Raw genomic sequence first — 57671 nt, forward strand, 5'->3', positions numbered from 1 at the left:
GACATAGCCGGCCGGCCCCATCAGATTCGCCTGCTTGATGCGGCGGCTCTGCATCGTCTCGTCGTCGTCCTCGAAGCCGTAGTGCGTCCACGACAGCTCCGTCTGCGATTCCGACTTCGGAATCACATGGCGGATCGCCAGCGAATTTCCATGCTGCTGAAAGAACACCGACGGCAATACCGAGAAATTGATCATCGAACTGTCGCCGAATTCGTCAACGGGCCGCACCATGTCCATGTCCTGCAGCGAGAAATCGCTTTTCAGCGACGCAAGCTGCTGCGTGACTTCGTTCTTCTCGCTCGCGGTAGCGGCCGAATAGGTCGACGCCATGATCGCGTGGCGGCCGCCGAGCGTCGGCACCGCCTTGAACGCGGTATCCGCACGCAGCAGGCCGAAGGTCAGGAAAAAGCTGTGCAGCAGCGTCGCGTGATACGGGTCACGACTGTTCTCGACATACAGTTTCCAGTTGCATGGCAATAGCTGGCGGTTGTAGCCGAGCAGTTTGAGACGGCCGTTGCCGGTTGCGCGATCGATCAGCGCGGCGATTTCGTCACCCAGATAGGCCTCGAGATCCGGTGCCGATTCGTCGAAGGTCGCCCACACGAGACCTTTGCGTTCCTCTACGCGCAGCTTGCGCAGGCCGTGCTCGCCCTTGGCGAAATCCCGCGGCATGCCGCCCTTGCCCATTGCGCCGCGTAAAAACGGCAGGCCGAGCAGGTTGCCCTTCAGATCGTAGCTCCAGTGGTGATAGGGACAAGTGAAGTCCTTCACGACACCATTGTTTTTCCAGCACAGCATCGATCCGCGATGCGCGCAGCGGTTCTCGACCACATTGATGGTGCCGTCTTCATCGCGCACCATCAGTACCGGGCGCGTGCCGATCCAACTGCGTTTGAACGCGCCCGGCTCGGCGATTTCACAGGCGAGACCAACGAAATTCCAGGTGGAGCCTTCGTAGAAGACTTCCATTTCGCGCTTGAACAGATCCGGATCGGAATAGATCCAGGCAGGAATGCGCGCGTCGCGCTGTTCTGGCCAGCGGCGCAACTGCGCGGTGGAAACCGTGCTCGTATTCATTCGGCGTGCCTCGTTAGACGGGATAAATCAACGACGTGCGGATGCGGTAATTGTCGAACACGCAGATCCGCTGACGGAATTTCAGCGCGCCGCCCTCGCGCACGACGCGGTCGATATAGCGGCCAACCAGCAGCAGATGCGCTTCGCGGTCCGACATGCTTTCGAAAATCGCGAAGTTCGCCTGCGACGACCAGCCCTGCGCGTCGATCGCGTTGACCTGCACGCCGTTCACCATATGGCGCAGCACGCGAGGCTCGAACACGGCCGTCTCGCGGATGCCGGCAATGCGGTCGCGGATCATGCCGATGCCCTCGCACTGCATCGTCGACAGCGGCAGTTGCGCGGTATGGTTCTCGAGCGACACCACCCGATACAGGCAATCGTCGGTGAAAAATGTCGACCAGCGATCGAGGTCGAATTCGTCGAGCGCGAATGCATAGTCGTCGTAGAAATCGCGCAGTTCGGCGCGTATCTGCGCACGGCCGGCAGCGTCGAGGTCCTGCATGCTCCCAGGTTGCTGAGTCATCGTTGCGGCTCTCCTTCAGTGGTCCTGATATCTACTGCGTCGCGCCACGCGGCGTTCAGCCGCGCAGCGAGCGGATCTGCGCGTGATACGGCTCCGGATCGATCACGACGTCGACCACGCTCGGACCGTCGGCCGCGAGCGCCGCACTCAGCGCATCGGCCAGTTGCGCCGGATCCTCGACGCGCCAGCCCCTGGCGCCGAAACCACGCACGACCTGCGCGAAGTCGGTGTGCGAATAATCGACCCCGGCATGCGGCAGATCGCGGCGACGCTGCTTGACGCCGATCAGCGTCATGCTCGAGTCGTTGAAAACCACTACCGTCAGCTTGCAGCCTGCCTGCACGGCGGTGGCGAATTCGGCCGCGCACATCATCAGCCCGCCGTCGCCGGTGAAGGCGACCACTGGCCGGTTCGGCTCGGCGAGCGCCGCGCCGATCGCGGCCGGCAACGCGAAGGCCATCGTCGCGAGACCGCGCGAGATCAGCACGTCGCGCGGCGCGTTCGCCTGGAAGTGCGCCATCACGGGCAGCATGTGCGCGCCTGCATCGACAGTGATACGTGCGTTCGCCGGCAGCGCCGCGCAGGCGGCCTCGGTTAGCGACTGCGGCGTAATCGGGCCGCCGCCGTGCGTCAGCGCGCGCGCACGCATGCCTTCCTTCAGCGTGCCGAGCTGCGTGCTGTGCCAGTCGCTGCGTGCAAGACCGACCTCAAGCTGCGCGGCGGCAACGGCCAGATCGCCGATCACGGATGCGACCGGGTTAAAGTAGTGACGCGGGAATGAATGCAGCGCGATATCGAGCACCGGTGTCGTATAGCGCCACGGCTGCGGCGCGAATTCGACCGGGTCCGCGCCGAACAGCACGAACAGATCCGCACTGCGCAGCGTCTCGTCTTCCGCGGCACCACCGATGTACGAGCCGAGCATGAGCGGATCGGCGTCGTGCAATACGCCCTTCGCCTTGTACGTCGCCAACACCGGGCATTGCAGCTTTGCGGCGAGCCGGCGCAAGGCTTCGCTGGCACGCGCCTCGGCCGCCTGCAAACCAGCGATGATCACAGGCCGCCTCGCCGCTGCCAGCACCTTGCGCGCATGCTCGAAGACGGCGGGCCCGGGAGCGGCGGGCACTGGCCTCGCGACCTGCACGGGCACCGCATCGGCCGGCACCGTACCGCGCATGCCCGCGCCGGTGACTTCCAGATAGACCGGTCCGTACGGTGCGCTCAACGCGGTGTCGAGCAACGCGCCGACGGCCGGCAGCGCAACCGGCGTGTCGAGCCGCGCGGCGCCCTTGATCAGCGGCTCCAGCACGCGCGTCTGATCGAAACGCTGATGGCTGATAAAAGCCTGCTCGTGCTCGTAACCGTCGCCGATCAGCACGATCGGCGCGCGGTCCAGCGCTGCATACGCGACACCGTTCACGCCGTTCGCGAGACCGGGGCCGCGCGTCGTCAGCACGACGCCGAGACTGCCGGTCAGTTCGGCCGTGACTGCCGCCATCATCGCAGCCGAGTTTTCCGTGCGCGTCACGACGAATTCGATCCCTGCCTCGTTTGCCGCCTCGATCACATCGAGACTGCAATCGCCGCCCGGCACGCCGAAAATCCGCGTCACGCCGCGAGCCGCCAGTTGTTCGATCAATACCTGCGCACCGGTCCGACTAGACATTCACGTTCTCCCAAATGGAGCGTTGCCGCTCTCGTTGTCGTCCTTCACTCACCGCGCCCGGGCCGCGGGCGTCTGAGTCCGGGCGATCCGCCTGAATACGGAAAAAACTTCGTGTTAGCGCCATCCATCCAAACCCAACCCAGCGCGTAACATTTCACGATCAAACCGGCGACTGCGCGCCGTGCCCGTGCGCCCATGCGCTAGACGCCGAGCAACGCGCCAAGGCGCGCCATCTTCGACGGCAGCTCGGGCGCCGCGAAATGTTCGGCGACCTCGCCGTGCTCCATCACATAGAAACGGTCCGCGAGCGGCGCGGCGAAGCGGAAATTCTGCTCGACCATCAGGATCGTGTAGCCGCGCTCCTTGAGCATGCGGATCATCCGGCCGAGCGCCTGCACGATCACCGGCGCGAGCCCCTCCGAAATCTCGTCGAGTAACAGAATCCGCGCACCGGCTCTCAGGATGCGCGCGAGCGCGAGCATTTGCTGCTCACCGCCCGACAGCCGCGTACCCTGGCTCGTGCGGCGCTCGTGCAGATTCGGAAACACCTCGTAGATCTCCTGCATCGACATCCCTTCGCCATGCTTCGACAACGCGGGCGGCAACAGCAGGTTTTCCTCAACGTTCAGCGACGCGAAAATGCCACGCTCTTCCGGGCAATACCCGACGCCCATATGCGCGATACGATGCGTGGGCCGGCCGATCGCCTCGACCCCGCCGATCCGGATCGACCCCTTACGGGCACCTGTCAGGCCGAACACCGCGCGCAGCAGCGTCGTACGGCCGGAACCATTGCGACCGAGCAAGCTGACCACTTCGCCGTGTCCGACCGTCAGGTCGACGCCATGCAGCACGTGCGACTCCCCATACCAGGCATGCAGGTTGCTGACTTGCAATGCGGCCTCGCTCATGCAACCTCCCTGCGCTGCGGTTCCTGCGGCGCGCCGATATACGCTTCGACAACCAGTGGATCGGTCGACACGGTCTGGTAATCGCCCTCGGCGAGAATCGCGCCGCGCTGCAGCACCGTAATGCGGTCGCTGATACCCGCGACCATTGCCATGTTGTGTTCGACCATCAACACCGTGCGTCCCGCCGACACTTTCCTGATCAGTTCGGTCACGCGTTCGACGTCTTCGTGTCCCATGCCGGAGGTCGGCTCGTCGAGCAGCATCAGTTCCGGGTCCATCGCAAGCGTGGTCGCGATTTCGAGTGCGCGTTTGCGGCCGTACGGCAGATCCGTGACGACGCGATCCGCGAAGCTGCCGAGATCGACTTCCTCCAGCAACTGCATGGCGCGCTCATTAAGCACGTTCAGCGCCCGTTCGCTACGCCAGAACTGGTACGACGTGCCCGTCGCGCGCTGCAAGCCGACACGCACGTTCTGCAACACCGTCATATGCGGAAACACCGCGGAAATCTGGAACGAACGCACAATGCCGCGTCGCGCGACCTGCGACGGCCGTTGCGAGGTAATGTCGATTCCGTTGAACAGGATGCGGCCGGAAGTGGGCGCCAGCGTCTTCGTCAGCAGGTTGAAGCAGGTCGTCTTGCCCGCGCCGTTCGGCCCGAGCAGCGCATGGATATGCCCGCGCCGCACTTTCAGGTTCACGCGATTGACCGCGGTGAAGCCCTTGAAGTCCTTGCTCAGATCGCGCGTTTCGAGAATCAGGTCATCCATGTTGACGCGCTCCCTGCCCACCCGCCTTGCGCGACAACGCCAGCATCGAACCGACGATGCCACGCCTGAACGTCAGCACGCACACCACGAAGATCAGCCCCGTCACCATCGTCACCGAGACGCCGATCTGCCTGAACCAGTCGACATGCGTGGTCTCCGCGAGCAGATTGCCGAAGTCGCCGAGCTTGCTCTCGAGTGCGACGATGACCAACGCGCCGATCACCGGACCGAAATAGGTGCCCATACCGCCGATCAGCACCATCAGGATGACGAGGCCGGACATCGCCCAGTGCGCATCGGTGAGCGTCTGCGTGCCGACCGAGACTGCCTTCGTCGCTCCCGCGAGCCCGGCGAGCGAGGTCGACAGCACGAACGCAAGCAGCTTGTGACGCGTAACGTCATACCCGAGCGACACGGCCCTCGCTTCGTTTTCGCGGATCGCGAGCAGTACCTGGCCGAACGGTGAATGCACGACCCGCAGCATGAGCGCGTAGCCGAGGGAGGTGATTGCAAGCACGACGTAATAGAACGTCATATCGTCGGTCAGATCGAGACCCGCGAGCGTGCCGCGCGGAATCCCCTGCAAGCCGTCCTCGCCGCCGGTAAACGGTGCCTGCAGGAATACGAAGTAAATCATCTGCGCGAGCGCGAGAGTAATCATCGAGAAATAGATACCGTTGCGACGTGCGGCCAGCAGACCGAAGCCCAGCCCCATCAATGCGCCCGTCACGATGCCGGCGACGATGCCGAGCGCAAACGGCCAGTGCAGCGTCGCGAGCACATAGCCGGCGATATAACCCGCGCCACCGAAGAACGCGGCATGCCCGAACGACACCAGCCCGGCGAAGCCGATCAGAAGATTGAACGAACACGCGAACAGTGCGAAGCACAGCACGTTCATCAGAAACAGCGGATAAACGAAATGCGGAGCCAGCAGGAATACGACGACTGCGAAGCCATAAGCGACTTTTCTGTCGATCATCGCGCGAATCTCCCGTGAAGCACATAACGGTCGGATGCATGCATGTTCAACGCTCCTTGCCGAACAGGCCCGCTGGGCGCAGCACCAGTACGATCGCCATAATGACGAATACGACCGTAGCCGACGCCTGCGGATAGAACAGGCTGACCAGCGCTTCCACCACCCCGAGCACGAGCCCCGTGACGATCGCGCCGACGATCGAACTCAACCCGCCGATCACCACCACCGCGAACACCACGACGATCAGGTTCGAACCCATCTGTGGCGACACCTGCACCGTGGGTGCGGCCAGCACGCCGGCCAGTCCAGCGAGGCCCACGCCGAAAGCGTAGGTCAGCGTGATCAGGCGCGGCACGTTGATGCCGAAAGCCTCGACGAGGCGCGGGTTCTCGGTGCCCGCCCGTAGATACGAGCCCAGACGTGTGCGCTCGATCGCATACCAGGTCGCGAAACATACGACGAGGCTTACCGCGACGACCCACGCCTGATACACCGGCAGCACCATGAAGCCGAGATCGGCGGCACCGTTCAGCGCGTCGGGCGCCGAATACGACACGCCCGAGGCGCCATAGAACGACTGCAGCAGGCCTTCGAGAAAGCTCGCGAGGCCGATCATCAGCAGCAGCCCGTACAGGTGATCCAGCTTGTAGAGCCAGCGCAGCATCGTCTTCTCGATCACGACGCCGATCAACCCGACGATCAGCGGTGCGAGAATCAGCATTGCCCAGTAGCTGAGGCCGAGATAGTCGAGCCCCATCCACGTCGCGAACGCGCCGAGCATGTACAGCGCGCCATGCGACAGGTTGATTACATTGAGCAAACCGAAAATGATCGCGAGACCGAGCGACAACATCGCGTAAAACGAGCCGTTGACGAGACCGATCACCAGTTGGGACAGGACAGCCTGTACCGGATAGCCGAAAATTTCCATATCTGATTCCGCAAGCCCGCCGCGTCACTTCCACAACTTGCATTGCGATTCGGCTTTCGTGTTGAATGCCTGATCGCCTGGAATCGTGCGAATCGTCTTGTAGTAATCCCACGGATATTTCGACTCGGCCGGCGTCTTCACCTGGCGTAGATACATGTCGTGCACCATGCGTCCGTCGGGACGGATCGTGCCATGCTTCGTGAACAGGTCGTCGATCGGATGCGTCTTCATGTAGGCCATCACCTTGTCGCCGTCATCGCTATTGAGCGCCTTGACCGCTTTCAGATAAGTGAGCGTGGCCGAGTAGTCGGCCGCCTGCATCGCGGTCGGCATGCGATGCACGATCGCGAAGAAGCGTTTGGACCACGCACGCGATTCGTCATCCTGATCCCAGTACCAGCTGTCCGTGAGATACATGCCCTGGGTCAGATTGAGGCCGAGAGAATTTATCTCGGTGATGTGCGTAAGAATCGCGGCGAGGTGCATCGTCTTGTTGACGCCGAACTGGTTCGCCGTTTTCACCGCATTGATCAGATCGCCGCCGCTGGTGGCCAAGCCGAGAATCTGCGCTTTCGACGCCTGTGCCTGCAACACCAGCGAGGAGAAGTTGGGCGACGCACCCACCGGGTGCCTGACCGAACCCAATACCTTGCCGCCCTTCGCCTGCACGACCTTCGCCGTTTCGTCCTGCAGCGATGTACCGAACGCGTAGTCCGCGGTGATGAAGAACCAGGTCTTGCCGCCCTGATCGACGATCGCGCCCCCCGTGCCGCGCGACACCGAGATCGTGTCGTATGCGTAGGCGACCGTGTACGGCGTGCAGTCTTCGTTGGTGAGCCGCGCGGTTGCCGCGGTGACCGCCATGAACGGCTTTTTCTTCTCGGCCGACAGTTTCGCCAGCGCGAGGCCGACACTCGAGTTAGCGCCGCCGATCATCATGTCGAGGCCGTCCTGATCGAACCACTCGTGCGCCTTGTTGTTCGCGACGTCCACCTTGTTCAGATGATCCGCATACAGCAGCTCGATCTTCTTGCCGTTGACCGTGCCGCCGAAATCGGCGATTGCCATCCTGATCGCTTCCACGCCGCCCTGCCCGTCGTTGTCGGCGTAGGTTCCCGAAATATCGGTGAGAAAGCCTATTTTCACGGCGTCGCCTGAAATCTGCGCCGATGCCTGGATTGACCAGCCGGCGGAAAGTACCGTGATGGCCGCACAGCAGAATGCCCCGAATCTCATGCGTCGTGTCTCCCTGGTATTGGACCCTTTCGACTTCACCGTATCGATTTCGTGTGGTGCTATGATAGCGCTAACCTAAATGCATGGAATGAGTAGATACCCGACATTCGCGAAAACGGATTGCATGCAATCCTTGCGCTCCTGTCCCGTCCTTTTCATTTGCGTGAATCCATGAACCAACAGTTCGACATTCTGATAATCGGTGGCGGTCAGGCAGGACGATGCGCCGCGCAAGCCGCACGCGCGGTACGGCCGGACGCGCGCATCGCGATTCTCGGCGATGAGATGCATTTGCCCTACGATCGCCCGCCGCTCTCGAAAGACGTCTTGCATGATCTGGCCAATAGCGCCGCGTGCGAAAAGCTCAGCGCCGCACAGTTCGCCGACGAACGTATCGAGGTGCGGCCAGGCGAGCGCGCGACAGCGGTCGACAAAACGGCCCGCGTGGTCGATACCGCCACGGGTCATCGCTATCGCTACGGGCAACTGATTCTCGCCACCGGCTCGCGCGTGCGACGTCTGCCGCTGCCGCGCGAACTGGACGACGATGTTTTCTATCTGCGCACGCGCGACGACGCGCATCGTTTGCAGCCGCGCCTGCGGGCCGGCGCGAATGTGGCCGTGATCGGCGGCGGCTTCATCGGCCTCGAGGTGGCCGCGGCAGCGCGGCACCACGGCTGCACCGTCACCGTGATCGATCTGGCCGACCGGCTACTCGCACGTGTGTTTCCCGACGCCGCGAGCCGTCGCGTACTGGCCATGCATCGAGCGGCGGGCGTCGACGTGCGGCTCGGTGCACGGATCGCACGCATCGAACAGGGACCGCAAGTCGGCGTGCGCATCGCGCTGCAAGACGCCGCGCATCCGGTTCATGCGGACCTGATCGTAATCGGCATCGGTGTCATACCGAACACCGAGCTGGCGCAGCAAGCGGGCCTCGCTGTCGACGACGGCATTCTCGTCGACGCATACGGACGTACCGACGACCCGTACATCTTCGCGGCGGGAGAGGTAACGCGCCATCCGGTCGAGGGCCGCAGCGGCCTGCACCGCATCGAGTCGTGGCAAGTCGCGGAACTGCAGGCGCGGGCGGCCGGCGCAACGGCGGCGGGTGAGCCGCGACGCTACGACGACGTACCGTGGTTCTGGTCCGATCAACTGGGCGTGAACATCCAGATGCTCGGCCACATTCCGGATGCGCCGGTGTGGGTCATGCGCGGTACGGCGGACGGTGCGCACAGCCTGTTCGCCTTCGATGCGGACGGCCGCGTAACGGGCGCCATCGCCTTCGATGCCGGCCGCGATATTTCCGCATTGCGCCGCGTGCTGGCGAAAAACGGACGACTCGACCCGATAGCGCTCGCCGACCCCAAAGTTAGCTGGCGCGAACTGATGGGCTGAAGCCGGCTTTCCGGGCAGGAGACGGACCCGGCATTCGCCGCGGAATGTCTGCCGCCATGACTTCGGTGCCACGTCGTACGAAACGCGAAACCACTTCGCGGCTCAATGCCGTGCCGCTGCCCGTCACGACCTCGCGCGGGCCGATAAAGTCAGGATAGTTCATATCATCCGAGGTTATCGGTCATACCGCCTCACTGCTTGCCGCCTCGAATGGATAGCGCTACCATCGTAAGTCCTGGCAGCGCGGCCGGCCGTGCAATCGGTGTGCCGCGATCCCTTCAACCACGAGGAGACGTCACGATGGCCGTTGCCGGCAAGGCAGTGCTCGCGATCTGGAATACGATCGCGCCCGAACTTCACGAAAGTGAATACGACGCGTGGATCACGCGCGAACACTTGCGCGAGCGAGTCGATATTCCCGGCTTCGTGCGGGCACGGCGCTATACGTCGTTAGATACCGGGCACCCGGCCTATTTCGCCTGCTATGAGCTGGCCAATGACCAGGTGCTGACCGAAGCCCCCTATCAGGCGCGCGTCGCGTCACCAACGCCATGGACGCAGCAAATGAAGCCGCATCTGCGCACCTCGGCGCGCGGCACTTTCGGCGTGCTGGCTACGACGGGAGACGGCATCGGCGGCGCACTGGCAACACTGCGTCTGCGCATACCGAGGGAAATTGATGCGCGACAGGGCGTGTCGCTATGCGACACAATCATGCGCGAACCGCGCATGATGGGTGTGCATTGCGCGGTCGAACGTCATGCGGAGCCGGATCACGACGATACCGTCGGACATCTGTTGATGCTCGAAAGCGCGCGAGCAACCGCACTCGAAGCTTGTGTGGCGGCTGCGTGCCGCGCAATTGAAAGCGTGGCGAGCCGCGTGCGCGAACCACAGGTGGATCTGTTCGCGCTGAGTTGCGTGATCGGGTAGCGAAGCACGGCAAGCGCAGCATGCCCGCGCTTGCCATGACGGCCCGTTCGCAGCGCCACGGCTCAGATCGCGAGCCAGCCTCCCTCCACCGGTAGCATCGCGCCTGTCATCTGCGCCGCCGCATCGCCGCACAGGAACACGACGAGATCGGCGACATGCGCCGCTTCGACGAAGCGGCCGGTCGGCTGCTTGCCGGTCAGAAAACGCTCGACCGCCGTCTCGCGGTCGAGTCCCGTGTCTTCCATCAATGCCTGAATCCGGTTCTCGCTAGTCGGCGTATGCACCGCACCCGGGCAGATCGCGTTGCAGGTAATCCCCTGCCCCATCGTTTCGGCGGCGACCGCGCGCGTAAGGCCAAGCAGCGCGGACTTGGTCGTCACGTAATCGACGCGGTTGACCGTGCCGCGCATACCGTACACCGACGTCATATTAAAGATGCGGCCCCAGCCGCGTTCGCGCATCCCCGGCAAGGCGAGGCGAATCGAGTGAAAGGCCGCACTGAGGTTGACCGCCAGCGCCTGCTCCCACCTGTCGACCGGAAACGCATCGATCGGCGCGAAATGGCGTACTACCGCGTTATTGACCAGCACGTCGATCGAGCCGAGCCGCTCGATCACTTCGAACATCATCCGCTCGACGGCGCACGCATCGCCAAGATCCACCTGCAGGTAATCGGCGCGGCGGCCATGCTTTGCCTCGAAGGCCGCGCGTGCCTCCTCGACGTGCGCGGGCGGCTCGACGCCATGCAGCACGACCTGACAGCCGGCTGTCGCTAGTGCATCGGCCATCGCAAAGCCCAAACCATGAGACGATCCCGTTACGAGTGCAGTTTTCCCCTTCATTCTGCGATTTTCCTTGTCGACTGGCGCGCCCGTCGCCGGGCTTCGGCGAAGTATAGACTACCCGCCGCGTTAAATGGTAGCGCTAACTTATATGAAAAGATAAAGTGCTGCAACATAGGGAGTTGCCCGGAGCATTGCCAGGCAGCAGGCCAGAAAAAACGCAAAATGGAATACGCGCGGCGCCACGCGAAACTCATACGTGGAACGCCGTGGCTGGAACCATCGAAAAAGTAAGCGGCATATCGCACGCTGAGGCTGACAAACCAGCGGCGGAACGGGGCCGCTTCGGACACATGATGGGCAGAATGCCCGCCGGGTCAGGTGCTTTCGCGCTGGATGATCTCGAAGCCGAGATCGAGCCGCGTCGGCACGGCCGGCTCGTTGCTGCGCAAGCGTTGCAGCAACGCTTCGGCACTGCGGCGGCCGATTTCGAGCCGTGGCAGATTCAGGCAGGTGAGACGCGGCACCGTATGGCGCAGGATGTCGAGGTCGTCGAAGCCGGCAATCGCGATGCGCTCCGGCACTTTCCAGTTGCGCCGCTGCGCTTCGAATAGCGCGCCGATAGCCAGCACATCGCCGGCAAAGAAGATCGCGTCGACGTCCGGCACGCGCTGCATCATGTCCACGAGCGCGTGCGCGCCCGAGGTCAGGCCGCCCTCCACTTCACGCACCAGCGCCGGATTGCGCTCACGGCCGAGCGCGGCGAGCGCCGCGTGATAGCCCTTCAGACGCTCGCGAGCGCGCATGTTGTTACGGGTAGTCAGGCAGACGAAACCGATCGACCGGTAGCCGCGGCCGGCCAGATACAGCGTCATCTCCCTGGCGGCGGCGTAGTTCGAGTAGCTGATCGCCATGTCGAGCGGCGTGCGCGCGAGGTCGCCCGTCTCGACGATCGGAATGCCGGCCGCGCGGATCACCTGCGCGGCGCGCGGCGTATGGACCGTATTGTGCAGTACCAGTCCGCACACGCGCTGTGCGATAAACGCATCGATCAGCGCCTCTTCCTCTTCGAGCGAATAGCCGCTGTCGGCCAACAGCAACTGCATGCCGGCGGCACGCAGTACGTCCGCGCAGCCCTTGATGCTGTGCGAATACAGCGAATTCTGAATACTCGGCACGATCTGGCCGACCACATTCGAGCGTGCCGACGCGAGATTCGATGCGATGTGATTCGGCACGTAGCCAATGCGGCGCACCGTATCGAGCACGAGCTTACGGGTTTCCTCGGAGAGCCGCTCGGGTTCGTTGAGCGCCCGCGATACAGTCATCAGTGACACGTTCGCCGCGTTCGCCACGTCGATCATGCGCACCGCCTGTCCGCCCGTGCGTGTCTTGCCCGTACCGACAGCTGGTTTCAGCGCGGCTTTCGTTCCGCTTTTCAACCCGGTCTTTCCGTCGTCGACGGCCGCCACACGCTTTTTCACTCGTCCATCCGACTCTTCAGTTCGATGATGGATTGTAGCGCATGCGGCACGGCGCTCCACGCCGCCTTGAACGCCCCCCGCCCTTGGGCCAGACGAGGCTCGCCCATGACAACGGACAACAGCGGCACGCCATTCGCGCCTGCGGCAACCCGCGCGACGACTCAACACAACGAGCCGCGAGAGAGTTATGATAGCGCTCTCATACATTGAGGACAGGAGACACCCGTCATGACAACCGCACTCGAAAATTACAAGATTTACGCGATCAAGTACGCGCATCACGACCGCCCCGCGCGAGACAACTTTCTCGGCGGCGATCCGCATGACGTGAACATGCCGCTCGACTATTTCGTGTGGGCCGTCGTCGGCGAGAGTCGCAGCTTTCTGGTCGATACGGGCTTCGATGCCGAAGTGGGCGCGAAGCGCCGCCGTATCATCACGCGTCCGGTCGAAGAGGGCCTCGCCGCGATCGGCATTCACTCCAGCGCGGTGGAGGACGTGATCGTCACGCACATGCACTACGACCACGCCGGCAACCGCTCGCTGTTTCCGAAAGCGCGCTATCACGTGCAGGATCGCGAGATGGCTTATTGCACCGGCCGCTGCATGTGCCATGGCGCGCTGAATCATCCGTTCGATCCCGAAGACGTGAAGTCGATGGTGGGCCGCATTTTCGACGGTCGCGTGGTGTTTCATGACGGGACGTCGCACATTACGCCGGGACTCAGCGTACATCGTGTCGGCGGCCATACGGACGGCCTACAGGTCGTACGGGTGCATACCGAGCGCGGCTGGGTCGTGCTCGCGTCGGATGCGTCGCACCTGTACGCGAACATGGAGCAGAACCGTCCGTTTCCGGCCGTCTACAACGTCGGCGACATGATCGAAGGCTACCGCCTCGTGCATGAACTGGCCGGCTCCGCACAACACGTGATACCCGGCCACGATCCCGCCGTGCTGACGCGCTATCCGGCGCACAGCAAGGAAACCGAGGACTGGATCGTGCGGCTCGACGCTGCGCCGCGCTAATGGATTGCATGGGGGATCGTAGATGAATCTGACCGTTACAGCAGCGCGCGAACTCGCACATGCATCGCTGATGCAACTCGGCTATAGCGACGCCGAAACGCGAATCATCGTGGCGCACCTGATGGATTGCGAATTGCGCGGACTCGGCTTCAGTGGACTCGCGCGTATTCTGAGCATTGCGGAACGTCTCGCGGACACGCCACGTCCGACGCACCCGATTGCCGTCGTCAAGGAGTCCGCGGTATCGGCGCGGCTCGACGGCGGCGATCAGCTCGGCTATCTGGTCGCAGAACGCGCCACGCGGCTGGCGATCGACAAAGCGTCGAGCGCAGGCATCGCGATCGTCGGCGCGAGCAACACCTGGTACACGGGCATGCTGTCCTACTACGCGGAAATGGCCGTTGCGCAGGATCTCATCGTCATGCTCGCGTCGAACGCCTCACCGTGGGTTGCCCCGCATGGCGGTACCGAGGGCCGCTTCGGCACCAATCCGATCTGCTTCGGCTTTCCGTCGAACCGCCAGCCGGTGATCTGGGATATCGGCACCTCATCGATCATCCATGCACAGGTGAAACTCGCGCAACGCATTGGTGAAGCATTGCCGGCCGGTGTCGCATTCGATGCGGCCGGCCGCGAAACGCGCGATCCTACCGCCGCGCTCGGCGGCGCGCTGGCGCCATGGGGCGGCCACAAAGGCAGCGGCCTCGCGATCATCGTGCATCTGCTCGGCATGCTGGCCGGCTCGCCCATCATGCCGGGCGAGTTGCGCGACTTCGGCTTTCTGGCGATCGCCGTGCGGCCCGATCTGCTCACCTCGCTCGATGACTACAAGGCCGCCGTCGACGGCTATACGGATGCAATCCACTCCACCCGCCCGGTCGAAAACGGTGCGCCCGTACGTATGCCGTTCGAGCGATCGATGGCAGAGCGTGCGGCGCGCGTCGAGACCGACCGGCTCGAAATCCCCGATGAAGTGGTGCAGGCACTTCGCGCGATGTGTGGGCAGTAGATTTGCCGCCGGGTGAAATCGCCCGGCAATACAGGCTTCGCCCTACGGTCGAAGACTCATGAAAAACCGGACACCACAGCTCCAACGTGCCCGGGAAACTCAAGTGTTGCACGACGGCCCCACGACTACGGCTTCTCCTAAACCTCACCTCGCACCCACGCAGACGATTTCGCCCTGGCCACATAGGGATACAGCGCAAGAAAGCTCAAAGCGGAGCAAACCAGCGCGAACACCATGAACGCGAAGCCGCCCGCGAACGAATGCGTAATGCGCACGACAAAACCGACCACCAGCGGCGCGACGAAACCGCCCGCCTGACCGAAGGTATTCGCGATACCAACGAACGTGCCGCGGCCTTTCTGCGGACCGACATCGAGCAGCACGGCCGCCGTGGGCGGAAAATTGCCGTAGATGAAGAACGCCGCGACGCATAGATACGCAAGGCAGCCCGACAGGCTTTGCGCGTTGAACGTCATATACAGCGCGACGGCTGCCGCGAGATAGCCCGCCGCAATCAGTTGCGGACGATAGCGATGCAGCACCGTGCTGCTCAGCCACGCAGACAGGATCAGCCCGACGAGCCCCGCAAGATACGGAATCGACGCGCCGTAGCCGAGCGCGTGCAGATCCAGATGACGCTCGAGCGCCAGATAGCCGGGCATCCAGCCGAGAAACCCCCAATAGCCCATGTTGAACGTCATGTAGCCGAGCATCACGAGCCACGTGCCCGGACGGCGGAACAGCCCGGACCAGCCGGATGACAGGTCTTTAGCGATAGGTTCGGCATCGCGCACGATCTCGCCACGCGACGGTACACCGAAATACAGCACCACCGAGATCAGCAAACCCGGAATCGTGAACCAGAAGAACATCTGCCGCCATCCCGCTTCGAGCAGCAGCCATGCGGAAAGCGGCGCGACCGCCGCCGGTCCGATCGCGAGCGCGCTTTGCCACACGCCGTTGCCCGCGGCGCGTTCGCGCGATGCAAAGTTGTCGCCGACCAGCTTGTACAGCGACGCGTTCGCCGAACCTTCCGCGAGACCGAAACACAGCCGTACCGCGATCAGCGCGGTCAGCGTCTGCACGAACCCGGTGAGCCCTGTAAACAGCGACCATGCGATCGGCGCACACACCAGCAATCTTTTCGCGCCATAGCGGTCCGCCAGCATGCCGCCGGGAATCTGCATCAGCGCGTAACCGAGCGTGAACGCGGCGAGCACCATGCCGAACGCGACCGCATCGATCGATAGCGACCGCATCATCGTCGGCGCAGCGACCGAGATATTGATGCGATCGAGGTAGTTGACGAACTGCATAGCCCACAACAGCAAGACCAGCCGGTATCGGGATGCCATCGCTACTCTCCGGTCGCGCCCGGCCGCGCGCAGATCGGTGCGCCGGGCCACGACGTTACTTGCCTTCGAATGCCCGCCGCTCCATGCCGACATCGCGGCTGCGCCGTCGGCCAATCAGCCGGCGCAGCCAGAAGCCCAACTGCACGACGATCAGTAACGCGCACAACGATACGAACGCGCAGCTGATCGGCCGCTCGACGAAGATCGCCGGATCGCCTTGCGACAGCACCATCGCGCGACGGAAATTCTCTTCGACCATCGGACCGAGCACGTAACCGAGCAGGATCGGCGCAACCGGAAACTCAAGCAGCACGAACACCGCGCCCACCAGTCCGAAGACCAGCACTTCGAGCACTTCGAACAGGCTGTTGTTGGTCGAGTACACACCAACCGCGATGAAGAACAGCGCCGCAGGAAACAGCAGCCGGTACGGCACGCGCAGCATGCGTACCCACAGGCCGATCAGCGGCACGTTCAGCACGATCAGCAGGACGTTGCCGATCCAGAAACTCGCGATCAAGCCCCAGAACAGATCGGCATGCTGCACGATCAGTTGCGGGCCGGGCTGGATGCCCTGGATCAGCAGCGCGCCGAGGATGAGCGCCATCACCGCATCGCCGGGAATGCCGAGCGACATCGTCGGAATGAAGTCGACCTGGGTCTTCGAATGCGACGCCGCCTCGGGACTCGCAACGCCTTCGATCGCCCCCTGCCCGAAGCGTCCTGGCTGACGCGCGATACGCTTTTCAAGCGCGTACGCGATGAACGTCGTGATCGTCGGCCCCGTACCGGGCATCGCGCCAAACAGCGTACCGATCAGCGTACCGCGCGCGATAGGCCCCGCCGCCTGCCTCAACTCCGCACCGCTCGGTCGCATGTCGCGCAGGCTCACCTTCGTGCCGCTGCCGACCGCGTCCATGCAGTTGACGTTGCGCAGAAATTCGGTAACGCCGAACAGGCCCAGCGCGAGCGCGACCAGTTGCACGCCGTCGGCCAGATCGATGAAACCAAACGTGAAGCGCATCGTGCCGGTATTGACGTCGGTACCGACCATGCCGACGAGCAGGCCGACCAGCACCATCGCGATGCCCTTGAGCGGCGCACCGCGCGACATCGTGCCGCCGACGATCAGCCCGAGCAGCATGATCGAAAACAGTTCCGCAGGACCGAACTTGAAGGCGATACGCACCAGCGCCGGCGAAGCAAATACCATCACGACGATACCGAACGACGCCGCGACAAACGACGCGATCATCGTGATGCCGAGCGCCGCGCCGCCGCGCCCTTGCCGCGTCATCGGATAGCCGTCCAGACAGGTGACCGCGTGCGGCGGATGACACGGCAGATTAAGCAGGATCGCGCCGATCGCGCCGCCGTACTGCGAGCCGTAAAAAATGCCCGCGAGCATCAGCACGGCCGGCACCGCGTGCATTGCATACGTCAGCGGCAACAGGATCGACATCGCCGAGAGCGCTCCCATGCCGGGCAGTACGCCGATCAGATTGCCTACCAGTACGCCGAAAAACACCCACATCAGGTTGTGCGGTTCGAGCGCGATGGCGAAGCCGTGCCACAGATCGAAGAGGGATTGAGCGAGCATCGGCTTAACCCCAGGTAAACAGCGGGAACTGCATGCGCAATGCCCACCAGAACACGACCGTCGCGACGACGCACAGCGCGAGCGCGAGCAGCAACGCATCGCGCAGGCGGTTGTCGGGGTCTCCCAGCGCCGCGATCAGACCGACGGCGAACGACGCCGGCAGCAGGCCGCCGTATCTGCCGAGCACGACGAACGCGATGATGCTCGCGATGATGCAAAGCCAGCCGCGCATGCGCAGACCCAGCGATACGTCGGATTTGCGCGGCATCTCGGTCGAGATCTGACTTTCGACGGCGGTATCGGTGTGCTTGCGGCTCATCGCGATACCGATACCCACCAGCACGAGCAGTCCGCCGAGGGCGACCGGAAAGAAGCCGGCGCCCATCCGCGAGAACGAACCGACGCCGTAGCTTCTGCCCGTATAGGCCGCCGACAACCCGACTATCATCATCAGTGTGCCGGCGTAGTAATCCTGATTGCGACGATTAAAGAGCCGCCCAATCCGGCTAGTACTTTGCATCTTATGTCTCCTACGTCTTTCGACTTCGCGTGGACTCTGCGGTCCATCACGTCATAGCGCGATTCTTGTATCGCACGCGTGACTACAGCGCATCGACCAGTGCGGGTACGGCTTCGAACAGATCCTCGTTGAGCCAATAATCGGCAACCGCGCAGATCGGCGCTTCGGGATCGCGGTTGATCGCGAAGATGTATTTGCTGTCGCGCATGCCCGCGAGGTGCTGGATCGCGCCGGAAATGCCGACCGCAACGTAGACCTCCGGCGCGACGACTTTACCCGTTTGCCCGACCTGATAGTCGTTCGGCACAAAACCGAGATCGACCGCCGCGCGCGACGCACCGATCGCCGCACCGAGCTTGTCGGCGAGCGGCGTGAGCACCTCGAAGTTCTTCGCGCTGCCCATCCCGCGCCCACCCGACACGACCACGCGCGCACTCGACAGATCGGGACGATCCGAGTGTGCGATGTCGATCGACACCACGCGCGACAGTTGCAGATCCGCGGTGGCGCTGCACGCTTCGACGGACGCGTCGCCATCCAGCGGTGCGGCCGCGAACGCGGTGACGCGCACCGTCATCAGCTTGATGCGGTCGCTCGAGCGAACCGTCGCGATCACGTTGCCGGCGTACGTCGGCCGCTTGAACGTGTCGGCGGAAAGTACCTGCATCACATCGGAAACTGGCTGTACGTCGGCGAGCGCGGCGAGGCGCGGCACCAGATTCTTTCCATAGCCGCTCGCGGCGGCCAGCACGTGCGTATAGCCGTCGATCATCGCGGCGAGCGCATGCCCGACGTTCTCCGCCGCGCTACCGCGATAGCAGGTCGCCTCGAGTGTCTTCACAACGCGCACGCCCGCGATACGCCGCGCGCTTTCGGCCAGCGCACCGACCGTCTCGCCCGCGACGATGACGTCGACCTCATTGCTCAGTTCGCGCGCGCAGGTCACCACGTTGCGTACGCTCTCGCTCATTTTTTCGCCGTCGTGATCGGCGATCACCAGTACTGCCATGTCAATCGGCTCCCAGAACGGAGTGGAGTTTGCTAGCCATCTCGGCTGCGCTGGCGACACGCACGCCCGGCGCGCGCATCGCGGGTTCCTCGACGCCAAGCTGCGTCAGGCGCGGCGTAAGATCGATGCCGAGCTCATCGGCTTTCTTCACCGCGAGCGGCAGGCGCTTGGCTTTCATCACGCTGGGCAAGGTCGCATAGCGCGGCTCGTTCAGCCGCAGATCGGTAGTCACGACGGCAGGCAGTGGCAATTCGAGCGTCTCGCTGCCGCTGTCGATCTCGCGCGTCAGCAGGAGATGCCCGTCGCGCAATTCCAGCTTCGAAATGAACGTCGCCTGCGGCCAGCCAAGCAACGCGGCAAGCATCTGGCCAGTCTGATTGCAATCGTCGTCGATCGCCTGTTTGCCTACGATAACCAGATCGGCCGCTTCAGCCTTGACGACTTCGCGCACCAGCTTGGCGACAGCGAGCGGCTCCAGCCCTGCCGCACTCTCGACAAGAATGCCTCGATCCGCGCCCATTGCCATCGCGGTGCGCAGTGTCTCCTGACACTGCGACGGCCCGACCGACACCGCCACGACCTCGCTCGCGACGCCCTGCTCCTTCAGCCGCACCGCCTCCTCGACGGCGATTTCGTCGAACGGATTCATCGTCATCTTCAGGTTGGCCAGATCGACCCCCGAACCGTCGCCGCGGATACGCACCTTGACGTTCGGATCGACGACGCGCTTCACGGTTACCAGAACCTTCATGCGTTATACCCTCTTGCGATTACATTACTTGACCGACGCACGCGCCATCTCCACGAGCTTTTTGAACTTGTCCATCTCGCCGGCGAGAAAGCTCTGGAATTCCTGCCGCGTGCTGCCGACCGGCTCGGCACCGTCCAGGCTCAACGTGTCACGCACGACCTTCGCATGCACGGCTTTAGCGGCCGCGTCCTGCAGCTTGTCGAGCACGGCAGGCGGCGTATTCTTCGGCGCGAGCAGTGCGTACCAGCTACCTGAGCGATATCCGGGCACGCCGGATTCAGCGACCGTCGGCAGTTGCGGATTCGACGCCGAACGCCTGTCGCTCGACACGGCGATCGCGCGCAACTGGCCTTGCTTGACGAGCGGCGTCGCCGACAACACGCTCGCAAACATGAAGTCGACCTGCCCGGCAATCACGTCGACGAGAGCCGGCCCCGCGCCGCGATACGGAACGTGGGTCATCGGGATCTTCGACAGGTTCATGAGCTGCACGCCCGCGAGATGCCCCGAGCTGTCCGGGCCGCCCGACGCGAACGTGAGGCTGCCCTGCTTTTGCTTCGCGAGCGCCAGCAGATCGCCGACGTTCTTCACCGGCAGTTTCGGATTCACGACGAGCAGGAACGGCACCTGTGCAAGCAGACTCACCGGCACGAGATCCTTCATCGGATCGAACGGCAGTTTCATCAGGTTCGGATCGATCGCGTAGCTGCTCGATACCAGCAACACGGTGTAGCCGTCCGGCGCGCTGTTCGACACCACGCTCGCGGCGATCGAGCCCGCGGCGCCGGTACGGTTTTCGACCACGACCGACTGACCGAGCGTTTGCGTCATTTCTTTCGCCACCAGACGCGCGACCACGTCGGTGCCGCCGCCCGGCGCCTGACCGACAAGCATGCGGATGGGCTTGTCGGGATACGCGTCGGCGGCATGTGCCGTCGATATCGCGCCAAGCAGCGCCAGCAAAAACAATCCTGCTCTCACGCAGTGATTGAACCGGTTACGCACCTCGCCTCCTTTTATTTAGTCAACCAAAATAATTTGAGAACATCGCGGCGCAGTGACACGCCTCGCCGCGTCAAACGATCTGCTGCTCGCGCATGTAGCGCTCGTATGCGTATTCGGGCAAACCGCCTGCACCGAAAATCGCTTCGATCAGTGGCGGGAAGCGGCGCATCGCAATCTCGTTGCCGTTGTCGACGTTAATCACCTTACCGCCTGGATAATCGATGCGCAGTGTCTGACCGTCGTCGACCAGACTCGTGATGCCTGGCGCGAGAAAGATCGGAATCGCGCGCGCGATGCTGTTGCGAAGAAAGAGCCGCGACACCGATTCGACGACGATCGCCGCGATGCCGACTTCGCGCAGCACGAGGCCCGGCCGGCTCGAACCGCAACCGAAGTTGTGCCCCGCGACCAGAATGTCGCCGGGCTTGACCTCTTTCGCGAACTCCGGACGATACGCTTCCATGGTGTGAAGCTTCATCTCGTCCATCGTCGGATAGTGGTAGTACGGATTGATAGCGTCCGTTTCGATCGAATCGCCGAATTTCCATACGCGGCCCTGGATCGGGCGGTTCATATCAAAGCGCATTGACGAGCTCCTTCGGATTGACGATTTCGCCAGCCAGCGCCGCCGCCGCGACGGAAAGCGGACCCGCCAGATAAATCTCGGCGTCGAGGCTGCCCTTGCGTCCCTTGAAGTTGCGCGTCGTCGACGTGATGCACACTTCCTTGTTCGACAGAAAACCCACTTTCGGCTGGCAAATGCCGCAGCCAGGCGTGATGACCTGCGCGCCCGCTTCCAGCAGCGTTTCGATCAGGCCTGCCTTCATGCACTCGAGATAAACTTTCTGCGACGCCGGCGAAATCAGGAAGCGCACGCCTTTTGCGACCTTACGGCCCTTTAGCACGCGCGCGGCGATCTCGATGTCCTCGAACCGGCCATTCGCGCACGAACCGATCTGCGCCTGATGGATGCGCTGGCCGCGCACCTCGTCGATCGGACTGACATTGCCGAACTGATGCGGCTTCGCGACCACGAACGGCATCGAATCGACATCGACGGTGATCTCGCGCACATACTTCGCGTCAGCGTCCGCAACGATCGGCTCGTATCCGCGATCGGTGCGCTTCTGTACATAGTCGCGCGTACGCTCGTCGTAGGGAAACATTGCAAGCTTCGCGCCCACTTCGACGCCATGTGCCGACAGGCACATGCGGCTGTCGATCGACATCTGCGGCACCAGCGAACCGGTGTATTCGATCGACTTGCCGCTTGCGAAATCGTCACCGTACTGGCCGGCGAGATACAGGATGATATCTTTCGCGATCGGATAGTTCGGCTGCGTGCCGTTCAGCGTGATGCGGATCGACTCCGGCACCTGGAACCACAATTCGCCAAACAACAGCACGTAGAACATGTCGGCACGCGTGATGCCCGTGCCGCCGACGTTGAGCGCGCCGTACGAGATCGTGTGCGAATCGTTGCCGACGACGAGTTCGCCCGGACGCATCAGGCCGTAGTCGGCCATCATCTGATGCGCGATACCGGGCTCGGAATCGTGAAAGCAGCGAATGCCGAGACGCTCGACTTCGCTGCGCACCAGCGCGTTCTCGTCGGCCTGCTTCTGGGAGAGAGTCGGCTGATGATGATCGAGCAGCACGAAGATGCGCTCCGGATCCCACACACGCGGCAAGCCATTCTTGAAGCCGGCTTGCTGCGCCATGTCATGCATCGGCTCGGACGCGTGATAGTGCATCATCGCGCCATCGATGCGCGCTTCGATCACGTCGCCCGCATAGGCGGGCTGTCCGTGAATATTGTTCTTGCTGAAAAGCTTCTCAGCGATCGTCTGACCCATCTGGGCCTCCTTGTCCCTATTCCTGGCTATCGAAAAGAGCGCGCAATCTGACCTTCTTCGCGGCCGCGATATGTTCGCGCGCAAGCTTTTCGGCCGTCACGCTGTCACGCGCGAGAATCGCTTCGAGCAGTTCGCGATGCTGCAGGTACGCGGTTTCCGCACGCTCGGGCTTATACATCAGGCTGCGGCCAAGCAGCCACATCGAATCGTTCACCGCGTTCAGGCTCTTCTCGAGATAGCGGTTGTGCGCACCGTGATAGATCGCTTCGTGGAAGCGCCGGTTGTGGCGCGCCAGCGCTTCGTAGTCGCCTTGCAACGACTTCTCCTTGCGCACCAGCTCTTCGAGCTCCATCAGCTCGAGTTCCGTCGCATGCGTCGCGCACAGTCCCGCCGCGGTGCCTTCGAGCAGTTCGCGCATCAAATACAACTCGAGAATCGAGCCGCGGCTAAGCGATGCGATCCGCAAGCCGACGCGCGGCTCGATGACCACCATGCCGTCGCTTTCGAGCCGCCGCAACGCATCCCGCACCGGCGTGCGGCTGACCTCGAGCTGCTCCGCGATCTCGACTTCCATGACGCGGTCGCCCGGCTTCAGTTCACCGCTTTCAATGCGCTTGCGCAGCATCTGGTACACGTAGTCGCTACGCGAGCCGTGCTGTTTTTCGTCCCGTACTTCCAGCTCGGCGGCCTCGACGGTTGCCTTCTTGCGTGAGCGCGTGGATGTGGTTGCCATGTCAGCGTATTTCCTTAAATGACGTTTCGATCAGTGTATGCAGCGGCGTTGTTCGTCGACGCAGCGCGCGAACCGGACCGTATCCGTCGATAGCGCTGCTACGCAGTGGCGGCTGCCTGCATGCTAGCCGCATGCGTGGCGGCTTCGCGGCCCGCGATGCGTCCGAACACCGAACCGGCCATCAGACCGGTGCTGCCCGGATAGTTGAAATAGTACAGGCCGCCGACCAGTTCGCCTGCCGCGTAGAGACCCGCGATCGGCTGGTCTTCGATGTCCTGCACGTTTGCCGACGTGTCGATCTTCAGGCCGCCAAACGTGAACGTAATGCCGCAGCCCACCGAATACGCTTCAAACGGACCGTCTTCGATCGTGTTGGCCCAGTTGGTCTTGTTGACGTCGAGCCCTTCGGTGCAGCGTCCGTCGCGCACGTTCGGATCGAACGGCACGTCCTTGCGGATCGACGCGTTGTACTGCTGGATCGTTTCGAGCAGTTGGCGGCCGTTGACGTCCTGCAGACGATCGGCGAGTTCTTCGAGCGTGTTGGCAAGCACTTTGGTCGCGCCGCGCAGCTTGTATTCGTCGCGCAGCAGCGGCTTCACTTTCTGGTCGAAGATCTGCCATGCGAAACTGCCCGGCTGCTGCAGCACAACGCGACCGTATTTTGCGTACGTGTAGTTGCGGAAATCGGCGCCTTCGTCGACGAAACGCTTGCCGTCGGCATTGACCATGATACCCATCGGATAGCTGTGCCGATAACCCGCATGCGGATGATCGACATCGCCGAAGTCCGTCGCATAGCGCTCCCACGCGACCGAGTGACAACCGGACCACTGCCCGTACGATTGGGCACCGATGTCGAGCGCCATCTGGATGCCGTCTCCGGTGTTGTAGCGGGTGCCGCGCACTTTCGCCATATCCCAGCCGGGGCCGAGATAGCGTGTGCGCATCTCCCGATTCGCCTCGAAGCCGCCGCACGCGAGCACCACCGCTTTCGCGTCGATGACGCTCTCGCGGCCATTCGCCACGACGCGCACACCGCACACACCGCGCTCGTCGACGACGAGTCCCTTGGCCTGCACGCCGTAACGCACATCGATGCCCTGCGCTTCGGCCGCCTTGTACAGCTGATCGACGAGGCCGCGTCCGCCGCCGTTCGCGTAGATCACCACGCCGCCAAAGAACTTGAATCGACCGTTGACGTTGTACGCCTGGCGGCCATAGTTCGGGACGAACTTGACGCCGCGCCCGCGCATCCAGTGAACCGTGTCGGTGCTGCTGTCGACGATGACTTCGGCGAGATCAGGATCGATGTAGTACTGCGTGATGCGGCCGAGATCGTCGAGGTAATCCTCGCGCGTGTACTGGCCGAAATCCGTGCGGCCGATCTCATCTTCCGTCAGGTCAGGGACAATCGCCTTGATGTCGTCGGCGCCGTGATGAACCATGCGGAAGCCACCCCCGGTGTACGCACTGTTGCCGCCCCGCTTATCCTCGGGTGCGCGTTCCAGCACGAGCACGCTTGCGCCCTTCTCACGCGCCGATAGCGCCGCGCACAGCGCTGCATTGCCGCCCCCCACCACCACGACGTCGTACTTGGCCTGCGTCATCAAACTTCTCCTGTCCTGGTTAGCGTGCTTCGAAAAACACGCGTATACATGAAAATACTAAAAAATTCATGAAGCGTCAACGATGTTCGAGTCATGCTCGAAGTCGCTTTCGCCGCTTGGTTACATATTCGGGTAGTTCGGCCCGCCACCACCTTCCGGCGTGACCCATACGATGTTCTGTGTCGGGTCCTTGATGTCGCAGGTCTTGCAGTGCACGCAGTTCTGCGCATTGATCACAAGCCGCTCGTTGCCGTCATCGTTCTTGACGAATTCATACACGCCAGCGGGGCAGTAGCGCGACTCCGGACCCGCATAGGTCTGCCAGTTGACGTTGACCGGCACGGTCGGGTCTTTCAGCGTCAGATGCGCGGGCTGGTTCTCTTCGTGATTCGTGTTCGAAATGAACACCGACGAAAGCCGGTCGAACGTGAGCTTGCCATCGGGCTTCGGATACGTGATCGGCTTGCACTGCGAAGCCGGTTTCAGCATTTCATGATCCCAATGCTGGTGATGCAGCGTCCACGGTACATTGCCGCCCAGCAGCTTCTGCTCGATGCCGACCATCAGCGTGCCGAGGTACAGGCCCTTGCTCATCCACTGCTTGAAGTTGCGTGCGCGATACAGCTCGGTGTGAAGCCATGAGGTCTTGAAGGCTTCCGGATACTCAGTCAGTTCGTCAGACTGGCGGCCGGCCTGCACGGCATCGAAGGCCGCGTCGGCCGCGAGCATGCCGGTCTTGATCGCCGCGTGCGAACCCTTGATACGCGAGACGTTCAGGAAACCCGCATCGTCGCCGACCAGCGCACCGCCTGGGAACACCAGCTTCGGCAGCGACATCAGGCCGCCCGCCGTAATTGCCCGCGCACCGTACGACACGCGCTTGCCGCCTTCGAGAATCGCGCGGATCGCCGGGTGTGTCTTGTAGCGCTGGAATTCCTCGAACGGCGACAGGTACGGATTCGAATAACCGAGGCCGACCACGAAGCCCACCACGATCTGGTTGTTGTCCAGGTGATAAAGGAACGAACCGCCGTACGTATCGTTCTCGAGCGGCCAGCCAGCCGTGTGCATCACGAGGCCCGGCTTGTGCTTCGCGGGATCGATTTCCCACAGTTCCTTGATGCCGATGCCGTAGACCTGAGGATCGACGCCGTCGCGCAGTTTGAACTTCTCGTTCAGCTGACGCCCGAGATGCCCACGCGCGCCTTCGCAGAACAGCGTGTACTTCGCGTGCAGTTCCATGCCGAGCTGGAAATTTTCGGTCGGCTCGCCGTCCTTGCCGATGCCGAGGTTCCCGGTCGCGACGCCCTTAACGGAGCCGTCTTCGTTATAGAGCACCTCGGCGGCGGGAAAACCCGGGAAAATTTCGACGCCGAGCGCCTCGGCCTGCTGACCCAGCCAGCGCGTCACGTTCGCGAGCGAAATGACGTAGTTGCCGTGGTTTTTGAAGTTATCCGGCAGCGCCCAGTTGGGCACGGCCTTCGCGCCGGTTGCGGTGAGGAACAGGAAGCGGTCCTCGGTGACGGGAACGTCCAGCGGCGCGCCTTTGTCCTTCCAGTCGGGGATCAGTTCGGTGATGGCGCGCGGGTCCATGACCGCGCCCGAGAGGATATGCGCCCCGATCTCCGAGCCTTTTTCGAGTACGCACACGCCGAGCTCGACGCCCTGCGCGGCGGCGCGCTGCTTCAGGCGGATCGCCGCCGACAGCCCGGCCGGGCCGCCGCCGACGATCACCACGTCGTATTCCATCGACTCGCGCGGCGGCCGATCTTCGAGCCTGCCCTGCATCTGCACCATATTTAAGATACCGAACTAAATTGCTTATTAAAAAAGATGGCGAATACCAATATCCAGTTCACGATCGCCTGTGCCGAACTTCGTCGTCGTGAAGCGGTGATTGCTGAGCCAGAACGCCGCGACGTACAGATTCGTGCGCTTCGATATGAAATAGCCGTAATCGGCGATGATGCCGGTAGCGTTGAACTGGTGCTGGTTCAAGTCGTTCTTGTGCTGATACGCGAGATAGAACTCATGCACAGCCGCGACGCGCTTGCTGAAACCGATCAGGAAATCACGACTGTTGGTCGTGCCCATGCCACGACTAATGCCGAAGCCGACATGCGCCGTTGCGAAGCCGAAGTCGTAGCGGCCAGTGATCAGATCATTGCGCGACGTATCGGTCGACGTTGAATTGTTGACCTGCTGGTGACCCCATTCGAACGTCGCCGGTCCGATCTTGTAGCTGAGCGAAAAGCCGAACTGCTGCGAATCGCCGATGCTGCCCGCCACATTGCCGAAGCCATATGCGACATTCGCCTTGAAGCCGTAGAAATCCGGGCTGTGGTAGATGATCTGGTTCGGCGCGCGCGTACCGCCCTTTTCGCCGGCCATCAATTGACCGGGCGACCCGCCGAACGCATTACCGAACGGTGTAAGCGGCGACAGCACCAGATAGATCGGGGTGAAATCGAGGCCAGCGGTGACCGTTCCGTAAGGGCTACTGATACCCACGTACGAAACGCGGCTGAATGCCGCATTAGCCGTATCGGTCTGGCCATTGTTGACAAGAATGCCGTCCTCGAGCTTGAAGATCACCGAGTAGCCACCGCCGAGCGCCTCCTCGCCCTTGATGCCCCAGCGGCTCACGTCCTGCACGCCGCTCGACATGTTGACACCCCAGCCCTTTGGTCCGCCCGATTCGAACACGATACCGGTGTCGACAATACCGTACAGCGTGACTGACGAAGACTGCGCGAACGCCGCGATCGGACTGAACGCGAGCGCTCCATATAAGAGTGACTTTTTCATTGTCCTGCTGTCTCCAGATCTGTTGTCGTTATCTATTGTTTTTCGAGTAACTTCTCACCGACGGAATGCGCTCAGATCGATCGCCTGATAACGCGCTTCCAGTTCCGCCTGTTTCTCCGCGCCCTCGCCATTTCTGCCAGGGCCGGGAATGATGTAGGGATCGTCGCGACGCGCCTGCTCGAATTCGTCCCAGGCCGCCATACCCTTTTCATTGAACGCCTTCATGAAATCGCCGAGCGCCGCCCAGATCACGTGGTGCGTGAAGCCTGGATACCATGCGAGATTGGTACCGAGTTCGAGGTGCTCTTGCGCGCTCAGATAGCGCGGCAATTTGCCCTTCATGAAGGAAAAATGACCATCGACGCTCGCGCGGCACTGACGGATCTCCTCAAGCGAATGCGGCGACTCCAGTTGCACCCAGTCAACGCCCGCGGCTTCGCGATATGCGCGCAGACGCAAAATCGTATCGTCGAGGCTGCTGTTGGTCGCGTCGCGCGCATAGCACTGCGCCATGATCACGAAGCTCGGATCGAGTTCATCGCGCATCTCGACGGCGGCGCGATAGCGCGCCACCGCCTGCTCCACCGGCACAACCTCGATGCCAGCCGTCTGCGTGCGGCGCTTGCCTTCGAGCGGTTGATCGTCGATTCGCACGCCGGCGAGACCTGCGCGTATGCATTCACGCACCATTCGGCGTACGGCCATGATGCCACCGTGTCCCGTGTCTCCATCCATGATCACGGGGAAGCGCACCGATTGCGCGATCCAGCCGGCAACCTGTACGCACTCCGGCATCGACAGTGAGCCGACGTCGGCAAGCCCCGTGTACGAACCGACCACACTGCCGGTACCGACGAAACCCGCTTCGCAACTGGTCTGATCCATGATGCGCGCGAGCGCGGCGGACGGCGGATGCAACACCGACAGCACTTTTTCCTTACGCGCCATCAACTGACGAAGGCGGCTTCCAGCGGTTTGAGCGTTCATATCCTGACGTAAGAAGGAAATCACGTTTATTTATACATGAGTATACACATGAATTCTTTACGGCAAACCTCGTGTATACACGGAGAACACAAGATGCGCCGGAAACCACCGAAACGGCAACCGCTGCTGCACTGAAATGATTGAAGCGCGCAAAAATACGTGTGTTCAGGCAGACTGTAGCGTTGCGATATCGACAACCGATGGTATTGAGCTTCGCTGCAGTGCAGCTTGTCTTCTCCGCTCGTGTATACACGCAAGCGACGCCACCTGTTTTGTCAACTCAAACGACAAAACGTCGTTTAGCCGTTAGATATTGCCGACAGCATCGAAAACAGCGGCGACAGGTCGTCGGCGCCTTCGATATCGTCGACGAAAGCGAGAATGCGATGCGCGGCCTGCGCGCCGAGCGCCGAAGCGGCGAGCCTCACGAACTTTGCACGGATCACGTCTGCGCCGAGCGGCCGTTGTGCGCTGCCGAGACGATGCTCGATCCGCACGTTCATCTCGCTGCCATCGACGAGTTGCGCGCTCACTTGCGCGGTATGGCGTTTTTCCGCACCACCCGCGTCAAGCGCCTGATCGTGATAAATCTCAATCTTGTCGATCAACGCGAGCACCGTCGGATCCGCGATGCGTTCCGGCCGGTATTGATCGACGAATGCGTCACCGTCGAGCAGCTTGACCGCCGCGGTGTAATAGCCGCTCATCTGCGCGGACACAACTTCCGTCGGCGTGTATGGCCAGCCGATATTCGTGAACCCCTTCTTGCTCAAACCGATGCGAAGACGCGCAAGGCGTTCGGCGGTAAGGCCGCGCTTCATCAGCGCATCAAGCGCATCGACGGTGGTGTGTGCGCTCGCACATGCGGCGTAGACCTTGAAGCCGACCTGCTTCGTTTCCCACCGCTCGCCGAGCCCATCGACGATCGTCGCGGGATCGAACTGGCCGCGCAGCGTGCTCATGAAGCCGCCGAACGGTGCCTCAATTGCAACATCGCTGCCGGTGAAACCGCGCTGTGCGAGATACGCGGCGATCACGCCACTTTGCGCCGCACGTCCAGCGTGAAAGCGCTTGGCCATTGCGCCCATGCGCGCCGCGTAGAGACCGGCGGCCTGAGTCGCGCCGATCGCGAGTGCATGCAGCGTAGCGCGCGCATCGAGCGCCAACACGTGTGCCACCGCGGCCGATGATGCAAGTGTGCCGACCGTACCCGTCACGTGATAGCCGCTCGTCGAATGCGTAAGGCCCGCACAGATGCCGACGCGGATGCCCGCTTCATAGCCGGTGATGACCGCCGTCAGCAACTGTGCGCCCGACGCGCGGCGCAACTCGGCGGTCGCAAGCACCGCGGGAATCGTCACCGAGCCGGGATGCAACGACGACGTGACGTGCACGTCGTCGACTTCAAAACCATGGATCGCGGTGCCATTGGCGAGCGCCGCGTCCGGCGCGCTCGCGCGCGACGCACTGCCGAACAGCGTCGCGTCACGGCCACCGAATGCCGATGCAGTCTCGGCAGCCATCACGCCCCACGGTTGACGCGCGCCGTATAGCCCGCAGCCGAGCGCATCGATGAGGCACAGTTTCGCGTGCGCGACGACATCGGCGGGAATCGCCTCGAATCGCAACGCTGCCGTCCACGCGGCAAGCGCTTCAGTCACGCGCGTATCGCGCGTTGCGAGCGAGCTAGCCATGCTCATGCGACAACCTCTCTGGCAAGCGTCGTACGCTCGACCGCGCGTTCGTCGACCGTCACGCCGAAGCCGGGACCGCGCGGCACGTTCGCATGGCCGTCGCGCACAACGAAATCCGTTTCTCCGACCAACGGATCGGATCCCATCACCCCCAGCCCGAAGATGAATTCACCAGCAGGCATGACGCGCTTCGCGGGCCGGCTCGCGTAGAAATGCGCGCCCGCGGCCGCTTCCAGTTGCGACAGCACCGCGAGACCGCCGCAATTGATCTGCAGCGACGCCGCCTCGGCGAGCGCGGCAATCTTGCGCGCCGTCGTGATGCCGCCATGTTTATAGAGCTTGATGCAGAGTACGTCGGCGGCTTTCGCGGCGATGATCGCGTGCGCGTCGGCGAGCGAGCAGCACGCCTCGTCGGCCATGAGTGGTACACCGTGCGCAGCGGCTCGGATACGCGCCATGCCATCGAGATCGTGTTTCCCCACCGGCTGCTCGAGATAGTCGAGACCTGCGCCTGCGAGCGCGTTGAGCACGCGGAAGGTTTCGCTGACAGTCCAGCCTGTATTCGGGTCCATGCCGATCGTTATGTCGTCGCCAACTGTCTCGCGGACCGCGAGAAAATTCTCGACATCGCGCCGCCAGCCGTCGCGATGTCCCGCCTTCAGGCACAGCACACGAATGCCGAATTCGCCAATTGCACGCTCGGCATCGGCGATCATCTTCGACGGATCGTCGGCCATGCTCACAGACCATTCGAGTGGAATTCGCGGCTGACACAAACCACCGATCAGGTCATAGACCGGCAGATTCAGCGCCTTGCCGAGCGCGTCGTGAAACGCGTGATCGATCAATGCGCGTGCGTTGAAGTTCTGCGGCGCCGCTTCGTCGAAGATGATCTGCAACTGCTCGAGCTCGGTCAGACGCCGGCCGATCAAACGCGGGCCATACAGATCGCGCACCGCGGTAATGATGCTGCCGTACGTGTCGGCCATCGAATGATGCGGTGTGAGCGGGCGAATCTGTCCATAGCCAACGACGCCTTCCGCATGAATCTTCACCATCACCGGCTTGCCGAGCAGCGCGCCACTCGCGCCCGTGTCGTAGATGCCGGTGGATCGAAGGCGCTGCAGACGTACCGGCAAGTCGGTGACGATAACTTCGATTCGTTCAATGATCATCGTGAGCGACCTTTTCCTGAGGTGTCGATGGCGTAGCGAAACCCGGCGAAAACAGCGCGATCAACCGCCGCTGCCATTGGCGATCGAAACGAGTCCGTGGAATTTCGGCAGTTGATTCGCGAGAAACGACGCAAATTCCGGCCCGCTGCTGCCGACCGGCTCCGCGCCTTCGTTGACGATCTGCGCGCGCACCGACGCTTCGTTGACGGCCGCGTGCGCCGCAGCGGTCAACTTCTGTATGACGTCGGGTGGTGTGCCTTTCGGCGCGACGAGTCCGTACCACGTCAGCGCTTCGTAGCCGGGCACACCCGACTCCGCAACGGTGGGAATCTGCGGCGCGGAAGGCAGCCGCGTTCCGCTCGATACAGCCAGCGCCTTCAACTGGCCCTGTCTCACGAACGGCGTCGCGGACAGCACGCTGGCGAACTGAAACGCAACCTGCCCTGACATCACGTCGATAAGCGCGGGCCCGGCACCGCGATACGGCACATGCGTCATCTTCTGTTTCGACAGACTCGAAAACAGCACGCCGGCCAGGTGATCGGAACTGTCGGTGCCGCCCGACGCATAGGTGAGCGCGCCATGTTTCTGCGCAGCGAGCGCGAGCAGTGCCTTTACATCACCGACCTTCAGCAACGGGCTCGTCACCAGCAGAAACGGTGCGCGTACCAGCAGACTGACCGGCACCAGATCGGTCTGCGGATCGTAGGAGAGCTTCATGAAGCTCGGGTTGATCGCGTAGCTGCTCGACACGACGGCAAGCGTGTAGCCGTCCGCACGGCTATGCGCGACGACAGTCGACGCAATCGAACCCGCTGCGCCCGTGTGATTCTCGACGATGACGGACTGCCCGAGTTCGCGCGTCATGTTCTTCGCGACGAGACGCGCGATGATGTCCGTCGCACCGCCAGGTGATTCGCCAACGAGAATGCGGATCGGCTGGACCGGATAGCTGTTGTCCGCCGCTCGCGCCGTCGCACCGGCAATTAATGTAATCGACATCGCGGCGGCGAACCACACCGTCCTCAGACAACCACGGCTCCGACCAGGTTGGCAATCCATACGATCTGTCTCCACTTCGGGCAGTCGGGCTCGTCCAGGATGAGCAAGTCCGTGCTTTTTCAGGGAATACACGAAATACATATTGGATTCTTATATATCCACAAGTATACATTTGAATTCATAAGCGTAACCTGGCGTTTACACTAGATGCGGTACCACCTCGAATTCCGGGTTCGAGCCACAGTTGGCATCCGATGCAGACCAGCCTCATCACCACAACTCGACAATGCGCATCACCCGATCGACAATGCTTTGCACAACACGGTCGAGCGGGTGGAACTCAAACGCTTTCTTCGCAATGAAGCATGTGCCCCCGCGACCTTCCACACTTTTTTCGACACCCCCTGTCCATCAGCATGCGGCCCGCGCGTCATTGTGATGGCGGCCCGATTCGATTCGTCCGCCTCAACCCCATAACGGAGGCTCAAATGGAATACCTGTTGATGATCTACTCGGAAGAAAACGGCTGGAACAGAATGACCGACAGCGAGCGGCAGCAAGGCGTTGCCGCCTATCAGGCGTACACCGAATCGCTGAAGAAAGCGGGGGCGCTGGTGGGCGCCAACCGGCTGCAACACACGAGCACAGCTACCACGGTGCGGCTCGTCGACGGCAAGCCGCAGGTGCTCGACGGACCGTATTCCGATTCGAAGGAACAACTCGCCGGCTACTATCTGATCGACGTACCCAACCTGGACGCGGCGATGACGTGGGCATCGCGCTGTCCCGGCGCGGCGCACGGCGTCATGGAAGTGCGCCCGGTCTGGACCGCGCCCTACGAAGCGCCCTCTGCATGAGTTCGTCCGCCGGCGGCCGTGGCGATGACGGCGCCGCGCGTTCGGTTGCCGAGGCGGTCGCGCGCCGCAGCTACGGCAAGCTCGTCGCCCTGCTGGCGATGCGCACGCGCGACGTCGCCGCGGCCGAGGATGCGCTTGCCGACGCATTCGCGGCCGCGCTCGCGGATTGGCCCGAGCACGGCTGCCCCGCGAATCCCGAAGCCTGGCTGATGACGGTCGCGCGCCGTCGGGCAATCGACGGCGCACGCCATCGCCGGACCGGCGACGAAGTCGCGAACCAGCTCCTGATCCTCGCCGACGAAATCGACGAGTGCGAAGCCGGCGCGTTACCCGACCGGCGGCTCGCCCTGCTGTTCGCGTGCACTCACCCTGCGCTCGAAGCCGCCATTCGCACGCCGCTGATGCTGCAAGTCGTGTTGGGCCTCGAAGCGAAGACGATCGCGTCCGCGTTCCTGATGTCGCCCGCCGCCATGAGCAAACGCCTCGTGCGGGCGAAAACCAAGATTCGCGAAGCGGGCATTCCATTCACGGTCCCCGAGCGCGAGGAATTGCCTGGCCGGCTCGCGGCGGTACTCGAAGCGGTCTATGCAACGTATGCGGAAGGTTGGACGGACCCGCTCGGCGGTGATATCGAGCGGCGCGATCTTGCCGACGAAGCGTTCTATCTCGCGCAACTGCTGGTCGAGCTGCTGCCCGACGAACCGGAAGCGCTTGGTCTGCTCGCGCTGATGCTGTTTGCACAGGCGCGGCGCAATGCGCGACGCGATGAGGCTGGCAACTACGTGCCGCTGTCGGCTCAGAACCCGGCAACATGGCACGCACCGATGATCGACACAGCGAACGCGCTGCTGCGGCGAGCAAGCGCGCTCAATGCAATCGGGCGCTTTCAGCTCGAGGCTGCACTGCAGTCGGCACACGTGCATCGCTGCCGGACGCGTCGCCCGAATTGGGACGAAATCGTTCAGCTCTACGATGGACTGCTCGCCATTGCAGCGTCGCCGGTAGTGGCAATCAATCGCGCGCTCGCGTTGGCGGAACGCGACGGCCCGCAGGCGGCGCTCGACGCGCTTGCGCCCTATGCGGACGATCCACGACTGGCCGACTACCAGCCCTACTGGGCCGCACGCGCCAATCTGCTCGCGCGTGTCGGTGCGACAGCGCAAGCACTCGACGCGTACGATCTGGCAATCGGTCTCGAGCGCGACCCGGCCGCGCGCCGGTTCCTGCAGGGTAAGAGAATGGAGCTTGCATCGACATGACCGGTCGTATCGGAACCGATCGGTCGGGCAGTCGGCGCCGTTGGTCCTCGCGTCATGGAGCGCGACGGCGGCGGCGGCGAGCGTTTTCCCCAAGGCTCTCTTACCGCTTCTGATGTCTCGAAGGTCTTTCGCGAACCTTGCGACGATAGCGAGCTTGCCGTCATGAATACGCCCCGGTTACGACCGGGGCGCAGATACAGCGATCAATCAATCCAGCCGCAATACGACAACCGCTCAATCAATCAGCGGACCATCCTTCTTCATCCGTTGCCACGTCCTGATGCCGGGCAAGAACACGATCGCGAGAATCGCCACGACGATCTGAGGCCCAATCAGCTCGATCGTGCCGGCGAGACGGTAATCGGCGATGCCCGTCAGCCAGCCCGAAACCGGACCGGCGCCGCTCGCCACGAGATAGCCGATCGCGCCCGCAAAGCCGGTTGCGATCGCGACGCGATGGTTCGGCACCCCGTCCTGCGCTAGCGTATAGCCCATGAAATACAGCGTATTGAGGCCGACCCCGATGATAAAGACGACGACCATCGTCATGGCCTGCCCCGCCGGATGATTCAGGAGAACGTACAGGCCGATCGCATCGACGATGCCAAGCGTTGCGACGACCACCTGTCTGCCGTAGCGGTCGGCAATCCAGCCGAAAAGAGGCGAAACGAGACTCGTCAGCCCAAAGCCGAATCCGAACACGACACCGACAAAACCCACGCTCTTGTGCTGATACTGAATCAGGAATGTCGGCATGAGGCCGCTGAATTCCCAGTACGAAATCAGGTTCACCGCGTGAATAGCCAACCCCTTCCACATCGAGCCACGACGCGCGACGTCGAGGAACGCGGCGGCAGTCGTCTCGCTGTTGCGCTGCTTCGCCTGAGAAGCCGCCTTCGCCGCGGGCTGGTCGCGCCACATCTTCTTGAGCGTCAGCGCCATGACGATGAACATCACCACGGCGAGCACGATCGTGACCGCACCGAAGATCGACAGGCCGAGCCGCCAGCCGGTGTTCTCGTCGGAAGTCGCAATGATCTGGCTGAAGACGGTCGGGCCGATCACGGCGCCGGTCGCGAAGAAAAACCCGAGGCAGTTGTTCAGAAACGCGCGACGTTGCGGCAGTACCGATCCGGCGAACGAGTAGGCACTGATATTGAAGATGCCTTCGAACACGCCGAACAGCACGCGATACGACAGCGTCAACGGATAGTTGTACGCGAAATACGCGAGCAGCATCGACGTTGCCCCGGCACCCGCGGTCCCGATCAGCATCAGCGCGTTCATGCGTGGCGTGACCCCGGCCTTGCCGTGGCCCGCGTTCCACAATCCCGCGGGCACATCGATAAGCGCCTGGCCCAACAGAAAAATAGTCGCCAGCGTACCGACCTGCTGAACGCTAAAGCCAAGAGACTTGGCAATGCTGTGCAGGCCGATCGGAAACGCCGAGCGATTCATCGAGTAGATCAGATAGCCGATCCCGACTGTGACGAGTTGAACCAGAAAGATAGAGCGCGCAAGCCGCTGTACTTTTTGCGACTGCGGATCGTCGCCCGATGAAGCGTTGTCGGAACTGGCTGGCAGTTCGAACCGGCTGGTGGTCATGATAGTGCTCTCCTGTTAGCGGGTCGTTGCTGTCAGAACATATGGCGCATGCCGAATCGCACGAGCGCCTGGCGGGTGTTGGACGAGTCGCCCAGCAGCGAAATATTCGCGACGGCCGGCGCGCCGGTCGAGCTGGTTCCGCTGGCAATCTGGTAGGTCGCGGCAACGTAGAGGTCGGTGCGCTTCGAGAGCGAGTAGTCGGCGAGCGCGGAGAACTGATGGTAGGTCTGATCGCCGATATCGCCGGACACCGCATTGCCCTTCGTGTAGCTATACGCGGCCGAGACGAATGCCGCCGGCGAAAGCCGGTACATGCCGTTGATTTCGACGTTGTTGAACGTTGCGGTCGCGCCGTTGAAATGGCCGATGTTTCCGTACTTCACGTTCGAATACAGCATGCCGATCGCAGCCGAGGCAAACGTGTACTGGCCGCCCGCCGCAACGACCTGCCATGAGGTGGCGGGCGCATTGCCGGTGAGGTAGCCCGAGTTGATCGAGCCGAAAGCCGTCGAGGTCGCCGGCGGCACCGCGTTGGCATTACCGTTCAGCACCGCGCCGGCATTCGACGGATTCCTGAAGAACTCGTACACCACGCCGAGTCCGAGCGGGCCGTTGTTGTAGCCGACACCGGCCGTGTAGCCGCTGTTCTGCGAGACCGATCCCGCAACCCCGCCGAGCATGACGGTGCCGCCGAAGCGCAGCCCCGAAAAGCTCGGCGAAGCGTACTTGATCGAATTGTTCTGGCGATAGGTTCGCGCAGCGTTGTCGATGTCGCCGGGATGCGATGCGCCGCTGCCGTAGGCGGCAAGGCCGAATCCGAACTGGCCCACGTAGTCGTTCACGCTGTCGTACTGGCGGCCGAGCGTCAGCGTGCCGAACCGGTTGCTCGACAGGCCGACGAATGCCTGACGGCCGAAGGCCGTTCCCCCTTGTGCGAACGCGCCCGTATTCAGATTGACACCCGACTCCAGGGTGAACACGGCAGCGAGACCGCCGCCGAGGTCTTCCTTGCCCTTGATGCCCCAGCGGCTTCCATACGGACCCGCAAGCGAATCGAGCGACCACTGGCGGCCGCCGACGTTGGTCGAACCCACCACATGCTTCGCGTTCGTGTTCAGCTGTATGGCCTCGTCGAGTACGCCATACAGCGTGACGGAACTCTGGGCGAACGCGGGCGCGGCGATCGTCGCTGCCGAAAGTGCAATGAATATCTTTTTCAATTCCAGTCTCCGATGGTTGTCCGGGCAAGCCCGCTTTTTTAATCTGTAATACTTATCGATATCTCTGTATTGGCGCATGCTGTATCGAGGGACGGCTGATCGGTGCCTCAGGAACCCGCCAGCCGCCCTTCCCTGCTCTCCGCTCAGAAGTGTCCGCTACGCGGACGCGGTTCGTAGGCCGCGCCGATCATTTGCATCTCCTCCGCGGACAAAACGACGCCCACCGCGGCGAGTGCTTCGTCCACTTGCGGCAGCGTCGTTGCGCCGATAATCGGCGTTGCGGACGGCAGTTTGTTCAACACCCATGCGAGAGCGACCTGTGCGGGCGTCAGGCCGCGCGAGCGAGCCACCGCGTCCACCGCCGCGCCGACGGCGTGATCCGCCGCGCGTCCGTACCACTCCCATGTATAGCCATCGGTGCGCGCGCGTTCGGTCGAGTTGCGATCGCGCCGCGCCTCGCCGCACAGAAAGCCTCTCGCCATCGGGCTGTACGGCAGCATCGCGACCCCTTCGTGGCGGCAAAGCGGTAGCAGTTCGCGCTCGTCCTCGCGCCATACCGCGTTGTAGTGGTTCTGCATCGACACGAAGCTCGCCTGTCCACGAAAACGCGCGCTGTAGAGCGACTTCGCGAACTGCCAGCACGGCATGTCCGCGGCGCCGACGTAGAGCACCTTGCCCGAGCGCACCAGGTGGTCGAGCGCGGCCATCATTTCGTCGATGTTCGTGGACTCGTCCCAGATGTGCGTCTGATACAGATCGATGTAGTCGGTCTTCAGGCGACGCAGCGACGCTTCCACCGCCTCGACGATGTGCTTGCGCGAATAGCCGCGCGCATTCGGCCCCTTGCCCATCGGGTTGCCGAATTTGGTGGCGATGACGAATTCGCTCCGGCTGCCGAACTCGCCGAGCAGCTCGCCGAGAATCCGCTCGCTGGCGCCGGCGGAATAGAAGTCGCAGGTATCGAAGAAGTTGATGCCGGCTTCGACGGCCCGGCGAACGAGCGGCCGCGCCTCGTCCGCGTCGAGCACCCACGAGCGCCACGCCTTGTCGCCGATACCCATCGCGCCGAAGCCGATGCGCGAAACCTTGAGGCTGCTGCTGCCGAAATTGATGTAGTCCATAGGTCGAAATACTCTCTTCGTGATCGGAATATGCTGGGTTCAACCGGCCTGGCGGCGACTGCGCTCCGAAGTGGGAACGCGCAGCGACACCAGCAGTTCGCCGAGCCGCGAGAAGGTCGACGCCTCCATCGTCACGCCGTGGCGAAGCGCCTGATCGAGCGCCTTGTCCATGTCGATGCGCTGGACCGCTTCGGTGTCAGCATCGGCGTCGCGAGAAACCGGCGCCGGATGCTTGCCGTCGCCCTGTACGATGCGCTCGACGGCAATGGCCACCCATCCGTCGTGGCCGGCCGTCGCATCGGAATGCAGTGCGAGAAACTGGCCGAGCCGCTCCATAAGCGAGGGCGTGCTCGCGGCTACGCCATCGTTCGATGCGTGTTCCATACCGGCGTACACGATGGGCTTGCGGCCCGCGCCATCCGGTTCGGCAACAACCGGCCTCTGCGCACCCGGTCCACTCATGCACAGCACCGCGCGATATCCGTGCAGCGCCGCGCGGCGCGCCAGATACGGCGCGAATTGCGCACCGTCCGTGCGGCTCACGATCATGAGCGCGCATCCCGAACGCGACGCCTCGCCACACGCGAGATCGACAAGACGCGGTCCGATCTGCAACAGCGACAAACCCGCGCCGTCGATCCGGTACTGGCCGTCCTCTTCATGCAGGACGCGCGGCCGCAACGCGGCGTTCAGCGTCGTCCCCTTGCTGTCGAGCAGATAGCGGTAGGCATCGCCGGACAGCGCTTCCGTCAGCAGGATCATCTCGGCGGCGTCGTCCGCCTGGCCGACCGAGAAGCCGCAGGCGCGCAACATCTCGGGCGTGGTGCGCGCGAGTTCCGGGTAGCTCAATCTCAATGTGCTCATCGCTCGTCCTCCTGCTGTCCGGCAACGCTGCCGGACAAAGCCACACGGGCACCTTGCGGCATGTGCGCGGATGCGGAAGCGCCGAGCAGGTCCTCCGGCAACACGGCGTTGAGAAGAAAGACGCCGCGCACCCATTGACGCGTGACCGGCTGCGACGTTTCGAGGCCGAACGTCGTGAGCAGGAAGCGGATCGCGTCCATCGGGAAGAACGACTGGCCGATCACGTTCTCGCGGATTTCCGAATACGGCAGCGTGGCGGCGAGCTGCATGCGGCTCGCAATGTGCACGAACTCGGGATGATCCAGCAGCACACGCGCCACCAGTTCATCGCGAGGCCGGCTGCGCAGCACGGTGCAGAATGCCTGCACGGCGCCCACCACGTCGACGAACGTTTCGTTCTCCACACCAGGGTCGATGGCGCGCTCGCCGCGCCGGTTCTCGCCGTTCTCGCCCGACTTGTACCAGAAGTACATGGCGGTCTCGGGCGCGCTCCGGTCGACGTCGAGCGCCCAGCAATAGCGCGTGTCCGCGATGTCGAGCAATTCGCCGACCGTCGCTTCGACGCGCTGCTGGCGAGTGATCTTCATGGTCGAGGGAATGACCGCTTCCATCGCCGCGGCAAAACGCGGATACAGCGCGACGAGATGCGCGACGAGCTGCCCGTGCGCCTCGTCGCTGCCAAGCGAGCGCGCCTTCGCGAGCAGTGCCCGCCAGGGCGACGCCGTTTGCCGAGTTTGCCGATCGTCGACGCTGCCGGTCGCGGCAAACCGCTCGGCCGCCGAGGCCAGCGTCGCGAGCGCACGCGCGATATCGGCATGCCGCTCCATTTCGTCGATGTCGCCGTCCGGCAGCGTTTCATAAAGACGTGCGGAGCGCGTGAGGAGCGCGGCCAGCGTCGTTGCGTCCGCGCGTGCGGTCTCCGTATCGCGCGTCAGCGCATAGGCGAGCGCCAGCTCGCGCCCCAGCGAAAACGCGCTCAGCCATGCGGGCCAGCGCACCAGCGTCGCCACCATGCCGAGCCCCGACGAATTGCCGACGCCCAGCACGAGCTTCGAACCCGGTTCGAGACGCGCCGCCGCGGCATTCCTGCTGCGCGCCTGCGCCTCGACCACGGTGAAGCTCGTGAGCCGCCACATGTACAGCGCGAACAGATCGACGTGGTACGGATAGGCGAGCGGATGATCCGGCGGCAGCGAAACCCATGCGCGCGTGCCGTGCCGCCCGTTGGCGTAATAGCCCGCGTTGCGGATGATGTAGCCGCCGCCCTCGGCGAGATGGTCGAGTTCCGGCTGCTGGCCCGCTTCCAGGCGGCCGAGCACGTAGTCGTAAAAACGGTTGCTGCGATTCGCGACGGTCCAGCCGAGCGTGGACAGATTGGTCGTGCGGCCGCGCCACACCTTGCCGACGATTTCCTCGCGCTCGTGCTCGATTGCCGCGAGGTCCGCCGGCCCGTCGACGAGGATGCCGAGAAAGTCGAACGTCCACTCCGTGAACCGGCCGGGCCGGTCGATGCCGTCGCTCGCCTGCGAGAACGCCGCGAAATGAAACTGGTGTCCCGCCGCCGTGATCTCGTAGACGACGGTCCCTTCGCCATTCGCGTCGACATCGCACGACACGCACTCGATGCGCCAATGCTCGCGCTTCATGCGCTCGACGAGGCTGTGCGCGAAGCTCAGACTCGTGGCCTTGGCCGCGCGCATCGCGTGCGCGCTCATCACGTCGTCTTCGCTGCGCAATGCGCCGAGCACCCGGGCGCCGTCCGTCTCGCCGCATGCCGCGCTCACGAGGTCGCGAACGAACGGCGGAATCGGCCCCGAGAAGCGCTCGTCTGATTCCTGCTGATTATTCACGTTTGCTTCCATATCCCATGACTCTGATCGTTGGCCTCAACGCATCACGAACGGATCGGCAATCGGTTCGTCCGAAATGCGAAGCCAGACGGTCTTGGTGCGCGTGTATTCGAGAATCGATTCGATACCGCCTTCGCGTCCGTAGCCGCTTTCGCCATAGCCGCCGAACGGCGCGACCGGCGAGATGGCACGGTACGTGTTCACCCAGACGACGCCCGCGTGAATCGCCTTCATCATCCGGTGCGCGCGCGACAGGTCCCGCGTGAATACGCCGGCGGCCAGGCCGTACTCGGTGTCGTTGGCAAGACGCACGGCCTCTTCCTCGGTCTCGAATCCGAGCACGCTCAGCACCGGCCCGAACAGCTCCGTCTGCACGCTCGGGATCGCCGGGTTCGGGCAATCGACGATGGTCGGCTCGTAGTAATACCCGGCTTCCATCGACGCCGGGCGCTTGCCGCCCGTCAGCACGGCCGCGCCCGCCGCTTCGCTCGACGCGACAATCTGCTCGATCTTTTCGAGCTGGCGCGCGGTCGCGAGCGGCCCCATTTCGGTCGCCGCATCGTCGGGGGCGCCGATGCGAATCTGGCGTGCCTTCGCGACGAGCGCATTGAGGAACGCGTCGCGAATCTTCGCGTGGACGATGAGCCGCGAGCCCGCCACGCAGCTTTGCCCGGACGCGCCGAAGATGCCGGCCACCACGGCGTTCACGGTGCCGGCGATGTCGGCGTCGTCGAACACGACGACCGGCGATTTGCCGCCCAGTTCGAGCGAAGTCGCCGCGAGATTGGCCGCCGAGTTGCGCACGATGTGGCGCGCGGTTTCAGGACCGCCCGTGAAGGCGATCCGCGAGACAAGACGATGGCTCGTCAAGGCGCGGCCGCACGGTTCGCCGAAACCGGTCAGCACGTTCACGACGCCCGCGGGAAAACCGGCCTCGTGCACGAGCTTCGCGAATTCGAGCAGCGGCGCGGGCGCCTCTTCCGACGCCTTCAACACGACCGTGCAGCCGGCCGCCAGCGCGGGACCGAGCTTGACCGCGGCAAGGAACAGCTGCGAGTTCCACGGCACGATCGCCGCCACGACGCCGATCGGCTCGCGACGCGTCGTGACTTCCATGTCCGGCTTGTCGATCGGCAGCACCGCGCCTTCGAGCTTGTCGGCCGCCCCGCCGAAATAGCGGAAATACTCGGCGATATAGGCAATCTGCGCGCTCGTCTCGCGGATGATCTTGCCGGTGTCCGTCGTCTCGATCGAGGCGAGATGCGGTACATTCTGCGCGAGCAGATCGCCGAGACGGATCAGCAGCTTGCCGCGCTGCGTCGCCGTGAGCTTCGCCCACGCGGGATCGCTCAATGCCGCATGCGCCGCCTGCACGGCCCGTTCGACGTCGTCCTGCGTCGCCGCGGGCATGGTCGCCCAGGGCTTGCCCGTCGCGGGGTTCACGCTCTCGAACGTTTCGCTGCCATTCTCGAAGCGTCCGTTGATGTATTGCTGGAATACGTCAGGCATCACACCTCCTTCGTTTCACGCGCGGCCGTCGGGCTGGACGCGGCGGCGGACGTCGCGCCCTGCCGCGGCGATTTGTCCAGAAACGCGCGGATCGCCCGGTTGACCTTTTGCGGCGACACCACGGCCATCATGTGCCGCTCGCCGTCCAGCGACTCGCTCACGCCACGCGGCGTGAGCCCCGCCATGCGCACCGACATCGCCGGCGACGAATTCGCGTCGAGCTCGCCGGTCAGGTACAGCGCCGGCATGTCGAGTTGCGGCAGCACATCGACGTGCGCCCGGTCCGAACTCGCGAACACGCGATAAGCGCGCGCATAACCGTTCGCGTCGACGCCCGAGAGACACTTCAGGATCGCGTCCGCGGCCGGGCCGGGCTCGGGGCTCGTCGTGCCGAGCCAGCGCCCGAGCGTGACGTGCATGTCGGTGAGCGCGCCTTCCGGGCCGAGCGAGGTCGCGCGGTTCATCACCGCTTCGCGCTGCTCGGGCGTGCGCTCGAAAACGGCGTTCATGGCGATCAGGCGTCCAACCCGCTCCGGATGACGGCCCGCGAGACCGATCGCGATCAGCGCGCCCATCGAATGCCCGACCACCGTCGCACGCTCGATACCGAGCGTGTGCAGCAAGCGCGCGGCCTGCTCGACGTAATCGTCAAGCGTGGCGTCCTCGCGCGGCATGCTGCTGCCGCCGTGGCCGAGAAAATCCAGCGCGATCACCGTATGGTCTTGTTCGAACTCCGCGATCTGCGGCGCCCAGATCGACGAATTCATGCCGACGCCGTGAATCAGGACGAGCGGCTCGCCGCTGCCGCTGACATGGTATGCGGTGCCGTCGAGCATGCGCTTGCCGTCACCCGGCTCTGTGTGACTAGCCATTCGACGACATCTCCTGAATGTCCTTGTAGCGGTCGCCGATGCGGTGATGCGGCCGGCCGCCGATCGACGCGCCAAGCGCGACCACGATCTCGTCCGGACCCGGCGCGTCGGTGATCGAGAATTGCACCGTGAGGTAATGCGAGCGCATGCCTTCGTCGTGCTTGTGCATGAGCGGAATCGTGACCGGGCAATTCGCCGGACCGCGCAGATTCGTGAACGCAAGATAGGACTTCGCGCCGACCGCCTCGCGATACTTGTTGCCGAAACGCAGCGTATGGATCAGCGCCGATGCATGCTCCATCTCGCCGTTCAGGCCGACGATCGATGCCTTGCCATAGCCTTCCACGTTCTCCCCCGACCCCGTGATGTCGAGGATGCGCGACGTCAGCAACTCGCCGAGCACCGGGCCGATTTCGCGAATCTCCGGCCCGAGGTCCTCGACATAGCCGCGGCCCGCCCACGGATTGGTCAGCACGGCGGCGACGCCAACCAGCTTGAGCGGAACAGCCGCTTCGCGGCCGCCGTCGACGGTAATGTCTTCGAAAAAGGTCACTGTCTTGCGAATCAGTTTGTGCATCTTGACGCTCCAGATTGGCGGGATTCATCCCTGACATGGTTAAGCAGTACCGGCACTGCGCCGCGCAGCTGCGCGCCGGTCTTACGCCACACTCGACAAGAATATGCGATTCCATATTCTTGTAGCATCTATGTTGGTATACCATGCTATAGTCAATTGAAAACGCCGTGGGGAGTTTTCGACTAGGGAAGAACCCTGGGTAAGCTTCCTTGCTACGCGGGCAAGCGGCCTGCATGATGGATAACTGAAGCGGGCATGCCGCCGTACCGGGACAACGGAACAAGCTATGACGACTGAGAAAAAATCGCTGCGTATCGAACGCGAAGTGAAAACGCTCCGGCAACTCGCACTCGAGCGCATGCGCAACGCCATCCTGCAATCGCATTTTCTGCCGGGGGAACGACTGGTCGAACGACCGCTATGCGACGAACTCGGCGTGAGCAGAACCGTCGTGCGCGAAGTGCTGAGGCATCTGGAAACCGAGGGGCTGGTCGAGAACATTGCGAACCTCGGCCCCGTGGTCAAGAAGGTCGACCTCGACGAGGCCATCCAGATCTACGAGATTCGCGCGCTGCTCGAAGGCAGCGCGGCGCGCGCCTGCGCCGAAAAATCGACGCCGGAAATCGTCGCCTATCTCTCGCTGATACTCGATGCGGTACAGGAAGCGTTCCGCAACAAGGACTATGACAACGTCCTGCTGAAGGTCGGCCAGTTCTACGAGTACATGTTCGGGAGCGGCGGCAAGACGGTGGCGTGGAAGCTCGCGGAGACGCTGAACGCGCGCATCAACCAGCTGCGCGCGCACACGATCCGCTCGCCGGGCCGCGACAAGGCGTCGTTCAAGGAAATGAAGAAACTGCTCGATGCGATCGAGGCCAAAGACGGCGCGGCGGCCGAACGGGCGTCCGTCGAACACGTCCAGGCGGTGATCCGCATCCTGGTGGACTCGCAGTCCAAACGGGATGCCGCCGATGAACCGGCAGCCACCGACCTGCCCGCGCCTGCGCGGAGTCCCGCCAGGCCACGCCGCCAGAACGCGGCAGCCTGACCGAACGAATTGTCATTGTTCCATGGAGACTGGAATGTCAGAAAATCAGGTGGCCCTGCCGCCTTTGCGCGACCCTTCGCTGCTGCGCGAAGCCTGTTTCATAGCGGGCGAATGGCACGCCGGCGATGCCTCGTCGGCGATTGCCGTGACCAATCCCGCCAACGATCTGCTGATCGGCACAGTGCCGCGTCTTGGCGCAACCGAGGTCCGTCACTGCATCGAGTCCGCACGGACGGCGCTGCCGGCCTGGTCGGCGAAGACCGGCAAGGAACGCGCGGCCATTCTGCGGCGCTGGTACGAGCTCATGCTCGACAACCAGGACGACCTCGCCACCATCATGACATGCGAGCAGGGCAAACCGCTGGCCGAGAGCCGCGGCGAAATCCTCTATGCCGCCTCCTTTCTGGAGTGGTTTGCCGAGGAGGCCAAGCGCGTCTACGGCGATACGATTCCCGCGCATACGGCGGACCGCCGCATCGTCGTGCTCAAGCAGCCGATCGGCGTATGCGCGGCGATCACGCCGTGGAACTTCCCGGCCGCGATGCTCACGCGCAAGATCGGTCCCGCGCTGGCCGCCGGCTGCACGATCGTGCTCAAGCCCGCCAGCCAAACGCCCTTCTCCGCGCTCGCGCTGTGCGTGCTCGCCGAGCGCGCGGGCGTGCCGCGCGGCGTGCTCTCCTGCGTGACGGGCAACGCTGCCGCGATTGGTGACGAGCTGTGCCGCAATCCGGTCGTGCGCAAGCTCTCGTTCACCGGCTCGACCGAAATCGGCAAGGTGCTGCTCGAGAAATGCGCGGCCACCGTCAAGAAAACGTCGATGGAACTGGGCGGCAACGCGCCGTTCATCGTTTTCGACGACGCGGATCTCGATGCGGCCGTCGCGGGCGCGATCGCCGCCAAGTTCCGCAACGCGGGGCAGACCTGTGTGTGCGTGAATCGCTTTTTCGTGCAGGACAGCGTCTACGATGCGTTCGTCGAGAAGCTCGGCGTGGCGGTTCGGGCGCTGACGGTCGGCAACGGCCTCGATGCCGCCACGAAGATCGGGCCGCTGATCGACTGCAACGCGGTGGCGAAAGTCCGCGAGCACGTCGACGATGCGCTCGCGCACGGTGCGTCGGTCGTCGTCGGCGGCAACGGTCATGCGGCGGGCGCGCAGTTCTTCGAGCCGACGGTGCTCGCGGGCGCCACGCCGGCCATGAAGATTTTCCGCGAAGAAACGTTCGGCCCGGTTGCGCCGGTGTTCCGCTTCACGAGCGAAGCAGAAGCGATTCGCCTTGCTAACGATACCGAGTTCGGCCTCGCATCGTATTTCTATGGTCGCGACATCGGGCGCATCTGGCGGGTTGCCGAAGCGCTCGAATACGGCATGGTCGGCATCAACGAAGGTCTGATCTCCACCGAGGTCGCGCCTTTCGGCGGCGTGAAGGAAAGCGGGCTCGGCCGTGAAGGATCGAAGTACGGGATCGACGATTATCTCGAGATGAAATACCTGTGCATGGGTGGGATCGCCTGAGGGGCGCTCACTGGCTACGGCAGTTGGGTGGATCTTTTTGATTTCCGTTTTGGCTGCTGATGTGCGGACAATGCCTGGCGTTTCCTGAGTTAGCTTCTGAATCAGGAAACGCCGGGTATACACAGCCGATTAATAACGAAGTTCTTCAAAGGGCCGGAAAAACAAGGTGCGATAGAGCCCCGTGTGCCCTGAATCGCGAGCCCTCGTTTTTCGGCTCTGCATCTGGCTCCGCATGAGCGCAGCCTCTCCAATTTCCATGTGAAAGCCGCGCCGCCTGTTCGCGCCGCCTCGTCAGGCGGCCCCCTTCGCCGCGGACCTGAACCCGTTCGCCAGTTCGCAGGCCAGCGCCATCATCACCAGACAGGCAGACACCAGGAAAAGCAGACGATGGTTGCCGCCGCTTGCGTTGAATAGCGCCGAGAACGCGTAGCCGGAAACGGCCATGACCCCGGCCGACAGAATCGTCGCCCTGCTCCACGCGATGTTCTGCCGATGCGCATTCTTCGGCACCAGCTCATGAATGCGCGCCAACGCCAGCGGAACGATGCCCGGCGCAAACGTGCCGATGACAACGGCACACACACCGAGTGCCGGCACATTCCCCGTCAGATAAACACTCGCCAATGCGACGGCCTGCGTAAGCGATACCAGTCCGATGGCCGCCCGGGCACCCATCCGGTCCGCGAGAAAGCCATAGAGAGGCGGACCGGCAATGGCGCCTACCCCGTAGAGCACCCAGAAGATGGCGCCCTCATGCGTGCCCAGGCCGAGCCCACGCGCGATGAAGTCGACCAGAAACACCATGGGCGCGACGACAGAGGCCGCCATCAACGCATATTGGGCGTACAGGAGATTGACGCGCCATCCGAAATGCGCGCGCGAGGCCCGACTGTCCGCGCCCCGAGCCGGCGTCTCCGACGAGAGGCGCGCCGACGGCCACGCGAACCAGCTCGCCGACGTCAGGATGGCCGAGACGATGGCGAGACCGATCCAGGTCTGGGCCAGCCCCAGTTTCAACAGCAGTGGAATCAGCGTTCCCGACCCTGCGATACCGAGCCCCAGACCGAGAAACACGGCACCGCTCGCCATGCCCCGGCTCGCCGGCGGCACGTGCGGAAGAATCGTGGCGGCGACCAGCACCATCACCACGCCGCCCGCGATGCCCGACAGGACTCGCCAGCCGAAGTACCAGCCGACCGACAACGGAAAGGCGCACGCGAGAAAGGTGGCCGTAATGATCAGCATCATCACGCGCAGCGTGCGCTCCTTGCCGAACCGGCTGCCCAACGGACGGGCCAGAAGCGCGCCGCACAGATAGCCCGCCAGATTGGCCGCGCCAAGATAGATCACGCTCGCGGTCGAAAACCAGTGCGCGCGAATGAGCTCCGGAATGAGCGGCGTAAAAGCGAAGCGGGCCAGCCCGATACTCACGAGGCTGGCGCATAGCCCCGCGAAGATATAGCGCGAGACGAGCCTTCGGTCGATCTGCGCCGGCGTGAGTGAACCTGTCATGGAAGTCATGAATGTGTCTTTGCAAGCGGAAGAAATCCGGCGGATAGCCAAGCCTCCACCAGTCTTTGACATCATTGTCAATTTTGACACTCTAGACAAACTTGACATCAACGTCAAGAATGAGATTAAATTCAGACTGGATACCGATTCACGACACGGAGCAAGACATGGCAGGCGTTCGCCAGTTCGACGAGGGCGCGGCCCTCGAAACAGCTCTTCCGCTCTTCTGGCAGAAGGGCTTTGCCGCGACGACGATGCAGGATCTCGCCGCCGCCACGGGAATCCAGCGGGGCTCGCTATACAACGCCTATGGCGATAAGGAAACGCTGTTCCTGCGCGTGTTCGATCTGTACCGGGAGCGCTTTCTGCAGCAAATCCGCCGGTCGCTCGATAAGCCGAAGGTCCGCGACGCGTTGCAGAGTTTCTTCGACTGCGTCATCACGTCGATGACGACGACCATCGCTGCGGATGCCCCCACGCGCGGCTGCCTCAGCACCAAGACCGCGGTCGAGACGCAGGACATGGATGCGCCGATACGCGAGGCGATCCAGTCGCTGCTCGATGACTTCGAGACGATTCTGCTGGAGCGACTATCGAAGGTCGAAAAAACGGCGCACCTGCGGATTCCGGCCGCGGAAGCCGCGCGGCTGGTCCTGACGTTGACGCGCGGAATCGTGGTGATCGAACGGGTGTACCAGGACCCCAAGCGGCTGCGGCATACCGCCGATTCGCTGATCGAACTGCTGTTTGACAGTCGGCCCCGTCGTTGAAAAACCATTCCTGACTTTGCGCAGCACGCTCACACTCACGCTTATCGGGAATGAATGCCGGCTCTGACCGGAACCCTTGAGCGCGACAGGCCATCGATCATGCCGATGGCCGACGATGTGATATCTCCCCGCCGCATCAATCTTCAGCACATTCCGCACGCCGTGTACGGGTTCGCCGCTGTCCCGCGGCGGCGAACACGCATGGCGCCCGAGGCCCGCGATTTACCGCGCGGCCGCCGGGCACGCCACCCCCACGCCCAATAGCCCCGCACGACGGCGAGCAACGCACGTATCCGTATACGCGTTATACGGCCAATCGATCAATTTTTTCGGTTGATTCAACGAATTCAACCCGGTATTTCGATCATACGAGCGTCACGCGACAAATCTATTCTGCATGGACTCATCAGCCCTCTTCAAAAAGGACACCGCCATGCAACCCAGTCTACTGACCTCGAACGCGTCGCACCGTCAGTACCGCGGTCCGATTACCACTGCCATTTTCGATTGGGCCGGCACCGTGCTCGACTTCGGCTGCATTGCCCCGGTCGAGGCGTTCCGTCAGGTCTTCTCCGACGCCGGCGTGCCGATCACGATCGCCGAAGCGCGCGCGCCGATGGGCGCGGCCAAGCGCGAGCACATCGCGCTGATCCTCAAGGAGGCCGACGTGCAGGCCCGCTGGCAGGCGCACACCGGCCACGCCTCGAACGAAGCCGACGTCGATGCGCTGTACAAGGAGTTCCTGCGCGTGGACGAAATCAACGTCGCGAAATACGCCGACCTGATCCCGGGCGCACTCGACACCATCGCGCATCTGCGCGCGCGCGGCATCGCAGTCGGCAGCACCACCGGCTATCCGCGCGAAGTCATGAAGAACCTGATTCCGCTCGCGGCCGAACGCAATTACAAGCCCGACTTCGTCAGCACGGTCAGCGACGTTGCACGCGGCCGGCCGTTCCCCGACATGATCCTCGCCAACGCGCTCGCGCTCGCGACGCCGGATGTGCGCGGCGCCGTGGTGGTCGACGACAGCCCGACCGGCCTGCTGGCCGGCCTGGCCTCGGGCATGTGGGCGGTCGGCATCGCCGCGAGCGGCAACGAAGTCGGCCTGTCGCTCGCCGAGTGGACCGCGCTGAGCCCGGCCGAACAGCAGGCGCATCTGACGCCCGCGCGCGCGAAGCTCGAACGGACCGGCGCGCACTTCGTGATCGATACCATCGCCGATCTGCCGGCCGTGATCGACGCGATCGAGGCGCTGCTCGCCGCCGGAGAGCGTCCGTGAACAGCGCCTGGCAGTTCCACAACCCGGTTCGCGTGCGCTTCGGCGCCGCCTCGCTCGGCGAGATCGGCCAGGCCATCGCGGGCCGCCGCTACGTGATCGTCACCTATCCGGACGCGGTGTTCGCCGACCTCTCGGCGCGTATCGAGGCGATCGCCGGTCCCGCGCAATTGCGCATCGATTCGGTCGAGCCGAATCCGTCGGTCGGCATGCTGCGCCGCGCCTGCGAACAGCTCAAGGCGTTGCCGCAAGAAACCGAGGTGCTGGTCGCGCTCGGCGGCGGTTCGGTCATGGATTCGGCCAAGGTGCTGGCCGCCGGGCGCGGCGACTTCGACCCGGTCTACGCCTACCTGAGCGCGGGCGGCCCCGCGACGGCGAACCCGCTGCCGATCATCGCGATTCCGACCACCGCCGGCACCGGCAGCGAAGTGACCTGCTGGGCCACGGTCTGGGACCCGGACAATGCGCGCAAGCTGTCGCTGTCGCGCGAGGATCTGTACCCGGAAGCAGTCCTGATCGATCCCGAACTGATGGTCGGTCTGCCCGAAGGTCCGACGCTCGCGAGCGGTCTCGATGCGTTGGCCCATGCGCTCGAAAGTATCTGGAACGTGCACGCGAGCCCGGTCACGCGCGGCCTCGCGATCCATGCGGCACGCGAGATCATGGCCGCGTTGCCGCGTGTGATGGCGCATCCGTCCGACCTCGAGGCACGCGGCGCAATGGCACTCGGCGCGCTGCGCGCGGGTCTCGCGTTCTCGAATACGCGTACCGCGCTGGCTCACAACATCTCGTACGCGATCACGCTGTCGCACGGCGTCGCGCATGGCATCGCGTGCTCGTTCACGCTGCCGGCCGTGATGCAGGCCGCGCTCGGCATCGATCCGGCCTGCGACGCCGCGCTCGCCGAAATCTTCGGCGACACGCAAACCGCGCCCGCACGTCTCGCGGCCTTTCTCGACTCGCTCGGCGTCGCCACGCATCCGGGCTCGTACGGCCTCGCTGAAGGCGAATGGTACGCAATCGTCGATCAGGCGTTCGACGGCGCGCGCGGGCGCAACTTCATCGGCAACCGCAGCCACTTTCCGAAATTCGATTTCGCATCGGTTCCGCCGATTGCCCCCTCCAGGAGATTGTCTTGAGTACGCAACGTTCCATCTCGACCGATGCGCTCGCGCGCCTCGACAACATGCCGTGGACACGCTTCCACACGCTCATCATCGCTGCGCTCGGCGTGGGCTGGGCACTCGATTCGTTCGAGACCAACATCATCGGCAGCGTGTTCGGCGGCATCCAGTCGTACTGGCATCTAAGTTCGACACAGGGCTCGCTGGCCGTGAGCATCTGGGTGTTCGGCATGCTGGTCGGCGCGATCGCATTCGGCTATCTCGCCGACCGTTTCGGCCGCAAGCGCCTGTTCCTCGCGACGCTGCTCTGGTACGCGCTCTTCAGCGTTGCGACCGTGGTGTCGTGGAATTTCGATTCGTTCCTGTTCTTCCGCGCAATGACCGCGCTCGCGGTCGGCGGCGAATACTCGGCCGTCACCGCCACGATGGGCGAATTCATCCCGCGCAAGCATCGTGGCCGGACCGATTCGCTGATCCTGTCGGGCTTTCCGCTCGGCGCACTGATCGCAGCGGGCGTGTCGTACTTCGTGCTGAATCATCTGCCGGCCAGCATCGCCTGGCGCGTCGGTTTCGGTCTGGGCACGACGATGGCGCTGATCTTCTTCTGGATTCGCCGCGTGGTGCCGGAATCGCCGCGCTGGCTGTTGCAGCAGGGTCGTGTCGAGGAAGCCGAGGCGATCGTCACGAGGATCGCGGCGGCGGCGACGGGCCCCGATGCGCTGGCCGCTCAGCGCCGCTTTGAACCGACCACGATCGTACCGGCTCATCCGATGTTCTGGCGCAACGTCGGCGAACTGCTCGGCAAGTACCGCGCGCCGTGCGGCCTCGCGAGCGCGCTGAACTTCTCGCAGGCGGCGGTCGTGTATGGCGTGCTGTCGCTGATGGCGCTCGTCATCCTGCCGTACATGAAGGTGCCGGCCGGGTCGATGCCGATCTACTACGCGTACGGCAACCTCGCCGCGCTGCTCGGCGGGCTGACCGCGTCGTTTCTGGTCGAGGCCTGGGGCCGCCGCTCCTCGCTGTTCGTGAGCTATACCTTCACGCTGCTCTCGATCCTCGTGGTCTACATGGCGCACACGCTGGCGGGCATGGTGATCGGCTACTGCCTGATCCAGTTCGGCGTGACCTGGGCCTATATCTCGGCCTACGTGGTGTCCTCCGAAATCCTGCCGACGCGGTTGCGCGCTTCGGGTCTCGGCATCTCGGTGGCGGTCGGCCGCGTCGGCGCGATGATTACGCCGCTGCTGCTGACCAGCGCCTTCTCCTCGACCGGCACGCCGGCCGGCGCGCTGACCACGCTGTTCGTGATCGCGGCACCGGGGCCGGTTGCGGCCGCGCTCTGGTGGTGGAAAGGACGCGAAACACGCAATGTGTCGCTGGAGCAGGGCAGCCTGGATGCGTTGACCGCGGAAAACGGATTGCAGACGGTCGCGGCGGGCTGAGTGCGATGATGGGCCGGCGCTGCTTTCGCCGAGCCTTTATTCCCGATGTTCTGAAGAGCCGTGCGCTTTTGCGTGCGGCTCTTTTTTATCTGGAATCTTGACTATATTTCTGTGCAATACGCTGTGCAATGCGGCGGGACCTATCGGTCTATCGCGAACCGCTAGACCGACTCGCAAGACACTTCGGATAGAGCTTCCCGCTCCTCTCTCGCACTCGCGTTCGCTCTCGCGAACATAACGATCTCGCCGGCCATAATACGCAATTGCTCCGTCGCCGCGACATCGACACAGACGCCTTCGGCATTGAACAGCGTTTGCGACGTGTTCAGCATGACGCCGAGCGGCGTCGGCCATCCGCGCAGCGCATGCACGATCGAGCGCAGCGTCGCGAGCGTCGAAGCGCCCGCCTGAACGCCGCCTGCACACGCAACGCACCCTACCGCACGCTGACTGAAATAGCTGCGCTCGTCGTCGCGCATGTCTTCCGTGTAGTCGAGCGCGTTCTTCACCAGTCCCGATACCGAGCCGTGATAGGCGGGCGAAGCGATGACCACCCCGTCGGCGCGCCGCAGCGCCTCCAGAAAACGCACGGCTTGCGGCGTGCGCTCCAGGGCTTCGGGTGAATACATCGGCATCACCAGTTCGGGACCGACGATGGCTTCCGTCGACGCACCGAGCCTTTGAGCTTCGCGCAACACGGCGCGCACGACCCGCTCGGAACTCGACCCGTATCTGAGTGTGCCGCCTATGCCGACGATATGAGGAACGAATGGCTGCATCATGATTTTCTCCAGGTGGCAAAGCACGGGGTTCTCGTGGATGAACTCGCCATCAGACTTCAGCCAGGCGGGCTCGCTGCGCGAATTCCGCGGAGAAGTGCGGCGCCACTTCGCTCGCGAAGCGGCCAAGCCACTCGCGCCGGCGCTGTTGCGGGATACCCGGTGTTGCCGCCATCACGATCAGGTGATTGAAACCGACGTCGAGATATTCCTGCACGCGCTCACAGACCGTTGCCGGAGAACCGAACAGTTGCAGATGATTGAAGGGCCCGAGATTGTCAGGATTGCACATCGAGACACGGCGTTCGTGAACAGCCGCGAACGACTGATAGTCGGGAATCGACGGGAATCCGCCTTCATCCGGCCGGTAGTGCTCGACTTGCAGCTCGAACCAGCGCGGCATGTACTTGCGCGCGAGCGCTTCGGCTTCATCGTCGCTGTCCGCAATGATGCAACTGATGGCGACCGGCTTCGTCACGTCCACATCGCCGCCGCGTTGCAGCGTGACGTCATGCCAGGTGCTCAGCACCTTCCGCTGCACGGCCAGAGGCAGTGTACCGTTGGAAATCGGCGGCAAACCGAGTTCGGCAATCTTCGTCGCGCTATCAGGACTGCCAATCGCGCCGTAGAAGTTGATGTTCTCGCGTCGTGCATCCGGGCGCAGCCGCACTTCCAGCGGCACGCGCACATGCTGGCCTTCATAGGTGAACGGCTTGCCCGACAAGGCCAGATCGAGTACTTCCCAGACTTCCTGGAAGCGGGCCTTCGCATTCTCGAGCTTCAGGTCGAACGCATCGTATTCGAGCGGGGCGGCACCGCGGCCAAGGCCGAGATGGAGCGGCGCGTCGGACATCAGGCTCAGCATCGCGATCTCGCCCGCAAGCCGCACGGGGTTATGCCACGGCGTAACGAGCACCATCGTACCGAGCCCCAGACCCGGACAGCGCGACGCGATGTTCGACATCAGCATCAACGGGCTGGGCGTGGGGAAATAGCTCGAAAAGTGATGCTCCGGAGTCCATACCGTACGGAAACCCGCTTCGTAACCAAAACGGGCATCGTCGATCATGTGGCGATACAGTTCGAGATCGGGCGTCGGCTCGACGTCCGACGCGGCAATCATGAACCCAAATTCGACCTGCGAAGCTGACATCTGAAGTCTCCTCAATTAGATGTATTTACATATGTTATGTCATTAATCTTCGCTGTCAAGCAGATTCTCGCTCGCCGGGGGTGGGCCCCTTGCGGATCGTCAGGGCCGTGAAGGTCGTAATCAGGCCGAGGACGACGAGATAGGCGGCCACCGGCCAGTACGCGTGGGACCAGACGAGCAGCGAAGTGGCAATGAACGGCGACAATCCTCCGCTAAAGATTGCGGCGATCTCATGCCCCAGCGCGAGGCCCGAGTAGCGCATGCTCGTGCCGAAAAAGCTGCTGAACAACGTCGGCTGTGTCGCAACCAGCGCCGCGTAGCTGATCGTGTTGACGAGTAGAAACGCGAGCAGCGTCAAGGTCGGGCTGCCGGTGCTGACGAAATGGAAGAACGGATAGGCAAATGCCATCATCGTCAGGGTGCCGAACAGATAGATAGGACGACTGCCGATGCGATCGGAAAGCCGCCCCATCAATACGATCACGGGCAATTGCAAGACAAACGACAGGATCATCGCGCCGAGCACCTGCCCGTCGGGCACGTGCGCGAACTTCGCGAAGGTCAGCGAAAACGCGACGAAGACGTACGAGCTGCCGTTTTCCGCCACCCGCAGGCCCATGGCCGTCAGTACCGCTCGCGGATGCTCGCGCAGAACCTGCAGCACCGGCAGCTTCGCCCGGCCGCCGCGTGCGGCGAGTTCCCTGAACGCCTGGGTCTCGGGAACGAAACGGCGGATGTAAATGCCAAGGCAGAAAACCACGATGCTCGCGAGAAACGGCATACGCCATCCCCATGCGATGAAATCGGCTTCCGGCAGTTGCCGCACGAGCCATACCGCCGCGGCCGACAACAGGAAACCCAGACTCAGGCCGGCCTGCCCGTATGCAGAGAAGTAACCGACCTTGCCGGACGGCGCGCTTTCCGTAATCATCAGCACCGAGCCGCCCCACTCGCCGCCGGCCGCGAGCCCTTGCACGATCCGCAACGCAACCAGCAACATGGGCGCGAGGATGCCGACCTGGCTGTACGACGGAAGAAGCCCCATCAGAAACGTGGCGCTGCCCATCAACGTCAGCGTCCAGATCAGCGCGGCACGGCGCCCGTAGCGATCGCCGATGTGCGAGAAGATCACGCCGCCAAACGGGCGGGCCAGAAAGCCGACGGCAAAGCCGCCAAAAACACCCAGCGCAGCAACCAGCGGCTGCGTTCCTTTCGGAAAGAAAATCTGCCCGAACACCAGCGCGGCCGTGGTGCCATACAGAAAGAAGTCATACCATTCCAGGGCATTGCCGAGCGCGCTCGATATGACGATGCGTTGCAATGCGCGCCCCTGCAGGGAAACGGACCGTTCCCTGCCTCCAGACAACGTTTCCGATACTTCCATACCAATCTCCAGATAACGGCGACCATGACGGCCGCCGTGGTTTGAGCCGGCAAATCAGAACCGCCTGCACACGACCGCCCGCGCGGCGGTTAACGCAACGATCGGGCAACGATCAGAACAGGTGTCGCATTCCGCCGAGCAGCAGCAGCTGGTTACGCGAACTCGATGGCGAGGCCTGGAAAATAACGGCCGGCGCCAGCGGCCCGTTGGACGCTCTCACATAGTTCGCAAAAGCGAATACGTCCGTACGCTTCGACAGGAAATAGTCAACGCTGACCTGGCCCTGGTGCCAATGGGGATTCGCGCTGACACCCTGGTAGTTGCCGCTCGTATAGAGCCACGCGGCGGAGACCGTCAAGGCCGGCGTGAGCTGGTAAAGACCGATCACGTCGAAGTTGTTCAGGTTGACGCCGCTATTGTCGAGATACGTGAAATGCACGTTCGAGTACATGCCGGCGACGCTCAATGCACTGAACCGGTAGAGCCCGCCCACTGCCGCCACCTCCTGATGCTTGACGCCGACCGTGCTGTTTAGCGGGCTCGTATGGAACAGCGCGAACGGTGCGCCGGCATAGTCGTCCGTCACCGCGCCGTTGGGATTGCCCACACCCGGCCGATCGAGATACAGATAGGCGGCCGCGAAGCGAAAACGGCCATTGTCATAACCCGCGCCGGCACTCCACGCCTGATTCTGCGAAAAATTGCCCGCGCTGTTGCTGAACGCGTAGAGACCTTCGAAGGTCAATCCGCTGAAATTGGGGCTGACGTACTTCACCGAATTGCTGTAGCGAAAATTCCCTTCGACGTTGTCGCTATCCCCAAAGGTGGTTCCGAACCCGGGACCGAACGCCTGAGGTTCGTAGCGGTCCAGGTAGTCCCACATCATGTCGTACTGACGGCCGAAGGTCACGGTGCCGTAGCGGTCGCTGCCAAGGCCGACGAACGCTTGCCGCCCGAACATCCGGCCGCCCTGCCCGAGCGAGCCGTTGGTCGAGCTGAACCCGTTTTCGAGCTGGGCGACTGCGGCAAACCCGCCGCCGAGATCTTCGTGAATCTTCAATCCCCACCGGTTGTTCTGATTTGCACCACTGAAC

Annotated in this window: 51 protein-coding genes (2 of these 51 cut by a window edge); 12 read left to right on the plus strand and 39 right to left on the minus strand. The window is 63.3% G+C overall.

From position 1 onward, the window contains the following. The 8 genes from GXB81_RS00270 to GXB81_RS00305 all read right to left on the minus strand — a co-directional run. Positions 1-1077, minus strand: the 5' portion of a protein-coding gene (locus tag GXB81_RS00270; protein WP_205987980.1) for an SRPBCC family protein. It extends 174 nt beyond the left edge of the window; the window shows 1077 of its 1251 coding nt (coding positions 1-1077); the start codon lies at positions 1075-1077; its stop codon lies beyond the left edge, outside the window. A gap of 13 nt (positions 1078-1090) precedes the next feature. Continuing rightward, on the minus strand, positions 1091-1603 hold the full coding sequence (locus GXB81_RS00275) for an aromatic-ring-hydroxylating dioxygenase subunit beta (protein ID WP_240159076.1): 513 nt from the start codon (positions 1601-1603) through the stop codon (positions 1091-1093). A gap of 55 nt (positions 1604-1658) precedes the next feature. Next, positions 1659-3269, minus strand: a complete 1611-nt coding sequence (locus tag GXB81_RS00280) for a thiamine pyrophosphate-binding protein (RefSeq protein WP_205987981.1) — start codon at positions 3267-3269, stop codon at positions 1659-1661. 200 nt (positions 3270-3469) lie between these two features. Next, positions 3470-4180 carry an ABC transporter ATP-binding protein gene (locus GXB81_RS00285; RefSeq protein WP_205987982.1) on the minus strand — a complete coding sequence of 237 codons (711 nt, stop codon included), beginning with the start codon at positions 4178-4180 and terminating at the stop codon, positions 3470-3472. Then, on the minus strand, positions 4177-4950 hold the full coding sequence (locus GXB81_RS00290; RefSeq protein WP_205987983.1) for an ABC transporter ATP-binding protein: 774 nt from the start codon (positions 4948-4950) through the stop codon (positions 4177-4179). The genes GXB81_RS00285 and GXB81_RS00290 overlap by 4 nt, the downstream gene beginning before the upstream one ends. After that, on the minus strand, positions 4943-5929 hold the full coding sequence (locus GXB81_RS00295) for a branched-chain amino acid ABC transporter permease (protein ID WP_205988145.1): 987 nt from the start codon (positions 5927-5929) through the stop codon (positions 4943-4945). Before GXB81_RS00295 ends, GXB81_RS00290 begins: the two co-directional genes overlap by 8 nt. Positions 5930-5978: 49 nt before the next feature. Continuing rightward, positions 5979-6863, minus strand: a complete 885-nt coding sequence (locus GXB81_RS00300) for a branched-chain amino acid ABC transporter permease (protein WP_205987984.1) — start codon at positions 6861-6863, stop codon at positions 5979-5981. 24 nt (positions 6864-6887) lie between these two features. Then, a complete protein-coding gene (locus tag GXB81_RS00305) occupies positions 6888-8099 on the minus strand; it encodes an ABC transporter substrate-binding protein (protein WP_205987985.1) in 1212 nt (403 codons plus the stop codon). Positions 8100-8270: 171 nt separating this feature from the next. Between GXB81_RS00305 and GXB81_RS00310 the strand changes: the two genes are divergently transcribed. Both GXB81_RS00310 and GXB81_RS00315 read left to right on the plus strand, forming a co-directional pair. Continuing rightward, positions 8271-9500, plus strand: coding sequence for an FAD-dependent oxidoreductase (locus GXB81_RS00310; protein WP_205987986.1), 1230 nt, complete (start codon positions 8271-8273; stop codon positions 9498-9500). A gap of 300 nt (positions 9501-9800) precedes the next feature. After that, entirely contained in the window at positions 9801-10433 is a 633-nt protein-coding gene (locus GXB81_RS00315) for a DUF4286 family protein (RefSeq protein ID WP_167283290.1), read from the plus strand. Positions 10434-10495: 62 nt separating this feature from the next. Here GXB81_RS00315 and GXB81_RS00320 read toward each other — a convergent pair whose 3' ends face one another. Continuing rightward, positions 10496-11275 carry an SDR family NAD(P)-dependent oxidoreductase gene (locus GXB81_RS00320; protein ID WP_167044426.1) on the minus strand — a complete coding sequence of 260 codons (780 nt, stop codon included), beginning with the start codon at positions 11273-11275 and terminating at the stop codon, positions 10496-10498. 317 nt (positions 11276-11592) lie between these two features. Continuing rightward, positions 11593-12699, minus strand: a complete 1107-nt coding sequence (locus tag GXB81_RS00325; RefSeq protein WP_205987987.1) for a LacI family DNA-binding transcriptional regulator — start codon at positions 12697-12699, stop codon at positions 11593-11595. A 228-nt stretch (positions 12700-12927) separates the two neighbouring features. On the opposite strand from GXB81_RS00325, the gene GXB81_RS00330 reads away from it, so the two are divergent. Further along, the gene (locus GXB81_RS00330) at positions 12928-13728 is read left to right on the plus strand and encodes an N-acyl homoserine lactonase family protein (RefSeq protein ID WP_167044432.1); all 801 of its coding nucleotides are present in this window, start codon (positions 12928-12930) and stop codon (positions 13726-13728) included. Between the two features lie 22 nt (positions 13729-13750). Further along, the gene (locus tag GXB81_RS00335; protein ID WP_167044435.1) at positions 13751-14737 is read left to right on the plus strand and encodes an Ldh family oxidoreductase; all 987 of its coding nucleotides are present in this window, start codon (positions 13751-13753) and stop codon (positions 14735-14737) included. Between the two features lie 137 nt (positions 14738-14874). Here GXB81_RS00335 and GXB81_RS00340 read toward each other — a convergent pair whose 3' ends face one another. The 16 genes from GXB81_RS00340 to GXB81_RS00415 all read right to left on the minus strand — a co-directional run bounded on the left by GXB81_RS00340 (position 14875) and on the right by GXB81_RS00415 (position 32839). After that, positions 14875-16092: an MFS transporter gene (locus GXB81_RS00340; protein WP_205987988.1), complete on the minus strand. Its 1218-nt coding sequence runs from the start codon at positions 16090-16092 to the stop codon at positions 14875-14877. A 55-nt stretch (positions 16093-16147) separates the two neighbouring features. Then, a complete protein-coding gene (locus GXB81_RS00345) occupies positions 16148-17692 on the minus strand; it encodes a tripartite tricarboxylate transporter permease (RefSeq protein ID WP_167044441.1) in 1545 nt (514 codons plus the stop codon). A 4-nt stretch (positions 17693-17696) separates the two neighbouring features. Then, a complete protein-coding gene (locus tag GXB81_RS00350) occupies positions 17697-18212 on the minus strand; it encodes a tripartite tricarboxylate transporter TctB family protein (RefSeq protein WP_205987989.1) in 516 nt (171 codons plus the stop codon). Between the two features lie 82 nt (positions 18213-18294). Next, positions 18295-19221, minus strand: a complete 927-nt coding sequence (locus GXB81_RS00355) for an FAD-binding protein (protein ID WP_205987990.1) — start codon at positions 19219-19221, stop codon at positions 18295-18297. Position 19222: 1 nt separating this feature from the next. Then, on the minus strand, positions 19223-19972 hold the full coding sequence (locus tag GXB81_RS00360) for an electron transfer flavoprotein subunit beta/FixA family protein (protein WP_167044447.1): 750 nt from the start codon (positions 19970-19972) through the stop codon (positions 19223-19225). Positions 19973-19996: 24 nt separating this feature from the next. Continuing rightward, positions 19997-20935 carry a tripartite tricarboxylate transporter substrate binding protein gene (locus GXB81_RS00365; protein WP_205987991.1) on the minus strand — a complete coding sequence of 313 codons (939 nt, stop codon included), beginning with the start codon at positions 20933-20935 and terminating at the stop codon, positions 19997-19999. A 112-nt stretch (positions 20936-21047) separates the two neighbouring features. Next, on the minus strand, positions 21048-21563 hold the full coding sequence (locus tag GXB81_RS00370) for a 3-isopropylmalate dehydratase small subunit (RefSeq protein ID WP_167044453.1): 516 nt from the start codon (positions 21561-21563) through the stop codon (positions 21048-21050). Continuing rightward, on the minus strand, positions 21553-22833 hold the full coding sequence (locus GXB81_RS00375; protein ID WP_167044456.1) for an aconitase/3-isopropylmalate dehydratase large subunit family protein: 1281 nt from the start codon (positions 22831-22833) through the stop codon (positions 21553-21555). The genes GXB81_RS00370 and GXB81_RS00375 overlap by 11 nt, the downstream gene beginning before the upstream one ends. Positions 22834-22849: 16 nt before the next feature. After that, positions 22850-23566: a GntR family transcriptional regulator gene (locus GXB81_RS00380; protein WP_167283289.1), complete on the minus strand. Its 717-nt coding sequence runs from the start codon at positions 23564-23566 to the stop codon at positions 22850-22852. 98 nt (positions 23567-23664) lie between these two features. Next, positions 23665-25173: an FAD-dependent tricarballylate dehydrogenase TcuA gene (gene tcuA / locus GXB81_RS00385; protein ID WP_205987992.1), complete on the minus strand. Its 1509-nt coding sequence runs from the start codon at positions 25171-25173 to the stop codon at positions 23665-23667. Between the two features lie 120 nt (positions 25174-25293). Beyond that, positions 25294-26961, minus strand: a complete 1668-nt coding sequence (locus GXB81_RS00390) for an electron transfer flavoprotein-ubiquinone oxidoreductase (protein ID WP_205988146.1) — start codon at positions 26959-26961, stop codon at positions 25294-25296. A 36-nt stretch (positions 26962-26997) separates the two neighbouring features. Beyond that, on the minus strand, positions 26998-27981 hold the full coding sequence (locus tag GXB81_RS00395) for a porin (RefSeq protein ID WP_167048637.1): 984 nt from the start codon (positions 27979-27981) through the stop codon (positions 26998-27000). A gap of 54 nt (positions 27982-28035) precedes the next feature. After that, positions 28036-28968, minus strand: a complete 933-nt coding sequence (locus GXB81_RS00400) for an isocitrate lyase/PEP mutase family protein (RefSeq protein ID WP_205987993.1) — start codon at positions 28966-28968, stop codon at positions 28036-28038. 299 nt (positions 28969-29267) lie between these two features. Continuing rightward, entirely contained in the window at positions 29268-30668 is a 1401-nt protein-coding gene (locus tag GXB81_RS00405) for an MmgE/PrpD family protein (RefSeq protein WP_167048633.1), read from the minus strand. Next, positions 30665-31837: an enolase C-terminal domain-like protein gene (locus tag GXB81_RS00410; RefSeq protein ID WP_205987994.1), complete on the minus strand. Its 1173-nt coding sequence runs from the start codon at positions 31835-31837 to the stop codon at positions 30665-30667. The genes GXB81_RS00405 and GXB81_RS00410 overlap by 4 nt, the downstream gene beginning before the upstream one ends. 60 nt (positions 31838-31897) lie before the next feature. Then, positions 31898-32839, minus strand: coding sequence for a tripartite tricarboxylate transporter substrate binding protein (locus GXB81_RS00415; RefSeq protein WP_205987995.1), 942 nt, complete (start codon positions 32837-32839; stop codon positions 31898-31900). Between the two features lie 488 nt (positions 32840-33327). Here GXB81_RS00415 and GXB81_RS00420 point away from each other — a divergent pair, with 488 nt between their 5' ends. Beyond that, positions 33328-33696 carry a YciI family protein gene (locus GXB81_RS00420; protein WP_167048628.1) on the plus strand — a complete coding sequence of 123 codons (369 nt, stop codon included), beginning with the start codon at positions 33328-33330 and terminating at the stop codon, positions 33694-33696. After that, positions 33693-34955: a DUF6596 domain-containing protein gene (locus GXB81_RS00425; protein WP_205987996.1), complete on the plus strand. Its 1263-nt coding sequence runs from the start codon at positions 33693-33695 to the stop codon at positions 34953-34955. The genes GXB81_RS00420 and GXB81_RS00425 overlap by 4 nt, the downstream gene beginning before the upstream one ends. Before the next feature lie 234 nt (positions 34956-35189). On the opposite strand, the gene GXB81_RS00430 is transcribed toward GXB81_RS00425, so the two are convergent. The 8 genes from GXB81_RS00430 to GXB81_RS00465 all read right to left on the minus strand — a co-directional run bounded on the left by GXB81_RS00430 (position 35190) and on the right by GXB81_RS00465 (position 44573). Continuing rightward, complete coding sequence (locus GXB81_RS00430) at positions 35190-36560, minus strand: MFS transporter (protein ID WP_167048624.1); 1371 nt, start codon at positions 36558-36560, stop codon at positions 35190-35192. A gap of 32 nt (positions 36561-36592) precedes the next feature. Next, entirely contained in the window at positions 36593-37780 is a 1188-nt protein-coding gene (locus tag GXB81_RS00435) for a porin (RefSeq protein ID WP_205987997.1), read from the minus strand. Positions 37781-37923: 143 nt separating this feature from the next. After that, positions 37924-38901, minus strand: a complete 978-nt coding sequence (locus GXB81_RS00440; protein WP_205987998.1) for an aldo/keto reductase — start codon at positions 38899-38901, stop codon at positions 37924-37926. Positions 38902-38940: 39 nt separating this feature from the next. Beyond that, positions 38941-39765 carry a hypothetical protein gene (locus GXB81_RS00445; RefSeq protein WP_205987999.1) on the minus strand — a complete coding sequence of 275 codons (825 nt, stop codon included), beginning with the start codon at positions 39763-39765 and terminating at the stop codon, positions 38941-38943. Further along, on the minus strand, positions 39762-41615 hold the full coding sequence (locus GXB81_RS00450) for a hypothetical protein (protein ID WP_205988000.1): 1854 nt from the start codon (positions 41613-41615) through the stop codon (positions 39762-39764). Before GXB81_RS00450 ends, GXB81_RS00445 begins: the two co-directional genes overlap by 4 nt. Positions 41616-41651: 36 nt before the next feature. Beyond that, positions 41652-43124: an aldehyde dehydrogenase gene (locus tag GXB81_RS00455; protein ID WP_205988001.1), complete on the minus strand. Its 1473-nt coding sequence runs from the start codon at positions 43122-43124 to the stop codon at positions 41652-41654. Further along, positions 43124-43996: an alpha/beta hydrolase gene (locus GXB81_RS00460; RefSeq protein ID WP_205988002.1), complete on the minus strand. Its 873-nt coding sequence runs from the start codon at positions 43994-43996 to the stop codon at positions 43124-43126. The genes GXB81_RS00455 and GXB81_RS00460 overlap by 1 nt, the downstream gene beginning before the upstream one ends. Beyond that, positions 43989-44573 carry an amino acid synthesis family protein gene (locus GXB81_RS00465; RefSeq protein ID WP_205988003.1) on the minus strand — a complete coding sequence of 195 codons (585 nt, stop codon included), beginning with the start codon at positions 44571-44573 and terminating at the stop codon, positions 43989-43991. The genes GXB81_RS00460 and GXB81_RS00465 overlap by 8 nt, the downstream gene beginning before the upstream one ends. A gap of 286 nt (positions 44574-44859) precedes the next feature. On the opposite strand from GXB81_RS00465, the gene GXB81_RS00470 reads away from it, so the two are divergent. Both GXB81_RS00470 and GXB81_RS00475 read left to right on the plus strand, forming a co-directional pair. Beyond that, a complete protein-coding gene (locus tag GXB81_RS00470) occupies positions 44860-45621 on the plus strand; it encodes a GntR family transcriptional regulator (RefSeq protein WP_167048607.1) in 762 nt (253 codons plus the stop codon). A gap of 34 nt (positions 45622-45655) precedes the next feature. Next, complete coding sequence (locus tag GXB81_RS00475; RefSeq protein ID WP_205988004.1) at positions 45656-47134, plus strand: NAD-dependent succinate-semialdehyde dehydrogenase; 1479 nt, start codon at positions 45656-45658, stop codon at positions 47132-47134. Positions 47135-47425: 291 nt separating this feature from the next. On the opposite strand, the gene GXB81_RS00480 is transcribed toward GXB81_RS00475, so the two are convergent. After that, positions 47426-48697, minus strand: coding sequence for a YbfB/YjiJ family MFS transporter (locus tag GXB81_RS00480; protein WP_346777759.1), 1272 nt, complete (start codon positions 48695-48697; stop codon positions 47426-47428). Positions 48698-48813: 116 nt separating this feature from the next. Here GXB81_RS00480 and GXB81_RS00485 point away from each other — a divergent pair, with 116 nt between their 5' ends. The 4 genes from GXB81_RS00485 (at position 48814) to GXB81_RS00500 (ending at position 53261) form a co-directional block, all read left to right on the plus strand. After that, positions 48814-49416, plus strand: a complete 603-nt coding sequence (locus GXB81_RS00485) for a TetR/AcrR family transcriptional regulator (protein ID WP_167048601.1) — start codon at positions 48814-48816, stop codon at positions 49414-49416. Between the two features lie 433 nt (positions 49417-49849). Then, positions 49850-50698, plus strand: coding sequence for a phosphonoacetaldehyde hydrolase (gene phnX / locus GXB81_RS00490; RefSeq protein ID WP_205988005.1), 849 nt, complete (start codon positions 49850-49852; stop codon positions 50696-50698). Then, on the plus strand, positions 50695-51834 hold the full coding sequence (gene psrA / locus GXB81_RS00495; protein ID WP_205988006.1) for an iron-containing alcohol dehydrogenase PsrA: 1140 nt from the start codon (positions 50695-50697) through the stop codon (positions 51832-51834). The genes phnX and psrA overlap by 4 nt, the downstream gene beginning before the upstream one ends. A 47-nt stretch (positions 51835-51881) precedes the next feature. After that, positions 51882-53261 carry an MFS transporter gene (locus GXB81_RS00500; protein WP_205988148.1) on the plus strand — a complete coding sequence of 460 codons (1380 nt, stop codon included), beginning with the start codon at positions 51882-51884 and terminating at the stop codon, positions 53259-53261. A 161-nt stretch (positions 53262-53422) separates the two neighbouring features. On the opposite strand, the gene GXB81_RS00505 is transcribed toward GXB81_RS00500, so the two are convergent. From GXB81_RS00505 to GXB81_RS00520, 4 genes are all read right to left on the minus strand, one after another. Continuing rightward, the gene (locus GXB81_RS00505; RefSeq protein WP_241016164.1) at positions 53423-54043 is read right to left on the minus strand and encodes an NAD(P)H-dependent oxidoreductase; all 621 of its coding nucleotides are present in this window, start codon (positions 54041-54043) and stop codon (positions 53423-53425) included. A gap of 49 nt (positions 54044-54092) precedes the next feature. Next, the gene (locus GXB81_RS00510) at positions 54093-55193 is read right to left on the minus strand and encodes an LLM class flavin-dependent oxidoreductase (protein WP_205988007.1); all 1101 of its coding nucleotides are present in this window, start codon (positions 55191-55193) and stop codon (positions 54093-54095) included. A gap of 55 nt (positions 55194-55248) precedes the next feature. Next, entirely contained in the window at positions 55249-56577 is a 1329-nt protein-coding gene (locus tag GXB81_RS00515; protein ID WP_205988008.1) for an MFS transporter, read from the minus strand. 112 nt (positions 56578-56689) lie between these two features. Beyond that, positions 56690-57671 carry the 3' portion of a porin gene (locus tag GXB81_RS00520; RefSeq protein ID WP_345889870.1) on the minus strand. The gene runs 146 nt beyond the window's last position, so the window shows 982 of its 1128 coding nt (coding positions 147-1128); its start codon lies beyond the right edge, outside the window; the stop codon is at positions 56690-56692.

Origin of the sequence: Paraburkholderia sp. Ac-20336, assembly GCF_017105025.1 — a bacterium.
GTDB lineage: Bacteria > Pseudomonadota > Gammaproteobacteria > Burkholderiales > Burkholderiaceae > Paraburkholderia.

What these genes read in the sequence shown, in the direction of transcription:
- GXB81_RS00355 (WP_205987990.1), bottom strand. Translation starts at nt 19,221, where the DNA reads ATGGCAGTACTGGTGATCGCCGATCACGACGGCGAAAAAATGAGCGAG.
- GXB81_RS00305 (WP_205987985.1), bottom strand. Translation starts at nt 8,099, where the DNA reads ATGAGATTCGGGGCATTCTGCTGTGCGGCCATCACGGTACTTTCCGCC.
- GXB81_RS00500 (WP_205988148.1), top strand. Translation starts at nt 51,882, where the DNA reads ATGCCGTGGACACGCTTCCACACGCTCATCATCGCTGCGCTCGGCGTG.
- GXB81_RS00420 (WP_167048628.1), top strand. Translation starts at nt 33,328, where the DNA reads ATGGAATACCTGTTGATGATCTACTCGGAAGAAAACGGCTGGAACAGA.
- GXB81_RS00340 (WP_205987988.1), bottom strand. Translation starts at nt 16,092, where the DNA reads ATGGCATCCCGATACCGGCTGGTCTTGCTGTTGTGGGCTATGCAGTTC.
- GXB81_RS00460 (WP_205988002.1), bottom strand. Translation starts at nt 43,996, where the DNA reads ATGGCTAGTCACACAGAGCCGGGTGACGGCAAGCGCATGCTCGACGGC.
- GXB81_RS00455 (WP_205988001.1), bottom strand. Translation starts at nt 43,124, where the DNA reads ATGCCTGACGTATTCCAGCAATACATCAACGGACGCTTCGAGAATGGC.
- GXB81_RS00330 (WP_167044432.1), top strand. Translation starts at nt 12,928, where the DNA reads ATGACAACCGCACTCGAAAATTACAAGATTTACGCGATCAAGTACGCG.
- GXB81_RS00510 (WP_205988007.1), bottom strand. Translation starts at nt 55,193, where the DNA reads ATGTCAGCTTCGCAGGTCGAATTTGGGTTCATGATTGCCGCGTCGGAC.
- GXB81_RS00275 (WP_240159076.1), bottom strand. Translation starts at nt 1,603, where the DNA reads ATGACTCAGCAACCTGGGAGCATGCAGGACCTCGACGCTGCCGGCCGT.
- GXB81_RS00405 (WP_167048633.1), bottom strand. Translation starts at nt 30,668, where the DNA reads ATGAGCATGGCTAGCTCGCTCGCAACGCGCGATACGCGCGTGACTGAA.
- GXB81_RS00375 (WP_167044456.1), bottom strand. Translation starts at nt 22,833, where the DNA reads ATGGGTCAGACGATCGCTGAGAAGCTTTTCAGCAAGAACAATATTCAC.
- GXB81_RS00470 (WP_167048607.1), top strand. Translation starts at nt 44,860, where the DNA reads ATGACGACTGAGAAAAAATCGCTGCGTATCGAACGCGAAGTGAAAACG.
- GXB81_RS00415 (WP_205987995.1), bottom strand. Translation starts at nt 32,839, where the DNA reads ATGTCGATTACATTAATTGCCGGTGCGACGGCGCGAGCGGCGGACAAC.
- GXB81_RS00310 (WP_205987986.1), top strand. Translation starts at nt 8,271, where the DNA reads ATGAACCAACAGTTCGACATTCTGATAATCGGTGGCGGTCAGGCAGGA.
- GXB81_RS00485 (WP_167048601.1), top strand. Translation starts at nt 48,814, where the DNA reads ATGGCAGGCGTTCGCCAGTTCGACGAGGGCGCGGCCCTCGAAACAGCT.
- GXB81_RS00285 (WP_205987982.1), bottom strand. Translation starts at nt 4,180, where the DNA reads ATGAGCGAGGCCGCATTGCAAGTCAGCAACCTGCATGCCTGGTATGGG.
- GXB81_RS00430 (WP_167048624.1), bottom strand. Translation starts at nt 36,560, where the DNA reads ATGACCACCAGCCGGTTCGAACTGCCAGCCAGTTCCGACAACGCTTCA.
- GXB81_RS00335 (WP_167044435.1), top strand. Translation starts at nt 13,751, where the DNA reads ATGAATCTGACCGTTACAGCAGCGCGCGAACTCGCACATGCATCGCTG.
- GXB81_RS00465 (WP_205988003.1), bottom strand. Translation starts at nt 44,573, where the DNA reads ATGCACAAACTGATTCGCAAGACAGTGACCTTTTTCGAAGACATTACC.
- GXB81_RS00360 (WP_167044447.1), bottom strand. Translation starts at nt 19,972, where the DNA reads ATGAAGGTTCTGGTAACCGTGAAGCGCGTCGTCGATCCGAACGTCAAG.
- GXB81_RS00515 (WP_205988008.1), bottom strand. Translation starts at nt 56,577, where the DNA reads ATGGAAGTATCGGAAACGTTGTCTGGAGGCAGGGAACGGTCCGTTTCC.
- GXB81_RS00400 (WP_205987993.1), bottom strand. Translation starts at nt 28,968, where the DNA reads ATGAACGCTCAAACCGCTGGAAGCCGCCTTCGTCAGTTGATGGCGCGT.
- GXB81_RS00395 (WP_167048637.1), bottom strand. Translation starts at nt 27,981, where the DNA reads ATGAAAAAGTCACTCTTATATGGAGCGCTCGCGTTCAGTCCGATCGCG.
- GXB81_RS00505 (WP_241016164.1), bottom strand. Translation starts at nt 54,043, where the DNA reads ATGATGCAGCCATTCGTTCCTCATATCGTCGGCATAGGCGGCACACTC.
- GXB81_RS00370 (WP_167044453.1), bottom strand. Translation starts at nt 21,563, where the DNA reads ATGCGCTTTGATATGAACCGCCCGATCCAGGGCCGCGTATGGAAATTC.
- GXB81_RS00390 (WP_205988146.1), bottom strand. Translation starts at nt 26,961, where the DNA reads ATGCAGGGCAGGCTCGAAGATCGGCCGCCGCGCGAGTCGATGGAATAC.
- GXB81_RS00440 (WP_205987998.1), bottom strand. Translation starts at nt 38,901, where the DNA reads ATGGACTACATCAATTTCGGCAGCAGCAGCCTCAAGGTTTCGCGCATC.
- GXB81_RS00425 (WP_205987996.1), top strand. Translation starts at nt 33,693, where the DNA reads ATGAGTTCGTCCGCCGGCGGCCGTGGCGATGACGGCGCCGCGCGTTCG.
- GXB81_RS00380 (WP_167283289.1), bottom strand. Translation starts at nt 23,566, where the DNA reads ATGGCAACCACATCCACGCGCTCACGCAAGAAGGCAACCGTCGAGGCC.
- tcuA (WP_205987992.1), bottom strand. Translation starts at nt 25,173, where the DNA reads ATGACGCAGGCCAAGTACGACGTCGTGGTGGTGGGGGGCGGCAATGCA.
- GXB81_RS00475 (WP_205988004.1), top strand. Translation starts at nt 45,656, where the DNA reads ATGTCAGAAAATCAGGTGGCCCTGCCGCCTTTGCGCGACCCTTCGCTG.
- GXB81_RS00300 (WP_205987984.1), bottom strand. Translation starts at nt 6,863, where the DNA reads ATGGAAATTTTCGGCTATCCGGTACAGGCTGTCCTGTCCCAACTGGTG.
- GXB81_RS00445 (WP_205987999.1), bottom strand. Translation starts at nt 39,765, where the DNA reads ATGAGCACATTGAGATTGAGCTACCCGGAACTCGCGCGCACCACGCCC.
- GXB81_RS00345 (WP_167044441.1), bottom strand. Translation starts at nt 17,692, where the DNA reads ATGCTCGCTCAATCCCTCTTCGATCTGTGGCACGGCTTCGCCATCGCG.
- GXB81_RS00315 (WP_167283290.1), top strand. Translation starts at nt 9,801, where the DNA reads ATGGCCGTTGCCGGCAAGGCAGTGCTCGCGATCTGGAATACGATCGCG.
- phnX (WP_205988005.1), top strand. Translation starts at nt 49,850, where the DNA reads ATGCAACCCAGTCTACTGACCTCGAACGCGTCGCACCGTCAGTACCGC.
- GXB81_RS00410 (WP_205987994.1), bottom strand. Translation starts at nt 31,837, where the DNA reads ATGATCATTGAACGAATCGAAGTTATCGTCACCGACTTGCCGGTACGT.
- GXB81_RS00350 (WP_205987989.1), bottom strand. Translation starts at nt 18,212, where the DNA reads ATGCAAAGTACTAGCCGGATTGGGCGGCTCTTTAATCGTCGCAATCAG.
- GXB81_RS00280 (WP_205987981.1), bottom strand. Translation starts at nt 3,269, where the DNA reads ATGTCTAGTCGGACCGGTGCGCAGGTATTGATCGAACAACTGGCGGCT.
- GXB81_RS00320 (WP_167044426.1), bottom strand. Translation starts at nt 11,275, where the DNA reads ATGAAGGGGAAAACTGCACTCGTAACGGGATCGTCTCATGGTTTGGGC.
- GXB81_RS00290 (WP_205987983.1), bottom strand. Translation starts at nt 4,950, where the DNA reads ATGGATGACCTGATTCTCGAAACGCGCGATCTGAGCAAGGACTTCAAG.